Here is a 40,416-nt window from a genome sequence, read left to right as displayed (position 1 = left end):
GCGGCTTGGTCTCTTTCTTTTTTTGTTTACCAGCTTCGGGCTTAGCGCCCAGGACTACCGTGGCGCTTTCCACATCCAATCCGGCGAATTCAAGGAACAAGGCGACAGCCTGCACATCAGCTTCGAACTCCGCATCGATTCCCGTGCCGTGCCGGCCTGTGCCACCATGATATTCACCCCCGAACTCAAAGACGATAACGAGCACACACTAACCTTTCCCTACATACAAGTAAACGGTGAACAGCGCACGCGTCTCAACCGCCGTTGGTTCAGTATCAGCAGCAATGAATGGTTGGCCGGCTATCGTGCTCCTCACATATTGGTTGATGCCAACAAATATACAGGCGAAACGCTGACCTATTCCTACAGCGTACCCTACCGACTGTGGATGGACAATGCCAGCCTCACCCTGAACCAGGAAATGACAGGTTGTGGTGGAGAGCAATACCTGTACACATACACATTGGGTAACGGCGTGACCACCGAATTGCGCGAACCCTACCAGGTGCAACCCCGGGTTACCCTGGTTACACCGGGAGAAGAAAACAAAACCCGCAACCGCCAGGGAAGTGCCTTCCTCGATTTCCAAAGCGGTCGCTCCGTGATCCTGCCCGATTTCCGCCGCAACCCCGTGGAACTGGGTAAGATCGACCAGGCTCTGACCGAAGTGATGGCCGATATGGATAGCCGGATCACCGGACTGTTTATCGAAGGCTACGCCTCGCCCGAAGGTAAATACAGCAGTAACGAAAAACTGGCCCGCGAGCGAGCCATTGCTCTGAAAGATTATATCAGGAATCGCTATATGATGACCGAACAAATCTTTACTGTTAAGTCCATTGCCGAAGACTGGGAAGGACTCAAAGCAATTGTTGAAAGCAGCAGCGACTTGCCGCAAAAGGAGCAGGTACTCAGCATTATCAACAATAGCGATGAGTACGACGCGAAAGAAAGAAGGCTAAAAACGTTGTCTGTTTACAGCCGCCTGTCACGCGACGTATTCCCCGAACTGCGCCGGGTGGAATACCAGATTGACTATGCCGTGCGCAGCTACAACAATACCGAAGCCCGTGCACTGCTNNCAGTCCGGAGAAGCTCTCGCAAGCCGAACTCTACCGCGTAGCGGAGAGCTACGGCAAGGAAAGCCCCGAGTACCGCCGCATCATCATGGAAACCATTCCGCAGTACTATCCTAATGATGCGACAGCGCTGAGCAATGCGGCTGCACTCTTAATCGAAAATGGCGAAGAAAATACCGCCCTGCGCCTGTTGGAGAAGGCACAACACCTTCCGGCGGCATGGAATAACCTGGGCGCGATATACCTGCTCAAAGGTGATTTGGATAAAGCCGGAGAACTGTTCAACCAGGCATCCGTAGCCGGTGTCAAGGAGGCTGCGCACAACCTGGAAGAGGTGAAAACCAAAAAAGAAGATAACGCTAAAAGAGAAGGCAAGGGAAGATAAACCCGTTCCGCCTATCCGATTATGAATAAAAATATACCTATATATATATTGTCGCTGTTGTTGGTGATGCTTTTTTCCTGCACCACCACCCGGCATGCATATCTTACGGAGCCTCTCTTTCTGCAACCCGGAAGAATTAATATCACCCACTATGGCGAAGAGGCCGGAAGCAGCTCTTCGGGTGGGGCACGGGTGTTGGCCGAGCAGGTGAATTATACCGCCGATCCCCGGGAGGAACAAGGGGAAGTTGCAAACCCGGATGCCGCTACCCGGCTGGATACCTCCAAGGTGTACGCCATCCAACAGGTAACGGTCGTGTCTAAAGCACGATTCGCACCCCTGCGCGAGGGACGGGTGATCCTTGACTTCGTGATCCGCGTGCCCAAAGAGTTCCTGTCCGACAAGTATCAGATCTGCCTTACCCCAGAGTTGCTGCACAACGATTCGCTGGTGAAACTGGAGGAGGTGGTATTACGCGGAAAAGATTTCATTGCAACACAAGAGCAGGACTACAAACGCTTTGAAGACTATATGGCTACCATTGTCGACCCCTCGGGATACGATACCGTCTTTGTGAACCGTCAAGCAATAGATCGCGAACTGGACCGCCGCCGCAAAAGCGAACTGAATAGCTACTACAACACCTGGACCAAGCAACAAGAGTACATTCAGTGGAAGAACCGGCAGCAACAAGCGTATGACGAACGCAATATCCGCCAACGCATGAAGCTGAAAGAAAGCCTGGACAAGCACTACGATAAATATCAGGCCGATTTGTCGCGCGCACTGATCATGCACATGGATACCACCGAACTGGGAAGGAAATACCGCAACCAGCGTAGGAAAATGATAAAGGAGGCGCCTGCGCAATATCAAATCACCCTGGGCACCGTGCCGCCCAAATATCGTGAGTTCTACCTGGGCAACGTCACTCCCGAAACCCTGAACCCGCTGATGCCCGAACAGGAAGATTCTATCCGGCTGGCTCAACAGCATCGGATGCAAGAGCGCATAGAGCTCAACGAAATGAAAGGCAGCCGGGCTGGGGAAACCTTCGAACGAATGGTTCCGTATCCTTACAAACCGGATGCAAAATACAGCAGCACGATAGTAAGCGAGCATAACTTCAGCTACCGCTACACTCAGGAGTATCCCGTTACCCGCGACCTGAAAAGCCTGAAGCTAACCCTGAAAGGATACATCGCCGCTACGGATCGCAGCCGCTACAACCTTAACCGGTCGGATACGCTGGCCTTCCTGATCTCATCGATGGATGAACTGGCCGATGGAAGCCTGATCTCAAATACGAATTTTACGCCTGAGCAACGCAGTGAATATACCCACGCACTGCAACTGATGAAAAACCGTGAATACCAGCGTGCACTAAGTATCCTGAGCGGATATAAGGATTACAACACGGCTTTGGCTCTGGCCTGCGTGGGACAGAACAGCCGGGCGCTGAATATGCTGGTGCCACTGGAAAAGACAGCCAATGTATATTACCTATTGGCGATACTTTCGGCTCGGCTGGCCAACGAACCACAGGCGATAGAGTGTCTGAAAGAAGCGTGCCGGCTGGACGAAGAAAAGGTACTGCGCATCGAAAGGGATTCGGAGGTGAGCAAGCTGGTAAGGAAGTATGATCTCAAACTTTAAAACAACGTCTGTGAATAAAAGTAACAGCGATGAGATAGATAAAATAATTAAGTAACAACTATTTTTTATTAATTTTTAAAAAACATGAAAATGAATTTTAAGTATGTAATGATGGCTTGCGCCCTGACTTTAGGGTTTGCTAGCTGTAGTAATGATGACGAAGTAGATAACGGTGGTATTATACCTAACGGAGAACCTACGGTGGCACGTATCCGGTTGTCACAATCGGGACCCGATACCAGAGCGACTAAACCGACAGAGGGTAATGAAGGTAAAATAAAAAATGCAATCATTTACATCTTTGATGCGACTGCTAAATTTGAGAAAGCCGTACCGTTGACTAAGACTGAGATGGATAATGGAGAACTTGTAACGATCACTACTGGTTCGCACTATTTCTATGCAGCCGTAAACCCTGACGGTTTGACACTACCTACTATTGATGAGGGTACTTCGTTGGAAGAAGCAAAGAAAAAAGTATTGTCTAGCCTAACTATGGCCAAGTTGACAAATCCTGCCGGTTTCTTTATGACTAATGTAAGTGATGCTTTGGCTAAGAACATCGTGGTATCGGAAGATGGTAGTGAGAATGACATCAAAATCGAAGTAGGTCGTGCCGTAGCTAAGGTAAACGTAGATTTGGCAGCCGGCATTACTGTAACCGATGGTACTTTTACCGATATGAAATACAGGATTGGTGGTAACCCCAAACAAATGCATCTTTTCCCAGTATACGACGGTGGTATCTTAAATACTCCTTTACGCGATGTTGCTTATACAGATGGGAACTATATGTTTTCTAATGATTCTGAAAATTACATAGATGGCGCAACAGCTACTTATGCTACGGAAAACTCCGCTCCTAATACTGCTCTGCAAGGAAAAGCAACGCATGCATGGGTTAAAGGTGTGTACACTCCTAAGGATATGACTCTGGTGGATGGAAATTTCTGGCGCGTTTACGACAAAAGTGAAAAAGCATGGAAGGCCGGTATTTATGCTAGCGAAGATGATGCAGTCAATATTGGTAATGGTGGTTCGAGAGAAGGAGTAGTGAAATATGCTGGTGGTACTTGCTACTATGCATTCTGGATTACAGATGAAAATGCTGCGGAGAAATACACCGTAAGCCGTAACAACTACTACGATATCAAAATCCAAAGTGTAGCTAAAATCGGAACAAACACCGAAGAAGGAGATAAGGATATAGATGGCGACCCAATCACAGATCCGGTAAACCCACCTGTAAAACCAACAGATCCTATTGAAGAAAGTACTAAGATGAAAGTAAGCATCAATGTACTTCCATGGAATTTAGTTGAAACAGGCGTAGGTCTCTAATTATTACTATAAGGAGGGTGTGTCATAAGTTCCTTTAGCTGTAGGGGCGGTTCGCGAACCGCCCAATACACAGAATACAAATGAACCATATTCGGGCGGTTCGCGAACCGCCCCTACAGTAAATTATTTACTTTTGACAGACCCTTCCCATAACTCTTAAAGGACAAGAACAATGAAACATATACGATCGATTATAAATATTTGCCTGGCTGCAAGCATAGCCCTGTTGAGCAGTTGCCTGGGAGAAGATAGCGACTGCACGCCCGTTACCCGAGAAGTAACCATGTTGCTTCGGTGCGATATCAACACCACAGGAGCAGATGTATTTGCCACGGTTGTAGAATACGTCGACCTGTATGTGTATGATGATGCAGGTGCACTGCAACACAACGCACGCCTGACCAAGGAACAATTGGCGGCAACGAATTATATACATAAAATGGCACTGCCTGAAGGAAACTATACCCTGGTGGCCTGGATGAATACCAGTGATGAATTTGAAGTAAGCGAAACAGAGAAACTATCTACTGCACGCCTTAAACTGAAACCTGAGAACGGCGGGGTGGTAAAAGCCAACACCCAACCCATCTATCACGGAAGTCGCGCGCTGACCGTGAATGAAGAAACCGGAATTGTAGTCATCAATATGATGAAGAATACCAACTACATAAATGTAACTACGAACTTCGACCGGCCCCTCCCCACGTCTGTAAACCTGCATGCCTACATCGCAGGAACAAACGGACACTATACCTTCGAAAATAATTACCCGGGCGGATCGCCCGTGTACACCTATATGCCGCAACCTGCCAAAACACGGGTTGCGTACCCCTTTGCATTCACCACCCAACGCCTGATGGTGGACGATGACCTACATTTGGTCATCATCAAACAGGAAACCGGAAAAGCCGACGAGCAGTTGGCCGACATTGCACTGACGCCCACCATCATGCGGAATCCGCTGTACAATGAACAGCAGGATCTGGATAAACACGATACCTACGAACTGGAGTTCACCCTTGAACACAACGGTGATGAAGACACTTGGGCAGTGGTAGGTATACGGGTAGACGACTGGACGTGGAGCAGTAGTGGAACCGGATTATAAGAATCTAGTTGAAAAAATCAAAACAGATATAGTTATGAAATTTAACGGAAGAAAAAGTATGCTCAGGCTGTTAACCGCCATCATGCTGTTAGCACTCGCGGCGTGTACAGACGAGTACAACGAAAATGCCCCGAAAACCGACGGTGATGTACGGGTGAAATTCGCTATTCAGCTACCGGGAGCAAACACCCCCGCTACACGGGCACTGGAGGAAAAGGACGAAAACGAGGTAACCGAGATCGACGTATTGGTATTTAATCAGGGAAGCGGAGGCGGTCTTGCATATACGGCAGAATGTAAAGGAAGTATTGAAACCGACAAAACTGACAGCAAAAAAAAGACGTTTACAGTAGAACTCAAACAGGGAAATTATGATTTAGCCATCATCGCTAATGCACATGGGATCGTGGCCGCCACAACACATAAAGGACAAACAAAAGACGAAGCACTAGCCGCGCTGATAAAAGAGATGCCTGCCGGTGGCAAATGGATCGCCACTAAAACAGCGACAGGCTACGAACCCATGCCTATGTGGGGGGATATAGGCCCTAAAACGATCAACGACCAAACCGACCTGACCGGAACGAATGCGGTTCCGCTCACCCGTATGCTGGCCAGGGTAGATGTAAAGGTAGACGCGGCGGTAGGCAAAAGTACCTTCGAATTGACCAGTGTTCGTGTGTATAATTACAATACGCATGGGACTGTGGCACCGGCCACTACGGCATGGAGTAAAGGCGAGGAGAAAGTCACCGTGCCTACTGTTCCTTCAGCGGCTACACTTACCAAAGGGCCACTCGTTTATAATAATGAAGATAATAAAACCGAGATCAATACAACCGGTAATAATTGTGTAGGCGAGATATATATATTTGAAGCCGAAAACCATACGGATACTGAAGGGGATGATGAAAGCAAAAAACATAAAAACGCAAAAGGTTTACTGAACCGCACATGCCTTGTAGTGGGTGGCGTTTATGATTCCAAAACCTACTACTACCGTATAGATTTCTTTAGCAAATCGGGCGAAACAAAGACATATCTTGATGTCCTGCGCAACCACCAATATGTGTTCAACATAACAAGCGTGTCAGGCCCAGGCTACGACGATCCGGAAACCGCATTCAAAAGCGAACCTATCAATATTGAGGCCAATGTTTTGCCATGGAACCAAGCCGATATGGGTAATATCGTTTTCGATGGGCAGAATATGCTGGCCGTGAGTCAGGGGGAATTCTCATTTGGCAGCAATAAGATAGACACCGAACAAAGTGATAATGTATTCTATGTGCAAACTGATTATACAACCACCGCCACGAATGGTAAATCAGGGTGGTATGTGGAAAAAATAGTGGATGCAACAGATGAGGAGAAAAATGTAACGTGGGTTGCACTTACACCCAATAAAGGTGCGGCAAACAATAAAACAAAAGCGTTGGTTACTGTGGAAAAAAACGACGGTACGAAGGACCGAAGTGCGATTATATGGATTGCTGCCGGCAGGTTGCGTTATGCGGTGAAGGTGGATCAATCGCTTGTCGAACCGTTGGATGTGCAGTTACTGGTTGATGGTCAGCCGGCCCAGGCGGAAATGTTATTTGTGAGCAATGAAGGTTCGCTGCCCGATGAACAGGTACTTACAGTAAATTGGCAACCGAAGGATGTCGATATGAATATTAGTAATACGGTGGTAGGCTCCTATGCCTTCCCTTCGGATGCTGGTGCACCGGCAACGGGAACTGTAACCAATGGCAATGGCGGTACGGGAACAATTTCCTATTCGATAAAACCGACTCTGCCGGCTAACCTGGATGAAAACCCGTTCCAGGACAGAACGTCGAAACTCGAATTTACAGCCACTGATGGTGTCTCAAATATATCGAGTAGCATTTTCGTCAGACATATTAACTATGCACTGCGGACGGATGCCGAAGAATCTTATCCGCTGGATGGAGCAGTAAAAAGTTTCAAGGTGAGAGCCAACTATGGTTGGAAAATAATAGTAGAAGATCCTGATGGAATTATCCAGAATGTACAGCAGTTGAATGGTAAAACCGGAGGTTATAATACTGGCGAAGGAGACGTGGTGTCCTTTACAATGGCTGCCAAAGACTATAGTAAAATCGGATGTGAAGCAATGATTACATTCGAAAACCAAACAGATAAATCAACGAAGACGATAACCATTACGGCAGAGATTGCCGGTATCTATTATGTAGGTTATTTCGGTGGAGAGCTAAAAGAAACTTCTACAGGTTCAGGCCATTATAAGTTTACTCGTCCACTCTTTATTCAGAGCGAGGACGAAACAGTAGCGATACAATGGGCTACAAGTACTACGGCATTGCAAATAAAGGATGATACGAGATTCCGGAATGGCAAGAATAACACTTATAAGCTACAGGGCTTGTTTAGTGGCAGGATGACAGCAGTTAGAACGTGTTTCCATAAGAATGAAAATTACGAGAATATAAATGATGTGGAACATTCGGACTACAAATGGTACTTGCCTGCGAATACGCAATTTGCTGCTGTTAATGCGGTGAGAAATAGCTTTAAAAGTCCCCTGAATAATAGTAGCTATTGGACCTCTTCAGAACAAGGAGGTGGTCTATATGTATATGTATATATGCCATTAGGAGGCGCAAATTCTGTTATACAGATGACGAATGGATCATCGGTAGTGCGTTGTGTATGGGAAATTGATTAACGATTAAAAAAAAGAAAAATGAAGCATATTTTAATAATGATACTGTCGGTTAGTCTTATGATTCCGGCAGGGGTGATGGCTCAAGAGGCATATAAAGATGCTAGCAAGGTGATTCTCGATTTGACACCAGGTACCGGAATGCCTCGGCGTGCGGTAACGAATACACCCAAAACATGGACAGGTACTGTCGGATTGAGCAATCTATTGCTTGATAACCAAGCCGATGGCAGTATCAATGCGACACTATATCAGAAACTGGAGATTGCTCCGCATGATTTGACTGGCAACGGTACGATCGGCAGTGCAGGTACTACGCTTAACTGGGCGGATGCCTTTAACTTCTGCAAGAATGTAAGCCATAATGGTACCGGCTGGCGACTACCGACTCAGCGAGAGTTGCAACTAATAAGCGTTTTCCGACCCGCGTTGGATGTACTGCTTGTAGCCGTAGGGGGAACAGCATTCGATGGGTCGCATTATTGGAGCGCGACGGAAGCGACAACGTCGTTGAGTTATATACATCATTTCTTGCAGGGTATCACGAACAACGATGATAAAGTGAAGCTGCACCGGATTCGTTGTGTCCGGGAAGTTACCGATTAACGTTGCAATGAAAGATAATTATCAAAGAAATGGCTTTGCTGCTATCGCCCATGCTGCAAGGTATAACAAACAAAGAAAATGAGTTGAGAAATAGTTGAAGAAACTCTACTCAAAATTGTCGTGTTAGCATGAGGCAATCCATGATGTGATATCACGATTTTCCTCCACTAAGTTGTTTTGTTGCTAGAACCCCTATGCCAAGCGTGGCAATAGGGGGTTCTTTGAATACAAGGGGGCTCGTTCAATGAGACAGTAGATAAAATGACCGTTTCATACGATGGATACCATTTCTGCGAATTTGCCGAAGGTATGTTCAACCCATTCAGTGTACTAAATACTTTGAAATCGGGAGAATTTACTTATTATTGGTTCGCTACAGGCACGTCGACTTACTTGGTAGAGCTACTCAAAGAAAGTGACTATGACCTGCGGTTACTTATTGACGGAGTACAGGTTGGAGCACGAGCCTTTTCTGAATATCGTGTAGACGTGCGAAACCCACTTCCGATGATTTACCAAAGTGGTTATCTTACCATCAAAGATTACGATAATACGTTTGAGCTTTACACCCTGGGATTCCCCAATGATGAAGTGCGTTATGGATTTCAGGAATTCCTGATTCCTTTTTACACTGATGTGACCGACGATGAGGTGGAGGAGTAATTACTCTGACGATAGCAGCTTTATCATCTCCTTTGCCGCGCGCATCGGAGCGCCGGGACTGCCAAGGCGTGTAGCCATATCTTCATACCCATCCAGCATTTGATTGCGGTAAGCCGTATCATTCAATAACCGTTCCAGTTCGGCACGCATATTTTCGATAGTCATGGTGTGGGCAACTAACTCGCGGACTACTTCGCGATCGGCAATGAGGTTAACCAATGAAATATACTTCACCTTAAGAATGAGCTTACGCAAGAAAGACATAACCCTTCCGATAGGCGCATAGTAACACACTGCTTGCGGCACGCGGAAAAGAGCAGCCTCCAAAGTAGCCGTACCCGAGGTAACCAGCGCAGCGTCGGCATGTTGCAGAAGGCGATACGTTTGCCCAAAGATAATCTGGACATCGGCATTACCTATAAACCGGTTGTAATACTCAGGAGAAATGCCCGGCGCGCCGGCAATCACCAACTGGTGTGAAGCGAAACCGGATGCCGCCTGAATCATACGGGGCAGGTTATCTTTGATTTCTTGCTTACGGCTACCCGCCAATAAAGCAATAATCGGCTTATCGAGGAGGTTCTTGCCCGCCACTGCATAAGGCATTGACTTTGCATGCTCAGCCTGGAATGCAGCCACCTCATCTACGGTAGGATTGCCTACATAATGGATCGGGTAATTGTGTTTATTATAGAATTCAACCTCAAAGGGCAGGATAGAGAAAAGTTCGTCTACATCGCGCTTGATGTTCTTGATGCGGTACTCCTTCCAGGCCCAGATTTTAGGAGAGATGTAATAATATACCGGAATCTTAGTCTGCCCATGCACGAACTTGGCGATATCCAGGTTAAACCCCGGATAATCGACCAGGATTACCACATCCGGACTCCAGGCTGCAATATCTTCTTTGCAACGCTTCATATTAGCAAAGATGGTACGCAGGTGCAAAAGCACAGGAATGAAACCCATGTACGCCAGCTCGCGATAATGTTTCACCATCGTACCACCAACGGCTGCCATCATATCTCCGCCGAAAAAGCGAAACTCGGCCTGCGGGTCTTCCTGCTTTAAAGCCGCCATCAGATGAGAGGCATGCAAATCTCCTGAAGCCTCTCCTACTATGAGATAATACTTCATAAACGCTCTTTTAAGATATCAATAAACGAGTAATCGGTCATATCGACAGTGATAGGCGTAATGGCTGCATAGCCATTGGCCAACGCCCAGTTATCGGTTTTCTCATTATCCGGTTCCAGGTTGACAAACTCTCCGGTGAGCCAGAAGTGATTGGAAGCGCCTCTCCGGGGACAAGGTTCCCACTCCTTTTGCCACTGTCCTACGGCTTGCTCGCAAACTTTAATGCCTTTAATTTCGCCCATAGGGAAGTTTACATTCAGGCAAGTACGCGAAGGAAGTCCATACCCCAACACGGTAGAAACAATTTGCTGTATATACTTCTCTAACGGTTGGAAATCGGCATCAGGAGCATGATCGCAAAGCGAAAAGCCAATGGAAGGAGTACCTTTCAGGCAACCCTCGATGGCCACTCCCATAGTGCCCGAATAATGAACGTTCGTGCCCGAGTTATCTCCATGATTAATACCACCGACAACCAGATCGGGCTCCCTATCGAGTACCGTATTATATGCCAGCTTTACACAATCGGCCGGGGTTCCGGTACAGGAGTAGATTTTCAAATCCGGCTCTTCGGATATCAATTCATAGAACACCGGCTGGGTTACCGACAGTGCACAGCCATTGCCCGAACGAGCCGAATCGGGAGCCATAACAACCAACTCTCCCAGCGGGCGCAAAAAACGTATGATTTCATTTATTCCTTTGGCCGATACTCCATCGTCATTGGATATGAGTATCAGCGGCTTCTTATTCTCCATGTGGTTTATGTTTTTTAAGGAGCTAGAAGTTAGAAGTTAGTAGTCAGGTTTTATCTTTATCCATGCGGTATCATACCGCTTACCTAACTACTAGCTTCTAGCTTCCAGCTACTTGAATATAAAAGTAAATGGCCATACAAATAAGTATCACACCCAGAACGCCATAGAACAAACGGGCGCGGGGCCTACCTACATTACGTACAATAAGCTGCGCGTTACGTGCCTTGAAAAACCAGTCCCAATCCAATAAAGAAGCCAATATTGTAACAATACCAGCTACTACAAACAGTCCTTGTACGAAATAGTGTCCAGACATATTAGTTGAAAATTGAAAGTTGAAAGTTGAAAGTTACCATGCGGCATCGTAACTCAAAACTCATTACTCATTACTCAAAACTCATTACTCATTACTCAAAACTCATTACTCATAACTCATTACTCTTAATTCCCTCGTACCGTCTTCTATTTCTTCAATGGTTACTTTTACGGCATCACCCGGCAAAAGCTCTTCGACTAATTCGGGCCACTCGATGAAACACAGGGCACCGCTATAGAAGTAATCTTCATAGCCCATATCGTACACTTCTTCAAGTTTCTTAATCCGATAGAAATCGAAATGATAGATTAGTTCGCCGGTCGTGTCGGAACGGTATTCATTGACAATGGCAAACGTAGGCGAATTAATAACATCCGTTACACCGAGTTCTTCGCAAACAGCCTTGATGAAGGTTGTTTTGCCGGCTCCCATTTTACCGTATAAGGCAAAAACCGAATGATCGCCAATCTCAGCAATAAACTGACGGGCTACTTCATGTATTTGTTCTAAGGATTCAATCTTTATTTTCATATATGAAATACGGATTAATGCAGATTATTTTATTCATTTTTCTTTTAAACCTGGCAGCGGCACCTTGCCACCCTTGTCGCCCTTGCCGCCAACTTACTAATCAGGTAAATAATGATAGAGAAAAATATAATAGACGCCCCGGAGGGTACATTCAGGAAATAGGAAATAAACAACCCGCCCAAGCAACCGAGGAAACCGAAACCAATAGACAGCCAGATTATTTTCTTGAAATTATAAGTAAACAAATTAGCAGTCATTTGTGGAATGGTTAAGAGCGAGATAGCAAGCACAATACCTACCATACGCAAACAGGAAACAATGGTCAAAGCAATGAACATCATCAAAAGATACTCGAACACAGCAACCGGAATGCCTTGCGAACGGGCAAATTCACGATCAAATGCAACATAGATAATGGGATGGATAAACAAGGTAAAGAATATAATGAGCAATACGGAAAGCACCCCGAGTATCAACAAATCGACTTGCGTTATCGTAAGGATATTCCCAAAAAGAAAAGCAGATAAATCGGGAGCGAAACCGGGCGAAAGGAAAGTAAAGATAATACCGATGGCCATGCCCAGCGTCCAAAACACAGCAATAGCAGAGTCTTCGCGCATATCGCTCCGCTTACTCAGCCACTCCACCCCGAAAGCCGAAAGAACGGAGAAAACAGCAGCCGAAAGAATGGGCGAAATCCCGGCAAACAAACCAATACCGATTCCCCCAAACGAGGCATGAGTAATGCCTCCACTAATAAAAACCAATCGGCGGGTAACGATATAAGTTCCGATTATGCCACAGGCTATGCTCGCCAGAAGACCTCCCAGTAAAGCGTGTTGAAAGAATGTATATTGTAAAAGTTCCATTAGCCTCACCCTATCCTACTCTTCGTTCGCCAATAATCAGAAAAACTTCATCCTTAATATCGTCTGGCAAACAGATGCCACGCAGCTGGAGGCTTCTTACCCACCCTGCGACATCAATATCCTGCATGGTATAGAATACATCCCGGAACTGTTCCGCCTGATCCGGCGTGTATTCATCCGGAGCTATACCGATATAATGATCCAGTTCTTCATCGTCGTAGTATTCTATCTGCTTGCTGACCGCAGCCAGTAGACTATCTTTTTCGCAGATCTGATGCTGTCCGCAGCATTCTGCATCGACCTCAGTAACTTCGGGCATGCGATCAATCTCGCCTCTCGCTATCTTCCGCTGCAAATTCCTGTTACGAGCATGGCCCAAAACAAGGGCAACAATCGCAACCACAACCAATGCAATGACTAATACCCACATAATTAAAAATACTTCTTTTCTGCAAAGTTACTTATTATATTGCTATTTTTGTGCTTCGGACGAGGTAAAAGCATGATAAAAAACAAATACGAGACATACAAGTTCGGACTGGTGACGGCTTCTGCATTCGTGATAGCCAATATGATAGGTACCGGGGTGTTTACATCTCTGGGGTATCTGCTGGTTGGAACTACGAACTTTATCTCCATTCTGCTTCTTTGGCTTTTCGGGGGGATAATCGCCCTTTGTGGTGCGCTCGTATATGGCGAATTGGGAGCAACGATGCCGCGTTCGGGTGGCGAGTATCACTACCTGCGCGAAATATACCATCCGTTATTGGGTTTTATGTCGGGATGGGCATCGCTGATTGTAGGCTTTGCCGCTCCGGTGGCTCTGGCGTGTATGGCGTTTAGTACGTATTTGCATAAAGTATTCCCTGTGCTTCCTCCTACAATCACGGCACTTGTTGTACTGACTATAATTACAGCTATTCATGCTTATGACGTACGAGCGGGAGGGGCTATTCAACGCTACTTTACATTTTTCAAGATACTGGTCATTATCGTCCTGATCATTTGCGGTTTCTGCCTGCCGGAACAATATCAGGATGTGTCGGCAGCGGCTTCGGACTTCTCTTTCGATGAAATCTTTTCTGCCGGCTTTGCCGTCTCATTGATCTGGGTATATTATTCTTATTCAGGCTGGAATGCCTCAGCTTATATGGCGAATGAGATCAGGAATCCACAGCGAACCATTCCGCGGTCACTATTTATCAGTACCATTATTGTAATGATACTGTATGTGCTGCTCAATGCCGCCCTAATGTTATCTACCCCTGTAGAAGCTATGCAGGGACAGCTTGAGGTGGCGTTAATTGCTGCACAGCATATCTTTGGTGAAAAGATGGGTAATATGATGGGACTGATTATTGCTTTGCTTTTGTTGTCGAGCATCAGTTCTATGGCATTTCTTGGTCCGCGGGTATCGCAGGTTATGGGCGAGGATACGTATATTCTCCGCCAACTGTCCAGACGTTCGAAGAAGGGTACGCCTTACATTGCAATCTGGGTACAATTCATTATAAGCTTTCTGCTTATCATCACAGATTCCTTTATTCTGGTGACTAAATATACGGGGATTACGCTATCTTTTTTCGCCATGCTCACAGTGGCGGGCGTATTCATCCACCGGAAGCGCTTTCCCGATGCGAAACGGCCATACAAGACATGGGGGTATCCGGCAACTCCCTGCATTTTTATCGCACTTATTTTATGGTCGATTGTTTATTTGGTGTACGAAGATTATAAGGATACATTTATAGAGAACACACAGCAGGTAATGTGGATGAGCTGCATGAGCATCTTTACGCTATTGACAGGGGCAGGCGTCTACTATCTGAATAAAATAATTGTAAAAGGAGGGAAGAAGGGAAGTAGAGAAGAACCCCTCTCCTAGTTATAACATAGAAAGAAACGCAAAAATGAGAACTAAACTTTGGTATTCAACATTGATTCTGGTAGGTGTGTTATGCATCTCGTCCTGTGGATCAAACAAAGAAAAAGCAGCTTCGGCCTCGGATAATACCGAAAAGCAGGCTGCCCCGGAAGCTAGTGATAGCGTGAAGGTGGTGGCAAATGAGGCTTTGAATGATGCTGCCAGGTTTGTTGCCGGGCTTCCGGTAGTGAACAAGAACAACAAACTGTATGCACTTACGCAAACGAAGGAATGGAAGAATCATGCCCGGAACATGGATCAGATCTGGAATTCATACCAACAAAGCGCGCCGAAGGTGCTATCCTTTGCACAGCATGAGCTAAGTGACATTAATCAGAAATGCCAGACGTTATTCTATCCGTTTGGTGGGCCGGACTTCCTGTTCTCCAACGCTTTCTTCCCCGATATGGATACGTACTTCCTTATCGGGCTGGAACGTACGGGACAAGCCATACAGGTAAAACACCCGTCGGCCAAGACGTATAAGCTGTATCAGGATGCCGTATCGGATGTGCTTAGCCTCAGCTTCTTCCGGACAAAGGACATGAATGTGGAACAGGAGAATGACACGATAGATGGCGTGGTTCCTATTATTTCTATGTTGATGGCGCGTGCCGATAAACAGATTATCAGCATTAAGGATATGCGCATTGATGACAACGGGAGAATTGTAGATGCAGAAGCAGACGGAACGCCCATCTCCAGTCCGACGGGATTAGTCGAGATCAGGTTTTTCCGCACAGGAACGAACAAGGCCCAGACTCTGTATTACTATGCCACAGACCTGAGCAATGACGGGCTCGCCAAGAATAAGCCTCTGGTGGCTTACATTAATAGTCTAAGCCAGGCTACAACGGCAAGTTTTATCAAGTCGGCTTCCTATCTGATGCATGAAGGTATGTTCTCGACCATTCGGGATATGATCCTGAAACAATCATCGGCTATTATGCAGGACGACTCGGGAATACCATTAATGTATTATAAAAAAGAGAACTGGGATACCATGCTTTATGGAACATTCTACAAACCGATATCTACTTATGTGGAATATGCACAACCTGCACTACGTGATGCTTATCAACTAGGAAGTCCCAAACCATTGGCTTTCCGCATAGGTTTTGCTCGCCAGTCGAATTTACAGATTATGCGGAAGAAATAGCGGGCCAATCCATCAAGTCACAAATATGAGCAAAAGCAGATCAAAAAGATAGAATTTACTCCATTTTGATTACACACAAACTTTTCAAAAACCTTCAATGAGATGTTAAAATCAGGTCTTAGGCTTGCTTTTGCAGTGTATTATTGATATTTGGAAGTGCCCCAGCGCAATAATTTCTACACTTGAGCCGCGTACTGTCGACAGCACGCGGCTCAAGTATAGATAACGCGCGGCTCAAGTATCAACAGCCAAGCGCTCAAGTATCGACAGTCAAGCGCTCAAGAGTTCAGCGTGTTTCATTTTATAGGTTTTTATCCTCTAGTTGGTCTGTTTCAAGCGAAACGACTAAAGTACACATTTGCTGTATTTATTGCGGTTCATATAGTTATTCGTAATCTATTTTGTTATATTTCGGTCATTTAGATAGTTTATTTCACAAATTAGAATCTTACCGATTTTTACAAACATGATTCTTTTGCCATTTTTCCTTCCCCTCCTTCCCCAAGCCGGGAATATGCGATTACCACTCTATTCTATTATCAAAATGTCATTTTTGTCATTTTGTCTATAGTTTGCTAAAACAAATGAGGTTGCCCGTATGGGCAACCTCATTTGTTTCTATATTCTTATATGAGAATTACTTACTGTGCAGGATACAAATACCAGTCCCTATCGGTAGTCATATTGCTATCAACCCAGCTAGAATATCTTGGATAGGTTACATAAATCTTCGCCGCTTCCTTTGGCACAACAAACCCATCGTTCGTTCCCGACAAATGGATGGCAAATGGATATTTATTGTTTTCACCGCTTACATACCACAAAGTGCTCTGATCAGAACGGTCGTCTGCTGTTCCAAAATAGCTACGGTTTGCTTTGGATGTAGGTTCATACATAGGCAAATGTATTTCGGCACCAGCAGTCTCGCGAGGTGAGATAAACGGATTATATGGAGCAGCCAATTGAGAAAAACCATCCTGCAACACAGCGCCATCTACGAATTCCATATCTACGGTGTACACCTTAGGAGTAACGCCATATGTCATCGGTGTAATCACCTCCCTTACATTGGGGCACAATTCAATGACAAATCCGGCTCCATCGGGTATAGTAGCATAGTCTTCACCATCAATCTTTACGCTCTTCACTTTTGACCGAGGAATGTTTACCTTATAAGAGAAAGCATTATTGAATGTAGCCCCTGTATGAATGAACGAGAATACATCTTTCACACTCTTAACTGTAATATCGCCTTCACCTACAGGTACACCGCCATTAACAGTTTCACCATCTTGAACATAAGTCACAGTAGAATTGTATTCAACCACTACGTCATTCAAGTCATAGTCACCCTGCCTAGGCCAGTTGTCTTCAAAAGCCAATATACCTTTTATAGCTTCTTCTGTTTCAATAGGGTCAGGATCAATAGATGGCGGTGGTGCAATGGCGTCAATAGGGTCAGTCAGTACATGGAAAATCACATCATTACAGTCTCCGTCTCCGCCGTTAGGCATATCTTCAAACCCAAAGCAGTTAAATGGATTTCCCTCATTGTCTGTTGTCTGAAAGAAGATAGTAAAGTTATTGCCATATTTACCCGGCGTGTTCCATTCGGGCGTAGAATACAACCATTCTCTTGCAGGGTTGACATCAGAAATCTGATTAACAAAGGCATTGCTATGCAAAACCCAACCGATTTTTGTGTTTACCGGGAAAATCTCAGAGTAATTTCCCTCCTCATCCAAATATAAAAGCTGGGCATATTTCCCTGGTGTAAGACCCGCATTCTTATTTACAATCGTATTATTAATTACGTCTGCGTATCTGAAAACGTTAATAACCTTAAGGTTATTTATCTCTTCGGTTGAGAAATCTTTGAATTCTTTATCACCATTATAAGTAAAATAGCTCAGAGAATTGTTGTAAGAGCCTCCGGCAGATATTACCGAAACGTATACTTTAGCTCCACCCTGATCTTTATTTTCTTTTACTATCTCTACCGTGGCATCTCTGTAAAATATAGGATCTACTCTTTTCCCGGGCGGAAATGCCTGCGATATAGCTGTGAATACCTCCGGGGCTATAGTTAAAGTAACATCGGGGTTGATAAGGTCATTTCTATAATGTCCGTTTTCAGTCCAGGCATAAAAATCATCGACAGACGTTAAATATTTATCAACCTTTTTATCGCCAATTGAACGACTGGAGGCACCCGCTGACACGGCTGCATCAATATCTACCTGAGAGAATACAGCACGTCCGTTTTCAATCTTCGCATACGATAGCTGAGGAACGAACAAACTAGAAGAGTAAGCATATAATTCTGTCACATACGAAGGAATTACACGTGAAAGTTGGGACGTTCCCACAACATTAATACCTCCGGCAATGGGAGTTACGTTTGAACGAAGTTCACCATTCGCATCCAACGGATATTCTGCATACACATCGAATACAGAAACAAAACCTTTAGGGGCATCATAGTTCAGATCAAATTTTACTTCTTGCGTGGTAGAGAAATTTAAACCTGAAGGATTACTTCCTACATCAGTAGGGTCTGGATCAGGAGTTGGATCATAATAGTCTTTATCCGAACACCCTACGAAAAGAAAAAAGCCAGTGCAAAGGCACATTAGCAAACATTGTTTAATTGCGTTTTTAATCATAACACATTCTTTTGTTGCAAAAATAGGTTGAATGAGGTTGCCCGAAATTAATCGGATAACCTCATTTACATTTATATTCTTATGTAATTATTGAGCAGGATACAAATACCAGTCCCTATTGGTGGTCATATTACTTTCAACCCAGTCAGAATACCTCGGATAAGACTCATAGATCTTTTTCGATTCCTTTGGAACAACAAACTCATCGCCTACTCCTGACAGATGAATAGCAAATGGGTATTTATTGTTCTCACCACTTACATACCACAAAGTATTCAGGTCAGAACGGTCATCCCAGGTACCAAAATAACTCCGGTTAACTCTTGATGTTGGTTCGTACATAGACAAGTGAATTTCGGCACCCGGAGTTTCCTCCTTATGAAAAATAAATGGATTATATGGAGCTGCCAATGTCGAGAAGCCATCTTGTGCCACCTTATCATCTGCAAATTCCATAACTACTGTATATACCTTAGGAGTAACGCCATATTTCATCGCTTCAATCACTCCTTTTACATTTGGACATAGGTCAATAATAAATCCATCGCCATCAGGAATAACAGCACATTCCTCACCATCAATTGTTACACTCGTTACATTAGATGGAGCGATGTTAACTTTATACGAAAAAGCATTGTTGTAGGTAGCACCGGTATGGATCATTGAGAAAACATCTTCTACTTTCGTTACCATAGGCTCGGTCGATGTAACCGTGTTTCCCGCTCCATCCTTACCAACTCTATACCGGTAAGTAACCGTAGAATTATACTTAACTACCACATCGTTCATGTCATAGTCACCTTGCTTAGGCCAGAAGTCTTCAAAAGCCAGAATACCATTATACGATTCGCTCTTGAATATATCTTCACTCTCAATTGGTTCAGGAGGAGTTAATGCATCAGCGGGGTCAGTATGCACATGGAAGATCAAATCATTATAGTCTTCATCAGACTCAGTTCTTCTATCTTCAAATCCAAAACAGTTATATTCAACGCCATCATTGTCTTTAGCCGAGAAATATATCGTCTGGTTGGTAGGATGAGCCGAAGGTCCTTTTTTAGGATTCTCTTTCTCCTCATTCCAAGCTGATACAGAGAGCGGACATCCGGCATAACTCTTGAATGATTCCTCAAAAGTACTCTCAGCAAATGCATGGCCACCAAGTCTCCATCCAACAAGCGAACCTACAGGAAACTCTTCCACGAATTCATCACCTTTCTTATATAAGAGTTGAACAAACGTTTCGGGACTCACCCCCTTTTTATCACTTCCATATGTATTAAGTCTGGCCAGTGGAAGCACGTTGATCAATTCCAGTTCTGCTACTTCTTCAGCCGTCAATTGAGAAAAATCAGTCTTATCTCCGGTATATACAAAATAGCTCAATGAGTTCAACCAACTAGCATTAGAAGCTAAAACAGAAATATAGATTTTAGCCCCTACTCCACCAGGACCCGCCTTAGCAACGTGTAAGTTCGCATCTTGAATAAACCTGGAATCCGGCATCTTATTCTCCTTGAACGTTTTTCCAATCAATGTGGTCACCTCTCCGGGAATAGTTTTTACCATATCCGGTTGGATCAGATCAAATTTAATGTGACCATTAGCCGTTTCCTGATAAAAGTCCGTTTTCGTCTTCAGGTATTTAACTACCGGCTTTTTCCAGAAATCAGGACCGGCATTGCCTGCACGAGTAGTAATGCTACTTCTTGAGGTTCCGGCATCTTCTATATCCACAGCTTCGAACGATGCTACACCATTTACGATCTTCGCATACGACAACAACGACACAAATACATTAGAAGAGTAAACGTACAAATCCGTTACATAAGAAGGAATTACGCGTGTAAGTTCAGACACTCCCACAACATGAATACCACCAGCTAGGGGTTTTAAATCCAAACGAAGCGCGCCATTCGCATCCAACGGATTTTCTGAATATACATCAAATTCCGAAGCATGTCCTTTAGGGACAGCATAATTCAGATTCAGTTTTACGCTTTGTGTAGTAGAGAAATCTAAATTTGAAGGGTTACTTCCTACATCAGTAGGATCGGTAGGGTCATAGTAATCTTTATCCTGACATCCTGTAAACAAATAAATGCTGGCACTAAGGCACAACATCAAACATAGCTTAACTGTGTTGTTAACCATCATAAGTTGTTTTTGCTGCAATGAAAAATAGGTCTAAACTTTTAATTCTGTTACAAAATTACATCTTTATCTTTCAATAGCAACAAGTTTCACAACACTTTTTACAATTAAACACAAATATTAACCACTAAACAAGGGCATCCGAAGGAATAAACGGCAAATAAATATTAATAAAAAAGTCTGCTTTTAACATCAAATTGCGACACAAAAGGCAACTTTTTATTAAAACAAAAAGATTAAGCAAGTAAAAACAAACAAAGTACAATCAGCTAAAATACGCAATCAGCTTTTCTTTTTTAGTTCTTTTAACATGCGCAAACAAATAAAGAGTAGTATAAGTCCGGTTAAAGCAATGACTCCCCACAAAAAGAGGGGGCTTTCAAAGAAACGGAGTTCCCGCTCCGGCTCTTTCTCAATCATCTTCTTTTGAAGACCGACAGTCTTAACTATAGGTAAATGAAGAGAAATCTCATTGGCAAAATCCTGAATATCATAACGGCCAGGTCTTTTCAAACCTGCTTCTATACGATATTGCATCCCTGCATCTAAGTAAGCACATAAATAACGGTTTACGCCAAAGAGTTTAATGCCATCAACCGTCAACGAAGGATTGCTTTCGTTTTCAATAACGATCTGAGTGTTTTTATCAATCAATACCTGATCAGTATAGAAAGTATGTTCATCACGCGAAGAAAGCTGGAAAGCTCCTACAGTATATTCTATTTTCTCACTACTTTCCAACCACATCCTGCGGTTATAATGTCCTTTACCTGTAATCTGTAGCTCGAACTTAGATAAATAGTATGGATATTCCAAAGACGGGAAAGTGATTATCGTATTACCTCTATCTTCTTTAACCACAAAAGAACCCGGCTTCAGTTCTACAAACTGTCCATAAATACTGCTTTTTTCAATCTTGCCAACTCCTGTTATATTTAACGGACTGCGACTATTATTGGTTATAGCCAACTCATAATATGTATAATCACCTTTAGGAAAGTCTATAATAGCAATCTCACCAAGATTAGGATTATGCTCGCTATACAAAAGGCTCTTTTGCTTCACGCTAAACCACTGCTTACGATCATAACTCCCCCGGATACTAATATATTTAGTAACCTCAGCTTCTTTCATTCGAAGATAAAACCGGGAAACCTCAGCCTCCCGATTATGAACAATTATGGTATTAATACTATCCTTGTGTACATTAGACACCAGTTCATACATCTCCATTTGCTTCATCTCCTTCACCGGAACAGATGAGCGAATCAAATAAGGGACTTCTTTATCATCGTCATCCAATATCAATAAAGAGTTCAGTCCCACACCTGCAATTTCCTGACTTAGTTCAATGTTATAGTATCCCAAAGCAGAAACCGTATCTATCGTTTCATACCAATAATAGGTTTGTGCAAAACTACTAAATGTCGCAATTAATCCCACGATTAAAACAAGCGCTTGCCTCTTTATCAAATTACTCATATTACAAGTATTCATTTTACAGTTTATTTATAAGGATGCATCCTGGCTCTCATCATCTTTGATTAGCACTTTGATTTTCTGAATCAGGAATGATACCAATAATAAAATCACTCCCAATACAACAAACGAGATAATACGTCCGGTTTGCGACATAAGCCAGATATCACTGATATAGAACTTCAATATAATAAAGGCAAAGAAGCCTAAAGAAATCTGGCGCAACAATGCTTCTTTAACTTTCAGTCCCCAAATCATCAGGATCATAGCCAAAAGACCCCATAAAATAGGATAGCCAAACGTATGGACATCAAACAACAAATCATCATAATTATCCATAGTACCCCATAACTGCAAAATCGTATTATCAAGCTCTACACTGAGGATGACTACCGCAAAAGCAACCAACAACCAACCACAAACAGCATAAACTTGTTTGGAGAGTTTGCGAATTCCACCTACCATAATATAGAATATGTAAGCCAGAGCCGGCAACGAGAGGTAGTGAATAAGGAATAAAGTCTGATGCTTTCCTTCATAGAACACATCCCAGCGTAAATCAATCATAACCGGAAGGGCGAAAGCCAGATACAGAACAATAAAAAAGAACAAAGCCACAAGTTGCCCGTTTCCGTCCTGTATGCTTTTCCTATAAATAATACCAAGGACGGCTACATATATTGTTGTGTATACACCAAGTATCATCGCAGTAAACCCGGAAATTCCCTCTACCGGACTACTCTCAAACTGATAGTATATTTCAAGGAAAGGAACGATATACGACATACCAAGGATGATAGATGTCAGTATACGCTTTAACACAGCAAAATCTATTATTCCCGTTTGGTTGCTATTCATTCGTGTCAACATGAGTTTACTAATCACGAATGCAGCGGTCACAACCAATCCAGTCATAAATATCCGATTAAAAACAACTGGTAATTGATCGTTCATATCAAAATAGATATGAGAAGCATCCATTACATAGGAAATCAATGTTAAAGCGGAGATTAACAAGAAGCCCACATGAAACACTTTTATACCCGATTTATTCCACATCCAAAGCAGAATAACGATCTCCGATGCCCAGAACATAGTGATAACATGTCCATTCAGTTGTACAGGTATAGCCAATGATACAAAGCTAAGCACAATAGCGATAATCAAGTATATCAAGCGTTTGTCTACTGTAGCTTTCCGGAACAGGCCGATCATTACTATGGCATTCATTATGGCCATCGAAATGGTTATAAGTCCCTGTACCTTCATTTCCGTTCCATTGAATATATAAATGGACGCAGCAAACATGGAAAGATTATTTGCCAGAATCATAGCAACCTGGAATGGAGAAATTTTCCTACCGGATAAGAAGTGGTCGAACAAGGCAAGCAGGTAGAACTGTACAAAGAACAAAGCCGCAAACACAAGAGCACCTGTATACTGATCCTTAAAACTATCTAACAACCACGCCCAATAGAACAACTGTGTACATACAAAACTAACAATACCAATAATTCCCCACTTTTTGCGCATGGATATGAGTAACATACCACTATTCAGGATAAGAAGGAAGGAGAAAAGTACAACATAGTTCCCTTCGCCTGTACTAATCATCAATGGGGAAGCATATCCACCTAGCAGTGAAAACAAAGCCAACTCCTTACGGTCATAAACCAATGAAAGAATAACGGAGAATATGGTTATCGCAATAAGAATGATAAAGGCAAGAGTTTGATCAAAAAGATGATATTCCCTGAACGCCAGAGTAATGGTTATGTATAGTACGGAAATACCACCACCTACCATAAGGGCAGAGAATACATTGTATTTTTCTCTGAGTTTATGTGCAATACCAATAAGGATTCCGCCGGTAAGCACCCCAATAGCCACACGCCCGACTTCGTTTATCCAGTCTTTATCAATAGCATATTTCACGAAGAATGCAATCCCTAATACCAGAGTTACGATACCGATCTTACTTAACAGATTTTCAAAACGGTATGGAGCAGTTTCTTTCTTTACTTTTTTCCGTATAGGAGAAGGAGTAGCAGTGGTTAATGTTTCATCATCTACCCCAGGCACGGCAAAAACAGGGGGAGTTTCAACCGTTTCCTGTGTATCCTCCTGAAATTCTTCTTCTGGCTCAGAAACCACATCCGGTATAGAATCTTCCTCAACGATTACAACAGGGACATCTACCTCTTCAAAGATAGTTTCCGGTTGTTGGGTTTGTATTGGTGAAGGCTCTGTTTCGGTTTTCGCTGCAACCCTCGTTCCATCAGCCAGAATCCGGGTAATATTATTTCCAATATCCTTAAGCTGTTTTAGTTCCCTTTCCAACTCATTTATGCGGGAACCTACCGTCATTAGCTTTATCCAGGAAGCTATAGGAATAATAATAACAACAATAATCAGAATGATTAGAAGTAAAATCAGAAATTCTTCCATGTTTTCTTGTGTATTGGTATAGGGGACAAAGATAATATTATTTAGGTGCAGATGGCTTTCTATAACAAAAAAAGGAGCTTTTCATGGCTCCTTTCTTATTACATTTATATTGCTTAATCCCAGCTGAGGATTACTTTACCGCATTCTCCTCCGTCCATCACATCAAATCCTTTCTGGAAATCATCTACAGAGAAGCGGTGAGTAATGATGGGCGAAAGGTTGATACCCGAAATCAACATCTGCTCCATCTGATACCAGGTTTCCCACATCTCACGTCCGTAAATTCCCTTTAGGGTTAGTGCTTTAAAGATCACCTTATCCCAGTCGATTGCTGTTCCGGCAGGTTGTATGCCGAGTAAAGAAATCTTTGAGCCATTATACATCGTATCCAACATTTCGTTGAAAGCTTTTGGCGAACCGGACATTTCCAAGCCAACATCAAATCCACTCATTTTAAGTTGCTTAAGCGCTTCGGCTACTGTTTCTCCTTTTGTGGGATTTACGGTTAAAGTCGCTCCCATTTGTTTGGCTATACTTAAGCGGTAATCACTCAGGTCGCTCACTACAATATAACGTGCTCCGGCAAAGCGGCAAATAGCGGCGGCCATAGAACCAATAAGCCCGGCACCGGTTATCAAGACATCTTCACCAATGACAGGGAATGAGAGTGCAGTATGTGTTGCATTTCCGAATGGGTCCATAATAGCAGCCATTTCATCGGATATACGTGGGTCTAACCGCACCACATTCTCAGCGGGGAGGGAAAGGTATTCGGCAAAAGCACCATCACGGTTCACACCTACTCCGATGATGTTTTCACAAACGTGCTTCTTCCCACGGCGACAGTTGCGGCAATGTCCGCAGGCAATATGCCCCTCACCTGTTACACGATCGCCTATCTTGAGGTTTCTTACGCCTTTCCCTTTTTCCACAACCTCACCTACATATTCATGTCCAATAACCATAGGTGTTTTAATCGTACGCTGCGACCAGTCGTCCCAGCGATAAATGTGTAGGTCCGTACCACAGATAGCGGTTTTCTTTATTTTGATCAATACATCGTTAACTCCCACATGGGGAGTCGGAACATCTTCCATCCAAAGCCCTCTTTCGGGGCGAGCTTTTACAAGTGCTTTCATTTTGACAGTTATTTAAGGGAATACTGTTAGGAACAAACAAATTTACTGCTTTCCTCAATAAAATCAGTGGGATTATTCAACTATTTGTAAGGCTACACCTACTTTTTTCAAATCATCCCAGTAACCGGGATAGGATTTACTCACTACATGTGGCTCAGCAATCAACAATTGAGGACAGCGAATAGCAGCCGGAGCAAAAGCCATTGCCATGCGGTGGTCTTCGTAGGTTTTAATCACAGGAGTATCTTGTGGTTCAGTGCATTCACCATCCCAAATGAGTTCGGAGTTGTTTTCTTCCCGGATAACATATCCTAGTTTTGCCATTTCAACAATCAAGGCGGCAATACGATCTGTTTCTTTTATCTTTAAAGTTTGCAGTCCGGTGAAGTGGAAAGGAATATTTAGTAAAGCGCAAGTCACAACAAAAGTTTGCGCCAGGTCGGGAATATCAATAAAGTCTTCTTCCAGACGATCAACATGGTGACTATTCTTTTTCAGCAAGACTCCTTTATCCGTAAAAACAGTTTCAACACCTAGTTTCTTAAATACTCCTGCTCCGCGACTATCGCCTTGGTAACTTTCAGCAAACAATCCCAGTAGTTCAATTTCTGCTTCTTCGGAGAGTGCAGCTATCTGACACCAATAAGAGGCGGCGCTCCAATCGCTTTCTACAGTAAATGGGACACTCTTGTAAGACTGGTGCTCAATGACGAGGCTGTTTTCAGAATCCCATATAGCGTGCACACCAAAGTCCTTCATTAACTGCAAGGTCAGGTTGATATAGGGACGCGAAATGACTTCGCCGGTCAGGAAGAGTCGCAAGCCGTTCTTCAGCGTCGGGGCGATCATCAATAAGGCAGAGATGTATTGGGAACTTACATTTCCTTTGAGTCGGATGGATTGTCCGGCCAATTCCTTCCCAGTAATACGCAGAGGAGGATAGCCCTCATTCTCCACATATTCAATATCTGCGCCTAGTTCACGTAACGCATCGACAAGTATCTTTATTGGTCGTTGCCGCATGCGCTCGGTTCCGGTTATTATATGTGTACCAGGTGTTACAGTCAGATAAGCGGTGAGAAAGCGCATGGCTGTTCCGGCAGCCATAATGTCGATTACTTCTCCTTCATTATTCAAAGCTTTGATCATTACCCGGGTATCATCGCAATCGGAAAGGTTGTCGGGTGCAAGTCTGTTTTCAGCCAATGCATTGATTATCAACGACCGATTACTGATACTTTTAGAAGAAGGCAGTTGAATGGCGCCTTGTATGCCGGAAGGAAAGGTTAATTTATAGCGTATCATTGAACTTTATCTTTAAATAAAAACGTGTACAAAGATAAGGATAAACCAACGATTTACAGATGATCCTCAATAAAAACTACAAATCATCTTTTACCAGACTTTTCCTTTTATCATACGGCAGAACAAACCAAAAACAAGAGCCCTTTCATTTGTATACGCATGGTTTCCGTACGTTTCGACTCAAACATTTTCTTGACGGGACACCTTTTACAGGGAATATCCCGGCCAAAAGTAGTCTGATAGCATGGAACTCCTTCGGAATAAGCATGTTCTCCGAAAACTTCCTTCATAGTTTCCATTGAACTCCACTGCACAATATAGTCCTTGTTCACATAAACGAGAGCCGTAGTCAGATTCTTTAATGCAATAGTACGGTCTGTTACTGCTGCTTCAATCTTTTCTTTGGCACGGAGCAGCAACTTCTTATTCTCCCTGATCAGTTCATGTTCATTTACCCGGTCGTTCGTATCCTGAATAACGCCAACGGCTTTAAGTGACGTTCCATCTTCATCAGCCACGACCTCACCTGTCAGTTCATACCATTTATAATGAACCGACAGATAGTCCGACCTGAACCGGTGTACAATTCGCCCATTCTTACTACTTGAGAATAAACGCAATTCGTTGGTAAAGTCATCCAGATCGTCCGGGTGTACTGTTCGAAGGAAATCCTTCACTACCTTTCTCTTTACTAAAGGATTACCAGACAGAGAGGTGATTATGAAATCAAATTCTGTTCCAAAATCCCACATCCAGGGATAGATGGATTTGTTTTTCTGAATGTGCCTAAAATTAAGTTTTGGTTTCGTGCATCGCATGCCTTCTTAGGCGCACGTTTGTTTAAAGGGTTAACCAAGCCCTCTTGTTCTTCTTTCGGTATAGACATCCCCTAATTTGTTGTTTCATATGCTTCTTATCACTCGCACTCAAGAGTGTCCCCTAAAACTCCCGAGGCCGCAAAGATAAGAATTATAATGTAAAATAAAAGAAGAAAAGCCCAATTGGATTCAAAAAAAAAGGATTATGGTTTCTTCAACAGTAGAATGATTTAAAACCACTTAGCATTATTCTTTCAACATTAATGACTTATATTGAGAAGGTGTATAACCGGTATTCTTTTTAAACACTTTATTAAAATGCGAGATTGTATCGAATCCGCACTCAACGCTTATTTGCGAGATATTCATATTATCCATAAGTAGTAATTTGCAGGCGTAGCCGATGCGCATATCCAATACATAGTTTTTTAAAGATTTTCCTGTTTTATTCTTAAAAAACCGACAAAATGCTGTGGGATTCATGGCCGCAAAGGAAGAAACCTCTTCGAGATGGATAGGACGGTTGTAATTCTTGTTCAGATAGGAGATGACCTTATCTATTCTTGAAGTATCGTACATCATATTATCTTCCGTATAATCGGCAGATGAAATAATCTGCCGGGCGTCTGTCTCGGACATTTCTTTTAATAGTTGCAGGAAGCCGGTGATTTGGTCAACACCGGTCAGTAAGGGAATGGCAGACAGTAATTCGTTTAATTTAGAAGAAGAGTTTGCCGGAAAGTATATCCCCCGGTGAGACTCATCGAGCATTCTTTTGATCTTTACGAAATGGGGATAATGATTGATAGCGTGGTACATAAAGTCTTTCTCGAACTGTATGATTGTTCCTTTTACCCTGAGCGTGCTGTCACCGGAGTGATAGATTTCATCACTTTTCATATAGTGTGGCAAATTAGAGCCTATCAGAACGAGATCGCCGGCGTTGTATTTGTCAACATTATCGCCTACAAAGCGCGTCCCTGCGCCTTCCTTTATATATATGATTTCGTACTCACTGTGAAAATGCCAGGGATAAGTGAAGTGCGGATAATCATAGAACCGGGCTCTGAGGGGCAATGACTTCGAAATGGGAAGCCGTTCATTCATCATTTGTCTCATACAATCATCTACTAAAGTTGCAAAGATACAACCATCTTATGCAAAGATAGGAAAACTTTATTATTGGGTGTATGTTTACTTTTGTAGAACTTAATGATTTAATGCAATTTATTATGAATGAAATGTTTAGTATAGAAGGCAAAGTGGCAGTAATCACAGGTGCCGGCGGTGTTTTGGGTGGCAGTATAGCCAAAAGTTTTGTTGAGGCGGGGGCTAAAATGGTAGCGATTGACATCCGTCAGGAGAATCTGGACAAACGGGTAGAAGAACTCACCGCCCTGGGTGGCGAGGTGATAGGTGTTGTAGGCAATGTACTCGACATGGATAGCCTTGAGGGGGTTGCCCAAACCATACTTGCAAAGTGGGAGCGGATTGATATTTTGTTGAATATTGCCGGCGGGAATCTTCCGGGGGCAACGCTGGCTCCGGATCAGGAGTTTTTCGACATGAAGATATCCGATTGGGAGAAGGTGACCAACCTGAACCTGAACGGTACGGTATTTCCCAGCATGGTGTTCGGCAAGGTGATGTCGCGGCAAAAAAGCGGAAGTATTATTAATATATCGTCTATGGCGGCTTACTCGGCTATTACGCGTGTGCCGGGATATTCTGTTGCCAAGACCGGGATAAGCAATTTCACCCAATGGCTGGCCACGGAAATGGCGATGAAATATGGCGACGGGGTACGTGTGAATGCCATTGCGCCGGGGTTCTTTATCGGCGACCAGAATCGTGCGGTATTGATTAATCCCGATGGCTCGCTGACCGATAGAAGTAAGAAGGTGCTGGCCAAGACTCCTATGGGACGCTTTGGGGATATATCGGAATTGAACGGGGCTGTTCAGTTTCTGTGTAGCAGTTCGGCTAGTTTCATTACCGGCATTGTATTGCCTGTTGATGGTGGTTTCAGCGCATTTAGCGGAGTATAACGTATGGAAAAAACATGGCGATGGTTTGGCAAGAAGGATAAAATCAGCTTGCCCATGCTGAAAGAGATCGGGGTGGAGGGGATTGTGACTGCGCTTCACGCCATTCCCAATGGCGAGGTATGGACGCTTGACGCCATCCTCGACCTGAAGAAATATATCGAAGAGGCTGGGCTCCGCTGGTCGGTAGTCGAAAGTCTGCCTGTAAGCGAGGCCATTAAATATGCCGGACGGGAAAGGGATCAATTGATTGATAATTACATTGTTAGTCTTGGGAACCTGGGAAAAGCCGGCGTGAAAACGGTGTGCTATAACTTCATGCCGGTGATTGACTGGATACGCACCGATCTGGACCACAGACTGCCGGACGGCACGTCTACCCTATTCTTTGACAAAATCAGGTTTGCATATTTCGATATACATATCCTGAACCGGAAGGATGCGGAGAAGGATTATTCGCAAGAAGAGCTTGAAAAGGTGGCCGTCCTGGACAGCACGATTACCGAACAGGAAAAGAATCAGTTGATTGACACCATTATCGTTAAAACACAGGGGTTTATCAATGGCAATATTAAGGAAGGCGACCAGAATCCGGTAGCTATCTTCAACCGGTTGCTGGCGCTGTATAGCGGAATTGACAGGGATGGGTTGCGCGAGAATCTGCGGTATTTCCTTAGCCGCATCATGCCGGTGTGCGAGGAATATGGGATCAGTATGTGCATTCATCCCGATGATCCTCCTTGCCAGGTGTTGGGGCTACCGCGTATTGTGACCGATACGGAAGATATCCGGTGGATATTGAATGCAGTCGATAATCCGCACAATGGGTTGACTTTCTGTGCCGGTTCGCTGAGTTCGGGTCAGCAGAATGATGTCCCGGCCATGGCTCGCCAGTTTGCTTCGCGCACCCGTTTCGTGCATCTCAGAAGTACGGATATTCTGCCGGGAGGAGACTTTATTGAGGCTTCGCACCTTGAAGGCCGCGGGCATTTGATTGAGCTGGTGAAGATATTCGAACAGGAAAACGATTCCCTGCCTATGCGGGTGGATCACGGACGGCTTATGCTGGACGATGCCGGCAAAGGGTACAACCCCGGCTACTCATTCCACGGACGGATGTATGCACTGGCGCAGATGGATGGCGTAATGGCTACAGTGAGATATCTGAACGAAAAATAAAGAATGGTACAATAGCACAGGTCTTTGTACGCAACTACAAGAATGTTTTGCCTATAATTCATAGTTTTGTAGGCAAAACATATTCTTGAACCCTTTAAACCAAGATGGTGAGAAACATGAGAAATTTAATCATACTTATTCTATTCGCGTTGGCTTTCACTAGTTGTTCCTTCGACGATGTTGTGCTTCGTAGCCGGGCTGATTTGAACGTATCTATAAGTCCTGATGAAGCCGAGGTAGTAAAAACAGCGCTGGATATCTTCGCCGGAGATTACCAGAAGGTATTCGACGGAAACATTGTCCCAAACGAGAACGCACAACTGATTATCGGCACTCTGGGCAATAACAGCGATGCCGAGCAAATGATTGATCAGCAGACAATTGAATACCTGCGCGGCCATGAAGAAGCCTTCATTGTCCGGGTGATAGACAATAAGATATACGTACTGGGAAGCGATAAACGCGGAACGGCCTACGGTATCCTTGAGTTATCGCGGCTGATTGGCGTATCTCCGTGGGAATGGTGGGCAGATTCGGCTGTTGAAAAGAAAAAGAAGGTTACGTTGGAAGACGGACTTTACATATTAGATAACCCTTCCGTTGCCCGTCGCGGGATCTTCCTTAACGACGAGGATTGGGGGTTGATGCCGTGGAGCTACCGCACCAACGAGCCATCGGACGTTAAAGGCCGGATCGGACCCGAAACCCACGCACGCATCTTCGAACTCCTCCTTCGGTTGAGGGCAAACACCTTCTGGCCGGCCATGCACGACTGTTCCGTGGCTTTCTTTCTTACGCCGGGTAATAAAGAAATGGCCGACAAGTACGGGATATTCATCGGGACATCGCACTGCGAACCCATGGTGCGCAATACCAATGCCGAGTGGAAGCAATGGGCAGCATCAAACATCTCCGGTTCCGGCGCTTCCGCGACGTATGATTATGTGAACAACCGCGAGAATGTATTGAGGTTCTGGGAAGAGCGCGTCAAAGAACTGGCCGGATCGGACAATATTTACACGCTCGGCATACGCGGTGTGCACGACAGTAAGATGCTGGGCGCTAACACATTGCAGGAACAAAAAGATGCTATAATCAATGTACTGAAAGACCAGCGGAACATGATTGCACAGCATGTCAACCCAAATGTGGAGGAGGTTTCGCAGGTGTTTATTCCTTATAAAGAGGTGCTGGACGTCTACAACATGGGCCTCGAAGTGCCTGAGGACGTTGCCCTCATGTGGTGCGACGATAATTATGGTTACATCCGCCACTTCCCCACCCCGGAAGAAGCCGCCCGCAAGGGAGGCAACGGCGTATATTATCATGCCTCTTACTGGGGGCGTCCGCACGACTACCTTTGGCTGGCCACCAACCACCCCGCCCAGATCTACACGCAAATGAAACTGGCATACGATAAAGGAGCCAGAGACATGTGGGTGCTGAACGTGGGCGACATCAAGCCAGCCGAGTACCTTATTGAACTATTCCTCGACATGGCGTGGAACATAGATGCCATCGATAACGATAAACAAGGTCTGGACCTGCACCTACAAAACTGGCTGAAACGCGAGTTCGGCAATAAGCCCGCCCAGGAATTGCTTTCGGTAATGAACGAATATTACCGTCTGGCCTACATCCGTAAGCCCGAATTCATGGGCAATACGCGCACAGAAGAGAAAGACCCGGCCTATAAAGTCGTAACCGATCTGCCGTGGAGCGAAGAGGAAATCCGCCAACGGCTGGCCGAATATAAAATCATTGAAGATAAAGTGAAAGACATTTCCGCCTCCATTAGTCCCGAAAAGCACAATGCCTGGTTCCAACTGGTAGAATATCCTGTTCGTGGAGCTTCGGAAATGAATCAGAAACATTTGTACGGGCAGTTGGCGCGACATGGCAAAGAAAGCTGGTCGCTTAGCGATGCTGCATACGATGAAATCATCAGACTGACAGAGCAATATAGCAACATGGCAAACGGCAAATGGCGCTATATGATGGATGCCCACCCCCGCAAACTTCCGGTATTCGACCGGGTTCCCCAGACCGCGGCCACTGCTCCGTTGATGCAGAAAGAAGCACCTGTTTACCTGTTTAATGGAACGGCATACGCCGACCACAAAGGTGATGCGCCTCTTGCGCATGGTCTTGGTTACGAGCGGGAAGCGATTAGTTTGCCATCTGGCAGCACCGTCAGCTACCCATTCGAGTGGGCAGGTGCAGACTCTATCCGGATTGAAGTGGCTCTGGCCCCAAATCATCCGGTAAACGGAAAGACCATCCGATACGCTATTGCCATCGACGATGAGCAGCCGAAAACCATTGATTATCGTACCGAGGGCCGCAGCGAGGAGTGGAAAGAGAATGTGTTGCGCAATCAGGCCATACGCATCACCGCGCATGCAATTAAACAGTCCGGAAAGCATACGCTGAATATTACTGCGCTGGATGAAGGGGTTGTGGTTGATCAGATAAAGCTGTATCGGCGGTAAATCACAGTTACCGGATCAATTCCTAAAGTAGGTGGTTAGCGAACAGAGCACTGTCTTAATGAGGTTCAGCCAGTGGCTCAATGTCTCCCGGGCATAGGCTGAATCTCCTTCAAGCAGTAGGGCAATGTCATGCATGTAGTAGGTCAATCTGATTGAGCCAGTACATCAAGGAGATTGATCCAGTGCATTAACCAGATTCATCCAGTGCTTCAAGGAGACTGATCCAGTGCTTCAACTAGATTCATCCAGTGCCTCAGCCCAGCTCAGGCACTGGATGAGCATCACTGAGACAGTGCGTCATTTCTCAGTGAATTTAACCATTCAACCGGATTCGGATTCACCCTCTTTATCTTCAATAGTATACCTGTATAAAAGCAAAAGTGTCAATAATCCAACGATTATCAACACTTTTACTTCTGTCGGGATGACAGGATTTGAACCTGCGACCACTCGCCCCCCAGACGAGCACTCTACCGGGCTGAGCTACATCCCGAAATGCGGATGCAAAGATAGGAGTTACTTTTTAAATCTCAAATAATTTCCAGGAATTTCTATCCGTTAATCAATCCCAGCCTTCTGAGTTCCCAGAAGCATTTGGCAGTTGCTTCAATATCAGCAGCTGCATTATGCGCCTCCTCGAAGTCATAACCAAAAAGTTTCTGGTGCAATTCCGATAACCTGGGCCACTTGAGTCCATACTGCCCCTTAATGGCGCAATAGTCCGTTGTGCTTTGCATGGTGCATATTTTTCGCATCCCTACAAGATTGTTAGATAACCCGCAACGAAGCAATTCGGCTCCAAGAATCTTCTCATCGAACGCAATATTATGCGCAACCAGACAAGTGGCATGCTTCATCACTTCCTGAAACGAAGACAACACATCTTTCAAGGGAATTCCCTCCACCAAAGCCCGCTCTGTCGAGATACCATGAATCTGCGAAGACTCTTCGGGAATGGTAAACCCAACAGGCTTTATGATATAATCGCCATTGAACAACAAATTACCACCAGCATCATAAAGCAAATAGGCCAGCTGCACCATGCGAGGCCAGTTGTCCAGGTCCGTAACCGGAGCTTTCCAGTTTTTAGGCAACCCTGTGGTTTCCGTATCGAAGAATAAATACATAATAAACTAATGATTAATTACAGTTACATGCCCATACACTCCCGATAGAAGTCAAGCATTTCAAATATAGTCTCTTTACCGGCCGTCTGATTAATACAAATCCGGCCCACATCTTCCAGCAAAGTGAAGTTAATTACCCCGGCTGTGTTCTTCTTATCGTGAAGCATAAACGCATACAGTGCTTCATACTGCTTACAATCAATATAAAACGCGCCATAGTTATCTTTAATAAACTGAATGGTTTGCTTCATCCTATCCGTAGGGAATCCGGTCTTGACGTGCGATAAATACAATTCGCAAACCATCCCCCAGGCCACAGCATAACCGTGCAACACATGGCGATCTTCTTCCAGAGCCAGACTCTCAAAAGCATGCCCCACCGTATGCCCCAGGTTTAATGCCTTGCGGATGCCATGTTCAAAAGGATCTTGCTCCACAATATCCTCCTTCACCTGAACCGATCTTCCGACCAACTCCCGCAAGTAGTCGTAGTCAACCTGCTCCATATCAAACCGTAGCAATTCCGCCCAATGCTCTTCGGTACTGATTAGCCCATGCTTCAACATCTCCGCATATCCGGAGATCAAATTGCGCTGGTCAAGGCTACGAAGGAAATAAGTATCAATCAATACCGAACCGGCAGGAGCAAAAACACCCACTTCATTCTTTAGTCCATTGAAGTTAATTCCGGTCTTCCCGCCTACAGAAGCATCGACCATGGCCAGCAGTGTAGTAGGAATGTTGATATAAGCAAAACCACGTTTAAAGGTTGCCGCGGCAAATCCCCCCAGGTCCGTAATCATTCCACCGCCCAGGTTGAGCAGAAGAGAATGACGGGTGGCACCTCCATCACTTAAACGCTTCCAGACAAAAGCCAACGTCTCGATCGTTTTATGAACATCCTCGGCTCCGATCACAATCTCATCCATGCCCGACAGAAAGTCTATCCCACGCAAACGAGGCATACACAACTCACTCGTATGCTCATCGGTCAGTATAAACAGTTTATCGTGGGGACATTTATCTATGGCATGCTTCAAACTCTTTACTAAATCCTCGCTCAGAATAACTTCTTGTTTACTCATAATGGTACACCACTGGTTTTTGGTTTACAAAGATAGGATTTTGAGGGTAAAATAGTATCTTTGTTGCCTAAAAATCCATTTAAAATGAAAGCATTACTACCCATCTTTTGTCGCCCGTTAGGATACGCCATACTTGTTATCGCCCTGTTCATCCCCTTCATCCTGGCCATACTAGGTAAAGTCACCGACAATAACCTCATATTCTATAAAGAATGCACCAAACTCTTAATGATGGCAGGAGCGCTTATGATATTACTGGCGCTAACCAAAAACGAAAGCCATCAAACAGAGCAAATCCGTATAAAAGCAATGCGCCAGGCCATCTTCCTTACGATTATATTCGTTTTCGTCAACATGCTCTACCGGGTAGCTATCAGAGATACCAACGTGGTCGACTCCACTTCTTTCCTCATTTTCATGATCATCAATGTGCTCTGCCTGGAGTTTGGCATGGCTAAAACCCGTATTGATGCAATTTTTAAAAGATAATTGTAAGTCGCAATTAAACCTTTTGCCCGTTAACCCGTCAAAGAGTTAACCATAATTATTCAACATTAAGTGAAATGAAAAAAATAATATTGGGAATGGTGCTGCTCCTGGCCGGCACTGTATCCTCTATTGCACAGACAAAAAACATCACAGTTACAGGTACAGTTATCGAGGCTGACACCAAGCAACCTATCCTACAAGCAAGCGTCAGGCTCCTATCATTGCCCGATAGCACATTTGCCGCAGGAGTCGCCACACTATCAAACGGCCGGTTCACCCTACCTAAAGTTGCTGCCGGAAAATACGTCTTGCACATAACATATATCGGACTCCAACCCCAATATGTTCCCCTTCAACTCAATGCCAACAATCTAAATCGAAATACAGGCACCATCGCTTTAGAATCCGATGCTATCCTTCTGCAGGAAGCAGTGATCACAGCAGAAGCCCCACCGGTAACCGTAAAAGCCGATACCACCGAGTATGCAGCATCCGCCTACCGTGTGCCCGAAGGCTCCATGTTGGAAGAATTAGTTAAAAAGCTACCCGGCGCCGAAGTTTCCGAAGACGGAACAATCACCGTAAACGGAAAAGAGATCAAGAAAATCATGGTAGACGGGAAAGAATTCTTCACCGACGACCCCAAAGTGGCCATGAAGAACCTACCCGTAAACATGGTAGAAAAAGTGAAAGCATACGATAAGAAGAGTGATATGGCACGTATCACAGGAATTGACGATGGCGAAGAAGAAACCGTTCTCGACCTGACCGTAAAGAAAGGAATGAAGCAAGGATGGATCGGGAACCTCATCGCCGGATATGGTAATAAAGACCGCTACGAAGCAGGTGGTATGATAAGCCGGTTTCAGGATAATTCCAGTTTGTCGATCATCGGTTCATTAAATAATACGAATAACAAAGGATTCTCCGAATTCGGCGATGCCGGACAAGGACTTAGTGGTGGTGGAGCCGGTTCAGGGATTACCACAGCTCGCTCACTCGGTGTCAACTTTGCTCAGGACTCCAAGAAGTTACAGGTAGGGGGTAATGTGCAATATGGTTACTCCGACAATGACGCACAGAGTAAAAGTACCACAGAAAGATTCCTGGGCGAGGAATCTTCTTTCGAAAACGCTCTGAACGCTTCCCGAAGAAAGCGGCATGATGTACGTGCAGACTTTCGTTTGGAATGGCGTCCCGACTCTATGACAACTGTTATTTTCCGTCCAAACGCCTCATATTCACGAACAGAAGCAAACAGTAATTCATGGTCTGAGACATTAGCAGACGATCGCTCCCCAGTCAATGATAAGAATTCAAATACATTCAGTAAAAGCAATAACTTATCATTCAACGGAAGATTGGAGGCTTTTCGCAAACTAAACAATAATGGGCGTAATATTTCGCTTAGAGCAAACTTCGGATATAGTGATGGCGAAACGAACAGCATATCCAATTCTGAAACAACATTCTTCGAACCCGAGCCAGACAGCATCGTTTCATGGGAGCGAACCACAGATCGCAACAGCGATAGCCGCAACTGGAGTGTCTCAGCATCCTATACCGAACCTGTATTTAAAAACCATTTCTTACAGTTACGTTACGAATTCGCACATCGTAAACGCCTTTCGGAATCTCTGGTGTCCGACCCTGACTCCCTTGCAGTTATGCCCAACGGCTATGTAGAGTCATTAAGTTCACGAGTAGAGAATTTCTATGATACACACTCTATCGACGCTTCTATTCGTGGAATACACCCCAAAATGATGTATAGTGCAGGACTGACCCTGACACCCCAATCTTCACGTAGCGAAACAACGATCGGACCAAACTCCAGCAAACAGCTACCAACACAGAATGTAACGAACTTTGCCCCACAAGTAATGTTCCGATACATGTTCAATAAACAGCATGTATTGATGCTACGCTATCGCGGTAGAAGCAGCGAACCCAATATTGAAGACCTACAACAGGTGATCGATCAAACAGACCCGTTGAATATCAGATATGGTAATCCGAACCTGAAACCTTCGTTTACACACAACGTAATGATGTTCTATAATAAATACATACCGGAACACATGCGCAGTTACTCGATGAATCTATTCTACAGTAACACACAGAACTCTGTGGCAAACCAAACCTCATACGATCCATCAACAGGGGGAACGGTTTCTAAAAAGGTAAACGTAAACGGTAACTGGAACGCACGGGGATACTTCTCCTTCAACACCCCGTTAAAGAACCGGAAATATACGATTTCCTCAAATGCAAATGCCCAGTTCAGAGATCAGGTGAGCTATACAAGCGTAGAGAGAAGAGGTGATGCACCAACAGAAGGCGAATTAAGTACTACGCACAATCTTACATTAGGCGAACGCCTTACAGGTAGCTATCGTGCTGATAAATTCGATATATCATTAAATGCATCCATCAACTACAATCTGGCACGCAACAGCAAACAGGTAAACAGTAACCGTGAAACATTCGATTATTATCTGGGTGGCAGTACAAACATCACTTTACCCTGGGAGTTATATCTGTCAACCGATCTTAACTACCGTATAAAAGATGGATATAGCGGCGATTTCAATACCAACGAGATGATATGGAATGCCCAGGTATCAAAAAACCTACTTAAGAATAAGGCGACGCTACGCTTTAAAATATATGATATCCTTAAAGAGCAAAGCAACCTGAGCCGTACTATCACCGAAACCCGAATGAGTGACGTTGAATATAATACGTTAGGCAGCTACTTCATGGTACACTTTGTATATCGCCTCAACACACTAGGCGGTAAATCCTCAGCTCGCCGGGGAGGCTTTGGTCCTGGTGAAGGTAGAGGCCCACGTGGTTACGGCGGAGGTCCAAGAGGTGGTGGTCCACGTTTCTAGCGTTAATCTGCGTTTCAAACATATTTTTTACTACATTTGTTATTGTACTCGACTTATGTACTATAAAATATGATAGATTGGAGCTTACAAGCCACTCATATAGCCGGAACGATCTTTAATATCGTATATATCGGCGTTATTATCGGAACGATTATCGTAGTTATACTCGATAACCGCAATCCGGTAAAAACAATCGCCTGGGTATTGGTACTTATGTTCCTGCCACTGGTAGGTCTTATCTTTTATTTTTTCTTTGGCCGAAGCACCAGGCGGGAGAAACTCATCAACCAAAAAAGTTATGACCGCTTGCTTAAGAAACCAATGGCTGCATACAATGCACAAAAGCCGGAAGAAGTACCGGAAACGTATAAGCCATTGATGCAATTCTTTTGGGAAACCAACCAATCCCTTCCATTCCAGGCTACAGAAGTCGAAATCTATACCAACGGTTACTCCAAAATCAAAGCACTCCTCAGAGAACTGCTAAAGGCCAAACACCACATCCACCTGGAATACTATATATTCCTTGATGATGCTATAGGAAGAATGATCAAAGACACTCTGATACAGAAGGCTAAAGAAGGTGTCGAAATCAGGGTTATATACGACGATGTAGGAAGTTGGGAAACTCCAAATGCATTTTATGAAGATATGCGTGATGCAGGTATTGAAGTCCGCAGCTTTCTTAAAGTGCGTTTCCCCTTATTCACCAGCAGGGTAAACTATCGTAACCATCGCAAGATCGTTGTTATTGATGGAGAAACAGGGTTTATTGGCGGTATGAACCTTGCAGAGCGATATGTAAAAGGATTCCCATGGGGAATATGGCGTGACACCCATATTTTATTGAGGGG

The 40,416-nt window shown here is 44.3% G+C and carries 31 protein-coding genes, 1 tRNA gene and 1 pseudogene (1 of these 33 only partly in view); 16 read left to right on the top strand and 17 right to left on the bottom strand.

Features of this window, described 5'->3' with window-relative positions; all coding sequences use genetic code 11:
- The 8 genes and pseudogenes from D0T87_RS07420 to D0T87_RS07385 all read left to right on the top strand — a co-directional run.
- Window positions 1–1,123, top strand: a 1,123-nt coding sequence (locus D0T87_RS07420) for a DUF3868 domain-containing protein (protein WP_163174334.1), incomplete at its 5' end; no start/stop codon positions are given.
- 44 nt (window positions 1,124–1,167) lie between these two features.
- Window positions 1,168–1,464, top strand: a complete 297-nt coding sequence (locus tag D0T87_RS07415; protein ID WP_163174332.1) for a tetratricopeptide repeat protein — start codon at window positions 1,168–1,170, stop codon at window positions 1,462–1,464.
- Window positions 1,465–1,485: 21 nt separating this feature from the next.
- Window positions 1,486–3,120 (top strand): hypothetical protein, encoded by a 1,635-nt coding sequence (locus tag D0T87_RS07410; protein WP_163174330.1) that lies wholly within the window; start codon window positions 1,486–1,488, stop codon window positions 3,118–3,120.
- A gap of 90 nt (window positions 3,121–3,210) precedes the next feature.
- Complete coding sequence (locus D0T87_RS07405; RefSeq protein ID WP_163174328.1) at window positions 3,211–4,461, top strand: Mfa1 family fimbria major subunit; 1,251 nt, start codon at window positions 3,211–3,213, stop codon at window positions 4,459–4,461.
- A 172-nt stretch (window positions 4,462–4,633) separates the two neighbouring features.
- Window positions 4,634–5,569 (top strand): FimB/Mfa2 family fimbrial subunit, encoded by a 936-nt coding sequence (locus D0T87_RS07400; RefSeq protein WP_163174326.1) that lies wholly within the window; start codon window positions 4,634–4,636, stop codon window positions 5,567–5,569.
- 34 nt (window positions 5,570–5,603) lie between these two features.
- Window positions 5,604–8,279 carry a DUF4906 domain-containing protein gene (locus D0T87_RS07395; protein ID WP_163174324.1) on the top strand — a complete coding sequence of 892 codons (2,676 nt, stop codon included), beginning with the start codon at window positions 5,604–5,606 and terminating at the stop codon, window positions 8,277–8,279.
- 18 nt (window positions 8,280–8,297) lie between these two features.
- Window positions 8,298–8,882 carry a DUF1566 domain-containing protein gene (locus tag D0T87_RS07390; RefSeq protein WP_163174322.1) on the top strand — a complete coding sequence of 195 codons (585 nt, stop codon included), beginning with the start codon at window positions 8,298–8,300 and terminating at the stop codon, window positions 8,880–8,882.
- A 231-nt stretch (window positions 8,883–9,113) separates the two neighbouring features.
- A pseudogene (locus D0T87_RS07385) lies at window positions 9,114–9,533 on the top strand (AAA family ATPase); the annotation flags it as partial.
- A 12-nt stretch (window positions 9,534–9,545) separates the two neighbouring features.
- On the opposite strand, the gene lpxB reads toward D0T87_RS07385, so the two are convergent.
- The 6 genes from lpxB to D0T87_RS07355 all read right to left on the bottom strand — a co-directional run bounded on the left by lpxB (window position 9,546) and on the right by D0T87_RS07355 (window position 13,586).
- On the bottom strand, window positions 9,546–10,682 hold the full coding sequence (gene lpxB, locus D0T87_RS07380; protein ID WP_163174318.1) for a lipid-A-disaccharide synthase: 1,137 nt from the start codon (window positions 10,680–10,682) through the stop codon (window positions 9,546–9,548).
- Window positions 10,679–11,440: a 5'/3'-nucleotidase SurE gene (surE, locus tag D0T87_RS07375; protein WP_163174316.1), complete on the bottom strand. Its 762-nt coding sequence runs from the start codon at window positions 11,438–11,440 to the stop codon at window positions 10,679–10,681. Before surE ends, lpxB begins: the two co-directional genes overlap by 4 nt.
- A 97-nt stretch (window positions 11,441–11,537) precedes the next feature.
- Window positions 11,538–11,756: an immunity 17 family protein gene (locus D0T87_RS07370; protein WP_163174314.1), complete on the bottom strand. Its 219-nt coding sequence runs from the start codon at window positions 11,754–11,756 to the stop codon at window positions 11,538–11,540.
- A 105-nt stretch (window positions 11,757–11,861) separates the two neighbouring features.
- A complete protein-coding gene (gene tsaE / locus D0T87_RS07365; protein WP_163174312.1) occupies window positions 11,862–12,287 on the bottom strand; it encodes a tRNA (adenosine(37)-N6)-threonylcarbamoyltransferase complex ATPase subunit type 1 TsaE in 426 nt (141 codons plus the stop codon).
- 44 nt (window positions 12,288–12,331) lie between these two features.
- Complete coding sequence (locus tag D0T87_RS07360; RefSeq protein ID WP_163174310.1) at window positions 12,332–13,156, bottom strand: metal ABC transporter permease; 825 nt, start codon at window positions 13,154–13,156, stop codon at window positions 12,332–12,334.
- A gap of 10 nt (window positions 13,157–13,166) precedes the next feature.
- A complete protein-coding gene (locus D0T87_RS07355) occupies window positions 13,167–13,586 on the bottom strand; it encodes a phospholipase (RefSeq protein ID WP_163174308.1) in 420 nt (139 codons plus the stop codon).
- 72 nt (window positions 13,587–13,658) lie between these two features.
- On the opposite strand from D0T87_RS07355, the gene D0T87_RS07350 reads away from it, so the two are divergent.
- Window positions 13,659–15,041 carry an APC family permease gene (locus D0T87_RS07350; protein ID WP_163174306.1) on the top strand — a complete coding sequence of 461 codons (1,383 nt, stop codon included), beginning with the start codon at window positions 13,659–13,661 and terminating at the stop codon, window positions 15,039–15,041.
- Window positions 15,042–15,066: 25 nt separating this feature from the next.
- The gene (locus D0T87_RS07345; protein ID WP_163174304.1) at window positions 15,067–16,239 is read left to right on the top strand and encodes a hypothetical protein; all 1,173 of its coding nucleotides are present in this window, start codon (window positions 15,067–15,069) and stop codon (window positions 16,237–16,239) included.
- A gap of 641 nt (window positions 16,240–16,880) precedes the next feature.
- On the opposite strand, the gene D0T87_RS07340 is transcribed toward D0T87_RS07345, so the two are convergent.
- The 8 genes from D0T87_RS07340 to D0T87_RS07305 all read right to left on the bottom strand — a co-directional run bounded on the left by D0T87_RS07340 (window position 16,881) and on the right by D0T87_RS07305 (window position 29,367).
- Window positions 16,881–18,905 carry an LruC domain-containing protein gene (locus D0T87_RS07340; protein WP_163174302.1) on the bottom strand — a complete coding sequence of 675 codons (2,025 nt, stop codon included), beginning with the start codon at window positions 18,903–18,905 and terminating at the stop codon, window positions 16,881–16,883.
- 87 nt (window positions 18,906–18,992) lie between these two features.
- The gene (locus D0T87_RS07335; RefSeq protein WP_163174300.1) at window positions 18,993–21,062 is read right to left on the bottom strand and encodes an LruC domain-containing protein; all 2,070 of its coding nucleotides are present in this window, start codon (window positions 21,060–21,062) and stop codon (window positions 18,993–18,995) included.
- 279 nt (window positions 21,063–21,341) lie between these two features.
- Complete coding sequence (locus tag D0T87_RS07330) at window positions 21,342–22,541, bottom strand: hypothetical protein (protein ID WP_163174298.1); 1,200 nt, start codon at window positions 22,539–22,541, stop codon at window positions 21,342–21,344.
- Between the two features lie 27 nt (window positions 22,542–22,568).
- Complete coding sequence (locus D0T87_RS07325) at window positions 22,569–24,986, bottom strand: DUF2339 domain-containing protein (protein WP_163174296.1); 2,418 nt, start codon at window positions 24,984–24,986, stop codon at window positions 22,569–22,571.
- Between the two features lie 113 nt (window positions 24,987–25,099).
- A complete protein-coding gene (tdh, locus tag D0T87_RS07320; RefSeq protein WP_163174294.1) occupies window positions 25,100–26,125 on the bottom strand; it encodes an L-threonine 3-dehydrogenase in 1,026 nt (341 codons plus the stop codon).
- 72 nt (window positions 26,126–26,197) lie between these two features.
- Entirely contained in the window at window positions 26,198–27,430 is a 1,233-nt protein-coding gene (locus D0T87_RS07315) for a 3-phosphoshikimate 1-carboxyvinyltransferase (RefSeq protein WP_203558629.1), read from the bottom strand.
- 110 nt (window positions 27,431–27,540) lie between these two features.
- A complete protein-coding gene (locus D0T87_RS07310) occupies window positions 27,541–28,182 on the bottom strand; it encodes a hypothetical protein (protein ID WP_203558628.1) in 642 nt (213 codons plus the stop codon).
- 312 nt (window positions 28,183–28,494) lie between these two features.
- Window positions 28,495–29,367, bottom strand: a complete 873-nt coding sequence (locus D0T87_RS07305; protein ID WP_163174290.1) for an AraC family transcriptional regulator — start codon at window positions 29,365–29,367, stop codon at window positions 28,495–28,497.
- Window positions 29,368–29,480: 113 nt separating this feature from the next.
- On the opposite strand from D0T87_RS07305, the gene D0T87_RS07300 reads away from it, so the two are divergent.
- The 3 genes from D0T87_RS07300 (at window position 29,481) to D0T87_RS07290 (ending at window position 33,964) form a co-directional block, all read left to right on the top strand.
- Window positions 29,481–30,296 carry an SDR family oxidoreductase gene (locus tag D0T87_RS07300; protein ID WP_163174288.1) on the top strand — a complete coding sequence of 272 codons (816 nt, stop codon included), beginning with the start codon at window positions 29,481–29,483 and terminating at the stop codon, window positions 30,294–30,296.
- Between the two features lie 3 nt (window positions 30,297–30,299).
- Complete coding sequence (gene uxuA, locus D0T87_RS07295; RefSeq protein ID WP_163174286.1) at window positions 30,300–31,472, top strand: mannonate dehydratase; 1,173 nt, start codon at window positions 30,300–30,302, stop codon at window positions 31,470–31,472.
- Between the two features lie 116 nt (window positions 31,473–31,588).
- On the top strand, window positions 31,589–33,964 hold the full coding sequence (locus D0T87_RS07290; protein ID WP_163174284.1) for a glycosyl hydrolase 115 family protein: 2,376 nt from the start codon (window positions 31,589–31,591) through the stop codon (window positions 33,962–33,964).
- A 419-nt stretch (window positions 33,965–34,383) separates the two neighbouring features.
- Here the strand turns inward: D0T87_RS07290 and D0T87_RS07285 are convergent.
- The 3 genes from D0T87_RS07285 to aroB all read right to left on the bottom strand — a co-directional run bounded on the left by D0T87_RS07285 (window position 34,384) and on the right by aroB (window position 36,176).
- A tRNA-Pro gene (locus tag D0T87_RS07285) sits at window positions 34,384–34,457 on the bottom strand.
- 58 nt (window positions 34,458–34,515) lie between these two features.
- Window positions 34,516–35,091, bottom strand: a complete 576-nt coding sequence (locus D0T87_RS07280) for a 3'-5' exonuclease (protein ID WP_163174282.1) — start codon at window positions 35,089–35,091, stop codon at window positions 34,516–34,518.
- A 23-nt stretch (window positions 35,092–35,114) separates the two neighbouring features.
- Entirely contained in the window at window positions 35,115–36,176 is a 1,062-nt protein-coding gene (gene aroB, locus D0T87_RS07275) for a 3-dehydroquinate synthase (RefSeq protein WP_163174280.1), read from the bottom strand.
- An 84-nt stretch (window positions 36,177–36,260) separates the two neighbouring features.
- On the opposite strand from aroB, the gene D0T87_RS07270 reads away from it, so the two are divergent.
- The 3 genes from D0T87_RS07270 to cls all read left to right on the top strand — a co-directional run.
- Window positions 36,261–36,665 (top strand): hypothetical protein, encoded by a 405-nt coding sequence (locus tag D0T87_RS07270; protein WP_163174278.1) that lies wholly within the window; start codon window positions 36,261–36,263, stop codon window positions 36,663–36,665.
- A 74-nt stretch (window positions 36,666–36,739) separates the two neighbouring features.
- Window positions 36,740–39,562, top strand: coding sequence for a TonB-dependent receptor (locus tag D0T87_RS07265; protein ID WP_163174276.1), 2,823 nt, complete (start codon window positions 36,740–36,742; stop codon window positions 39,560–39,562).
- Between the two features lie 69 nt (window positions 39,563–39,631).
- A protein-coding gene (gene cls / locus D0T87_RS07260) for a cardiolipin synthase (RefSeq protein WP_163174274.1) crosses the window boundary here: on the top strand, window positions 39,632–40,416 show its 5' portion. It continues 655 nt past the right edge of the window; 785 of the gene's 1,440 nt are visible here — the first part of the coding sequence; the start codon lies at window positions 39,632–39,634; the stop codon falls past the right edge of the window.

The sequence above is a fragment of the Bacteroides sp. 51 genome, assembly GCF_010500965.1.
Taxonomy (GTDB): domain Bacteria; phylum Bacteroidota; class Bacteroidia; order Bacteroidales; family Bacteroidaceae; genus Bacteroides.
The sequence above is the reverse complement of the archived record's forward strand: the minus strand, read 5'-3'. Positions and strand labels throughout refer to the sequence as shown.

What these genes read in the sequence shown, in the direction of transcription:
- D0T87_RS07330 (WP_163174298.1), bottom strand. Translation starts at nt 22,541, where the DNA reads ATGAGTAATTTGATAAAGAGGCAAGCGCTTGTTTTAATCGTGGGATTA.
- D0T87_RS07355 (WP_163174308.1), bottom strand. Translation starts at nt 13,586, where the DNA reads ATGTGGGTATTAGTCATTGCATTGGTTGTGGTTGCGATTGTTGCCCTT.
- D0T87_RS07370 (WP_163174314.1), bottom strand. Translation starts at nt 11,756, where the DNA reads ATGTCTGGACACTATTTCGTACAAGGACTGTTTGTAGTAGCTGGTATT.
- D0T87_RS07300 (WP_163174288.1), top strand. Translation starts at nt 29,481, where the DNA reads ATGAATGAAATGTTTAGTATAGAAGGCAAAGTGGCAGTAATCACAGGT.
- D0T87_RS07335 (WP_163174300.1), bottom strand. Translation starts at nt 21,062, where the DNA reads ATGATGGTTAACAACACAGTTAAGCTATGTTTGATGTTGTGCCTTAGT.
- D0T87_RS07280 (WP_163174282.1), bottom strand. Translation starts at nt 35,091, where the DNA reads ATGTATTTATTCTTCGATACGGAAACCACAGGGTTGCCTAAAAACTGG.
- D0T87_RS07310 (WP_203558628.1), bottom strand. Translation starts at nt 28,182, where the DNA reads ATGTGGGATTTTGGAACAGAATTTGATTTCATAATCACCTCTCTGTCT.
- D0T87_RS07395 (WP_163174324.1), top strand. Translation starts at nt 5,604, where the DNA reads ATGAAATTTAACGGAAGAAAAAGTATGCTCAGGCTGTTAACCGCCATC.
- D0T87_RS07305 (WP_163174290.1), bottom strand. Translation starts at nt 29,367, where the DNA reads ATGAGACAAATGATGAATGAACGGCTTCCCATTTCGAAGTCATTGCCC.
- D0T87_RS07345 (WP_163174304.1), top strand. Translation starts at nt 15,067, where the DNA reads ATGAGAACTAAACTTTGGTATTCAACATTGATTCTGGTAGGTGTGTTA.
- surE (WP_163174316.1), bottom strand. Translation starts at nt 11,440, where the DNA reads ATGGAGAATAAGAAGCCGCTGATACTCATATCCAATGACGATGGAGTA.
- uxuA (WP_163174286.1), top strand. Translation starts at nt 30,300, where the DNA reads ATGGAAAAAACATGGCGATGGTTTGGCAAGAAGGATAAAATCAGCTTG.
- D0T87_RS07340 (WP_163174302.1), bottom strand. Translation starts at nt 18,905, where the DNA reads ATGATTAAAAACGCAATTAAACAATGTTTGCTAATGTGCCTTTGCACT.
- D0T87_RS07290 (WP_163174284.1), top strand. Translation starts at nt 31,589, where the DNA reads ATGAGAAATTTAATCATACTTATTCTATTCGCGTTGGCTTTCACTAGT.
- D0T87_RS07350 (WP_163174306.1), top strand. Translation starts at nt 13,659, where the DNA reads ATGATAAAAAACAAATACGAGACATACAAGTTCGGACTGGTGACGGCT.
- tsaE (WP_163174312.1), bottom strand. Translation starts at nt 12,287, where the DNA reads ATGAAAATAAAGATTGAATCCTTAGAACAAATACATGAAGTAGCCCGT.
- D0T87_RS07325 (WP_163174296.1), bottom strand. Translation starts at nt 24,986, where the DNA reads ATGGAAGAATTTCTGATTTTACTTCTAATCATTCTGATTATTGTTGTT.
- D0T87_RS07315 (WP_203558629.1), bottom strand. Translation starts at nt 27,430, where the DNA reads ATGATACGCTATAAATTAACCTTTCCTTCCGGCATACAAGGCGCCATT.
- D0T87_RS07410 (WP_163174330.1), top strand. Translation starts at nt 1,486, where the DNA reads ATGAATAAAAATATACCTATATATATATTGTCGCTGTTGTTGGTGATG.
- aroB (WP_163174280.1), bottom strand. Translation starts at nt 36,176, where the DNA reads ATGAGTAAACAAGAAGTTATTCTGAGCGAGGATTTAGTAAAGAGTTTG.
- tdh (WP_163174294.1), bottom strand. Translation starts at nt 26,125, where the DNA reads ATGAAAGCACTTGTAAAAGCTCGCCCCGAAAGAGGGCTTTGGATGGAA.
- D0T87_RS07400 (WP_163174326.1), top strand. Translation starts at nt 4,634, where the DNA reads ATGAAACATATACGATCGATTATAAATATTTGCCTGGCTGCAAGCATA.
- D0T87_RS07390 (WP_163174322.1), top strand. Translation starts at nt 8,298, where the DNA reads ATGAAGCATATTTTAATAATGATACTGTCGGTTAGTCTTATGATTCCG.
- lpxB (WP_163174318.1), bottom strand. Translation starts at nt 10,682, where the DNA reads ATGAAGTATTATCTCATAGTAGGAGAGGCTTCAGGAGATTTGCATGCC.
- D0T87_RS07265 (WP_163174276.1), top strand. Translation starts at nt 36,740, where the DNA reads ATGAAAAAAATAATATTGGGAATGGTGCTGCTCCTGGCCGGCACTGTA.
- D0T87_RS07270 (WP_163174278.1), top strand. Translation starts at nt 36,261, where the DNA reads ATGAAAGCATTACTACCCATCTTTTGTCGCCCGTTAGGATACGCCATA.
- D0T87_RS07415 (WP_163174332.1), top strand. Translation starts at nt 1,168, where the DNA reads ATGGAAACCATTCCGCAGTACTATCCTAATGATGCGACAGCGCTGAGC.
- D0T87_RS07405 (WP_163174328.1), top strand. Translation starts at nt 3,211, where the DNA reads ATGAATTTTAAGTATGTAATGATGGCTTGCGCCCTGACTTTAGGGTTT.
- D0T87_RS07360 (WP_163174310.1), bottom strand. Translation starts at nt 13,156, where the DNA reads ATGGAACTTTTACAATATACATTCTTTCAACACGCTTTACTGGGAGGT.